This window comes from Terrimonas ginsenosidimutans, from assembly GCF_022012415.1.
GTDB classification, from domain to species: Bacteria; Bacteroidota; Bacteroidia; order Chitinophagales; family Chitinophagaceae; genus Terrimonas_A; species Terrimonas_A ginsenosidimutans.
Map to the genome: position 1 here is coordinate 173,014 of NZ_JAKLTR010000007.1, position 57,671 is coordinate 230,684.

Annotated in this window: 48 protein-coding genes (2 of these 48 only partly in view); 39 read left to right on the forward strand and 9 right to left on the reverse strand. The window is 45.7% G+C overall.

Features of this window, described 5'->3' with window-relative positions; genetic code table 11:
- From susR to LZZ85_RS12825, 22 genes are all read left to right on the forward strand, one after another.
- Positions 1-1,226 carry the 3' portion of a SusR family glycan utilization regulator gene (gene susR, locus LZZ85_RS28650; RefSeq protein ID WP_237872245.1) on the forward strand. It extends 421 nt beyond the left edge of the window, so the window shows 1,226 of its 1,647 coding nt (coding positions 422-1,647); the start codon falls outside the window, past its left edge; the stop codon is at positions 1,224-1,226.
- A gap of 554 nt (positions 1,227-1,780) precedes the next feature.
- Positions 1,781-2,644, forward strand: a complete 864-nt coding sequence (locus LZZ85_RS12725; RefSeq protein ID WP_237872247.1) for a sugar phosphate isomerase/epimerase family protein — start codon at positions 1,781-1,783, stop codon at positions 2,642-2,644.
- Between the two features lie 112 nt (positions 2,645-2,756).
- A complete protein-coding gene (locus LZZ85_RS12730) occupies positions 2,757-3,158 on the forward strand; it encodes a c-type cytochrome (protein WP_237872249.1) in 402 nt (133 codons plus the stop codon).
- Positions 3,159-3,203: 45 nt separating this feature from the next.
- Positions 3,204-4,883: a GMC oxidoreductase gene (locus tag LZZ85_RS12735; protein ID WP_237872251.1), complete on the forward strand. Its 1,680-nt coding sequence runs from the start codon at positions 3,204-3,206 to the stop codon at positions 4,881-4,883.
- A gap of 24 nt (positions 4,884-4,907) precedes the next feature.
- Complete coding sequence (locus LZZ85_RS12740; protein WP_237872252.1) at positions 4,908-5,543, forward strand: gluconate 2-dehydrogenase subunit 3 family protein; 636 nt, start codon at positions 4,908-4,910, stop codon at positions 5,541-5,543.
- Positions 5,544-5,798: 255 nt separating this feature from the next.
- The gene (locus tag LZZ85_RS12745; RefSeq protein ID WP_237872254.1) at positions 5,799-6,425 is read left to right on the forward strand and encodes an RNA polymerase sigma factor; all 627 of its coding nucleotides are present in this window, start codon (positions 5,799-5,801) and stop codon (positions 6,423-6,425) included.
- A gap of 77 nt (positions 6,426-6,502) precedes the next feature.
- Positions 6,503-7,429, forward strand: a complete 927-nt coding sequence (locus LZZ85_RS12750) for a phosphodiester glycosidase family protein (RefSeq protein ID WP_237872256.1) — start codon at positions 6,503-6,505, stop codon at positions 7,427-7,429.
- Between the two features lie 23 nt (positions 7,430-7,452).
- Positions 7,453-8,838 (forward strand): DUF4434 domain-containing protein, encoded by a 1,386-nt coding sequence (locus LZZ85_RS12755; protein ID WP_237872258.1) that lies wholly within the window; start codon positions 7,453-7,455, stop codon positions 8,836-8,838.
- A 4-nt stretch (positions 8,839-8,842) separates the two neighbouring features.
- The gene (locus tag LZZ85_RS12760; RefSeq protein WP_237872260.1) at positions 8,843-10,036 is read left to right on the forward strand and encodes a n-acyl-d-glucosamine 2-epimerase; all 1,194 of its coding nucleotides are present in this window, start codon (positions 8,843-8,845) and stop codon (positions 10,034-10,036) included.
- A 9-nt stretch (positions 10,037-10,045) separates the two neighbouring features.
- Positions 10,046-11,293, forward strand: coding sequence for a sugar MFS transporter (locus tag LZZ85_RS12765; protein WP_237872262.1), 1,248 nt, complete (start codon positions 10,046-10,048; stop codon positions 11,291-11,293).
- A 49-nt stretch (positions 11,294-11,342) separates the two neighbouring features.
- Positions 11,343-12,506: a FecR family protein gene (locus LZZ85_RS12770; protein WP_237872265.1), complete on the forward strand. Its 1,164-nt coding sequence runs from the start codon at positions 11,343-11,345 to the stop codon at positions 12,504-12,506.
- A 221-nt stretch (positions 12,507-12,727) separates the two neighbouring features.
- Positions 12,728-16,195, forward strand: coding sequence for a SusC/RagA family TonB-linked outer membrane protein (locus LZZ85_RS12775; RefSeq protein ID WP_237872267.1), 3,468 nt, complete (start codon positions 12,728-12,730; stop codon positions 16,193-16,195).
- 17 nt (positions 16,196-16,212) lie between these two features.
- A complete protein-coding gene (locus tag LZZ85_RS12780) occupies positions 16,213-17,994 on the forward strand; it encodes a RagB/SusD family nutrient uptake outer membrane protein (protein ID WP_237872269.1) in 1,782 nt (593 codons plus the stop codon).
- Positions 17,995-18,416: 422 nt separating this feature from the next.
- Positions 18,417-18,791, forward strand: a complete 375-nt coding sequence (locus LZZ85_RS12785; protein WP_237872271.1) for a hypothetical protein — start codon at positions 18,417-18,419, stop codon at positions 18,789-18,791.
- Between the two features lie 194 nt (positions 18,792-18,985).
- Positions 18,986-19,819: an ABC transporter ATP-binding protein gene (locus LZZ85_RS12790; protein WP_237872273.1), complete on the forward strand. Its 834-nt coding sequence runs from the start codon at positions 18,986-18,988 to the stop codon at positions 19,817-19,819.
- A 9-nt stretch (positions 19,820-19,828) separates the two neighbouring features.
- Positions 19,829-20,650 carry a hypothetical protein gene (locus tag LZZ85_RS12795; protein WP_237872276.1) on the forward strand — a complete coding sequence of 274 codons (822 nt, stop codon included), beginning with the start codon at positions 19,829-19,831 and terminating at the stop codon, positions 20,648-20,650.
- 17 nt (positions 20,651-20,667) lie between these two features.
- Positions 20,668-21,039, forward strand: a complete 372-nt coding sequence (locus tag LZZ85_RS12800; RefSeq protein ID WP_237872278.1) for a GntR family transcriptional regulator — start codon at positions 20,668-20,670, stop codon at positions 21,037-21,039.
- A gap of 18 nt (positions 21,040-21,057) precedes the next feature.
- Positions 21,058-21,753 carry a hypothetical protein gene (locus tag LZZ85_RS12805; protein ID WP_237872280.1) on the forward strand — a complete coding sequence of 232 codons (696 nt, stop codon included), beginning with the start codon at positions 21,058-21,060 and terminating at the stop codon, positions 21,751-21,753.
- A 93-nt stretch (positions 21,754-21,846) separates the two neighbouring features.
- Positions 21,847-24,279 (forward strand): TonB-dependent receptor domain-containing protein, encoded by a 2,433-nt coding sequence (locus LZZ85_RS12810; protein WP_237872282.1) that lies wholly within the window; start codon positions 21,847-21,849, stop codon positions 24,277-24,279.
- A 155-nt stretch (positions 24,280-24,434) separates the two neighbouring features.
- A complete protein-coding gene (locus tag LZZ85_RS12815; RefSeq protein WP_237872284.1) occupies positions 24,435-25,346 on the forward strand; it encodes an ABC transporter ATP-binding protein in 912 nt (303 codons plus the stop codon).
- Complete coding sequence (locus LZZ85_RS12820; RefSeq protein ID WP_237872286.1) at positions 25,343-26,113, forward strand: ABC transporter permease; 771 nt, start codon at positions 25,343-25,345, stop codon at positions 26,111-26,113. Before LZZ85_RS12815 ends, LZZ85_RS12820 begins: the two co-directional genes overlap by 4 nt.
- A gap of 135 nt (positions 26,114-26,248) precedes the next feature.
- On the forward strand, positions 26,249-27,388 hold the full coding sequence (locus LZZ85_RS12825) for a hypothetical protein (RefSeq protein WP_237872288.1): 1,140 nt from the start codon (positions 26,249-26,251) through the stop codon (positions 27,386-27,388).
- Positions 27,389-27,590: 202 nt separating this feature from the next.
- Here the strand turns inward: LZZ85_RS12825 and LZZ85_RS12830 are convergent, their stop codons facing one another.
- A complete protein-coding gene (locus LZZ85_RS12830; protein ID WP_237872290.1) occupies positions 27,591-29,624 on the reverse strand; it encodes an ATP-binding protein in 2,034 nt (677 codons plus the stop codon).
- Positions 29,625-30,219: 595 nt separating this feature from the next.
- On the opposite strand from LZZ85_RS12830, the gene LZZ85_RS12835 reads away from it, so the two are divergent.
- The 12 genes from LZZ85_RS12835 to LZZ85_RS12890 all read left to right on the forward strand — a co-directional run bounded on the left by LZZ85_RS12835 (position 30,220) and on the right by LZZ85_RS12890 (position 43,806).
- Positions 30,220-32,706: a sensor histidine kinase gene (locus LZZ85_RS12835; RefSeq protein WP_237872292.1), complete on the forward strand. Its 2,487-nt coding sequence runs from the start codon at positions 30,220-30,222 to the stop codon at positions 32,704-32,706.
- The gene (locus tag LZZ85_RS12840; protein WP_237872293.1) at positions 32,703-34,670 is read left to right on the forward strand and encodes a sigma 54-interacting response regulator; all 1,968 of its coding nucleotides are present in this window, start codon (positions 32,703-32,705) and stop codon (positions 34,668-34,670) included. Before LZZ85_RS12835 ends, LZZ85_RS12840 begins: the two co-directional genes overlap by 4 nt.
- 390 nt (positions 34,671-35,060) lie before the next feature.
- On the forward strand, positions 35,061-35,897 hold the full coding sequence (locus LZZ85_RS12845; protein ID WP_237872295.1) for an alpha/beta hydrolase: 837 nt from the start codon (positions 35,061-35,063) through the stop codon (positions 35,895-35,897).
- Between the two features lie 4 nt (positions 35,898-35,901).
- Positions 35,902-36,789: a helix-turn-helix domain-containing protein gene (locus LZZ85_RS12850; protein WP_237872297.1), complete on the forward strand. Its 888-nt coding sequence runs from the start codon at positions 35,902-35,904 to the stop codon at positions 36,787-36,789.
- Between the two features lie 41 nt (positions 36,790-36,830).
- Positions 36,831-37,709 (forward strand): alpha/beta fold hydrolase, encoded by an 879-nt coding sequence (locus tag LZZ85_RS12855; protein WP_237872300.1) that lies wholly within the window; start codon positions 36,831-36,833, stop codon positions 37,707-37,709.
- Positions 37,710-37,752: 43 nt separating this feature from the next.
- Positions 37,753-38,559 (forward strand): alpha/beta fold hydrolase, encoded by an 807-nt coding sequence (locus tag LZZ85_RS12860; protein ID WP_237872302.1) that lies wholly within the window; start codon positions 37,753-37,755, stop codon positions 38,557-38,559.
- Between the two features lie 43 nt (positions 38,560-38,602).
- Entirely contained in the window at positions 38,603-39,514 is a 912-nt protein-coding gene (locus tag LZZ85_RS12865) for an alpha/beta fold hydrolase (RefSeq protein WP_237872304.1), read from the forward strand.
- A gap of 377 nt (positions 39,515-39,891) precedes the next feature.
- Positions 39,892-40,128 (forward strand): hypothetical protein, encoded by a 237-nt coding sequence (locus LZZ85_RS12870; protein ID WP_237872307.1) that lies wholly within the window; start codon positions 39,892-39,894, stop codon positions 40,126-40,128.
- 16 nt (positions 40,129-40,144) lie between these two features.
- The gene (locus LZZ85_RS12875; protein WP_237872309.1) at positions 40,145-40,759 is read left to right on the forward strand and encodes a pyridoxamine 5'-phosphate oxidase family protein; all 615 of its coding nucleotides are present in this window, start codon (positions 40,145-40,147) and stop codon (positions 40,757-40,759) included.
- A gap of 71 nt (positions 40,760-40,830) precedes the next feature.
- The gene (locus LZZ85_RS12880) at positions 40,831-41,526 is read left to right on the forward strand and encodes a hydrolase (RefSeq protein WP_237872312.1); all 696 of its coding nucleotides are present in this window, start codon (positions 40,831-40,833) and stop codon (positions 41,524-41,526) included.
- Between the two features lie 170 nt (positions 41,527-41,696).
- A complete protein-coding gene (locus LZZ85_RS12885; RefSeq protein WP_237872314.1) occupies positions 41,697-42,137 on the forward strand; it encodes a DMT family transporter in 441 nt (146 codons plus the stop codon).
- Positions 42,138-42,297: 160 nt separating this feature from the next.
- Positions 42,298-43,806: a M28 family peptidase gene (locus LZZ85_RS12890; RefSeq protein ID WP_237872316.1), complete on the forward strand. Its 1,509-nt coding sequence runs from the start codon at positions 42,298-42,300 to the stop codon at positions 43,804-43,806.
- A 124-nt stretch (positions 43,807-43,930) separates the two neighbouring features.
- Here LZZ85_RS12890 and LZZ85_RS28795 read toward each other — a convergent pair whose 3' ends face one another.
- From LZZ85_RS28795 to LZZ85_RS12905, 4 genes are all read right to left on the reverse strand, one after another.
- Positions 43,931-44,293, reverse strand: a complete 363-nt coding sequence (locus LZZ85_RS28795; RefSeq protein WP_432422766.1) for a tetratricopeptide repeat protein — start codon at positions 44,291-44,293, stop codon at positions 43,931-43,933.
- A 72-nt stretch (positions 44,294-44,365) separates the two neighbouring features.
- Complete coding sequence (locus LZZ85_RS12895; protein WP_237872318.1) at positions 44,366-45,148, reverse strand: hypothetical protein; 783 nt, start codon at positions 45,146-45,148, stop codon at positions 44,366-44,368.
- A gap of 33 nt (positions 45,149-45,181) precedes the next feature.
- Complete coding sequence (locus LZZ85_RS12900; RefSeq protein WP_237872320.1) at positions 45,182-45,475, reverse strand: hypothetical protein; 294 nt, start codon at positions 45,473-45,475, stop codon at positions 45,182-45,184.
- 310 nt (positions 45,476-45,785) lie between these two features.
- Positions 45,786-46,322: a hypothetical protein gene (locus tag LZZ85_RS12905; protein ID WP_237872322.1), complete on the reverse strand. Its 537-nt coding sequence runs from the start codon at positions 46,320-46,322 to the stop codon at positions 45,786-45,788.
- A gap of 862 nt (positions 46,323-47,184) precedes the next feature.
- On the opposite strand from LZZ85_RS12905, the gene LZZ85_RS12910 reads away from it, so the two are divergent.
- A complete protein-coding gene (locus tag LZZ85_RS12910) occupies positions 47,185-48,069 on the forward strand; it encodes a DUF3276 family protein (protein WP_237872324.1) in 885 nt (294 codons plus the stop codon).
- Positions 48,070-48,122: 53 nt separating this feature from the next.
- Here the strand turns inward: LZZ85_RS12910 and LZZ85_RS12915 are convergent, their stop codons facing one another.
- A complete protein-coding gene (locus tag LZZ85_RS12915; protein WP_237872327.1) occupies positions 48,123-48,545 on the reverse strand; it encodes a serine hydrolase domain-containing protein in 423 nt (140 codons plus the stop codon).
- A 122-nt stretch (positions 48,546-48,667) separates the two neighbouring features.
- Between LZZ85_RS12915 and LZZ85_RS12920 the strand changes: the two genes are divergently transcribed.
- From LZZ85_RS12920 to zwf, 4 genes are all read left to right on the forward strand, one after another.
- The gene (locus LZZ85_RS12920; RefSeq protein ID WP_237872329.1) at positions 48,668-49,564 is read left to right on the forward strand and encodes a winged helix-turn-helix domain-containing protein; all 897 of its coding nucleotides are present in this window, start codon (positions 48,668-48,670) and stop codon (positions 49,562-49,564) included.
- A gap of 283 nt (positions 49,565-49,847) precedes the next feature.
- The gene (locus LZZ85_RS12925) at positions 49,848-51,068 is read left to right on the forward strand and encodes a helix-turn-helix domain-containing protein (protein WP_237872331.1); all 1,221 of its coding nucleotides are present in this window, start codon (positions 49,848-49,850) and stop codon (positions 51,066-51,068) included.
- A gap of 66 nt (positions 51,069-51,134) precedes the next feature.
- Positions 51,135-52,802, forward strand: a complete 1,668-nt coding sequence (locus tag LZZ85_RS12930; RefSeq protein ID WP_237872333.1) for a serine hydrolase domain-containing protein — start codon at positions 51,135-51,137, stop codon at positions 52,800-52,802.
- Between the two features lie 412 nt (positions 52,803-53,214).
- Positions 53,215-54,750: a glucose-6-phosphate dehydrogenase gene (gene zwf, locus LZZ85_RS12935; RefSeq protein WP_237872334.1), complete on the forward strand. Its 1,536-nt coding sequence runs from the start codon at positions 53,215-53,217 to the stop codon at positions 54,748-54,750.
- Positions 54,751-54,822: 72 nt separating this feature from the next.
- Here the strand turns inward: zwf and LZZ85_RS28800 are convergent, their stop codons facing one another.
- The 3 genes from LZZ85_RS28800 to LZZ85_RS12945 form a co-directional block, all read right to left on the reverse strand.
- On the reverse strand, positions 54,823-55,095 hold the full coding sequence (locus LZZ85_RS28800) for a LamG-like jellyroll fold domain-containing protein (protein ID WP_432422767.1): 273 nt from the start codon (positions 55,093-55,095) through the stop codon (positions 54,823-54,825).
- Positions 55,096-55,320: 225 nt separating this feature from the next.
- The gene (locus LZZ85_RS12940; protein WP_237872336.1) at positions 55,321-56,064 is read right to left on the reverse strand and encodes a LytR/AlgR family response regulator transcription factor; all 744 of its coding nucleotides are present in this window, start codon (positions 56,062-56,064) and stop codon (positions 55,321-55,323) included.
- Positions 56,065-56,067: 3 nt separating this feature from the next.
- On the reverse strand, positions 56,068-57,671 hold the 3' portion of the coding sequence (locus tag LZZ85_RS12945; protein WP_237872338.1) for a tetratricopeptide repeat-containing sensor histidine kinase. 208 nt of this gene lie beyond the right edge of the window; only the last 1,604 of its 1,812 coding nucleotides appear in the window; its start codon lies off the right edge, out of view; its stop codon occupies positions 56,068-56,070.

Sequence of the window (57,671 nt, forward strand, 5' to 3'; positions counted from 1 at the left end):
TTTACTTTGAATACTATTACCGCCTACTGGAACATTATACCACCAATAATGTCAATGAAGCGTATAAGAGGCAAATAGAAGTGTACCGTGATTCCCTGCTGAACATCCTTGACCCCGCAACGGATACCTACAAGATCAACCTCGCGCAGCATTATCTTTATCATAACCAGGTTGGAAAAGCGGATACACTATTGCAGGAACTGCTTGGAAAGATCAGTTCTTCCAAAGATGATTATGCAATGGTCACCTACCTGATCGGTGAGATCTTTACGAATAAAAAGATGTATGACAAAGCAGAGGAGTTTTATACACGGGCGGCGATAGCAGATATTGAAAATGCGATCAATGACCACGGGGCGATACAGAATCTCTCGATCAATTTTTATTACAGCGGAAATATTGACCGTGCATACCGGTATGCAAAATCAGCACTGGAGGACGCCATTTTCTGCAATGTGAAGTTCAGGACACTCATCATGTCTGAATTCTATTCGATCATCAATGCGGCGTACCAGGAGAAAGCGGAGAAGAACCGCCGCCAGCTGAAGAATTACCTGGTTCTGATCAGTATTCTCAGTCTTTTCCTGATCGGAGCGGTTGTTTACGTTTACCGCCAAATGAGGCGGATCTCACGGGTGAAGGAAACGCTGTTGCAGACCGGCCGGCAGCTGGAGCAACTCAACGGGCAGATCCTGCAGGCCAATGAGCAATTGCGGAGCTCGAATGATCAGCTCCAGGAATCCAACCAGGTGAAGCAAGAGTATATTGCACAATTCTTTGATATCTGTTCTTCCTATATCGATAAGCTGGAGAACTACCGGAAGATGCTTAATAAGCATGCAATAGCCAAACAGTTCGAAGAGCTTTCCCGGATATTGAAGTCGACGGATTTTACCAACACGGAAATACAGGGCCTGTACCGGCGGTTCGATCTCATTTTTATCCATCTGTATCCCGACTTTGTGGAGGCCTTTAACGGCCTGCTGTTGCCGGAAGAGCGGATCATGCTGAAGGAGGGTGAGACCCTTAACACGGAGCTCAGGATCTTTGCGCTGGAAAGGTTGGGTATCACGGATAGTGTCAGAATTGCAGCTTTCCTGCGCTGTTCGATCAGCACCGTTTATAACTACCGGACGAAAGCTAGGAACCGGAGTGCTGTTTCGAGGGAAGCGTTTGATGAGCAGATCTCGAAGATCGGAAGGAGCCTGGGCAGCTTTCAACGTTGAGTGGCGCAGGCCCAACCCAGCGACGAGCAGGGCGTTAAGTGCGCAAAAGATCAGCCATTAACAAAGGTGTCGCTGCGTGCTTTCGCGCTCTCCGCGTTGCTCTTACGGCATTCAATCTGTGGATTTCTTCTACATTTAATCATGACAATTCAGTGGTACTTGACTGGACATCAGTTGTTTAATAGTTTACGCCTTCTACATTTCTCTTCCATTGGCTGAATTTTCCATTTCATCCCTATAATTTTATAGGATACCAGCGATGCCTGCTCTTCCGCAGGTGGTAACGCTCAAATTTGCCATCAATATGAAAAAGAATCTCAGGGTATTATTACAATCCTCTCTAAGACATCCGGCTTCCAACTCAACCATGCAAAACCTACGGGGCTACGGAAGAACACACCGGGCAGATCAACCTTTCAGGTTTAAATGACATTCTTGCAGTTATCGAGTTATCATTTAGCAAAGCGATACGTGGTCGCGGCGAGAATGATGCTGATCCATCAATCAACCGCTGATCAGTTGAAGTTTCATTAAAATAAAAACATGTAAGCGATATGAAAAGAAGATCTTTTATCGGCGCGCTGTCCATCGGTGCAGTCGGGTTGGCATCGGGGCAGATCTGGAAAGACACAGGACGCCAGAAGAAAATGGCCCTGCAACTGTATTCCGTCCGGCAGGCTGTAGCGAAGGACCTTGAAGCAACACTGGAAAAACTGGCAGGCATCGGATACGACCAACTGGAGATCTATGGCTATGATGGAAAATTCTTCGGCCATACACCTTCGGCTTTTAAAGAAATACTGAAGCGGACAGGCATGACGGTGATCAGTTCGCACCATGTGACGGGTTTGTCCGGGAAGGTGAACGGATCACTGACCAATGGATGGGAACAGGCAGTAGAAGACCTGCATAGTATCGGTTCAAAATATATGGTCTGCTCTTACCTGTTCCCGCAGGAAAGAACAGCTGAAATATATAAAAGCCTGCCCGGGTTGTTGAACAGATCAGGCGAGCAGGCAAAAAAAAGCGGGATCCAGTTCGGTTATCATAATCACGATTTTGAATTTGAAAAATTCCAGGATACACTCGTGTATGATCATTTGCTGAATAATACAAACCCGGAGCTGGTCATTATGGAACTTGACCTGTACTGGATCTCCCGCGCAGGACAGGATCCGCTGAAGTACTTTGAAAAATATCCCAAACGATTCCCGTTGTGGCATGTGAAAGATATGGAAGCAGGCTCGAAAGATATTACCGAGGTGGGCAATGGAACGATCGACTTTGATAAAGTATTTGCGGCGGGGAAGCAGGCAGGACTGAAACACTGGTTCGTTGAACAGGATGTAAGCAAAGGTGATATGTTCGAAAGCCTTAAGAAAAGCTACGGATTTCTTAGCCGGAAAAAATACAGCTGATCCTGGAATGAGCTGGCTGATGCCGACAGGTTTAAACAATTTGTACAATAGAACCAAAGGGATCAGCATTTTCTGGTGAACATGCAGGGAAAGATTAGTATTTTAAACGGGTATGAAAGAAATAATCCTGATGATTTGCTGCGCCGCCTTGCTGCTGGCATGTGGTAATAAAATAACTTCGAAGAGAATGCCCGCAAGCCAGAGAGTCATAACAGAAAATAAAGCGCAAGGCAACATCACTGATCATCCGGACTATAACACGGGTATCCAATTGGTCAGGCAAAGCGACTGTTTCACCTGCCACAAGATCAGTGAAGCTTTCGTTGCGCCCTCATTCACGGAGGTTGCCAATAAATACAGATCGTATTCCGATTCTATTGTCCGGCATCTGGCAGGCCGCGTGATCACCGGAGGCAGTGGTGTATGGGGCATCTTGCCGATGACACCACATGCTGATCTGTCCAAAGATGATGCGGCGGCGATGATCAGGTATATCCTGTTGCTGAAACAGTAGTCAATTTTTAAAGATCCACAAATAACAATACTTAAAAAAACTGGTATGGCAGACAACGTATATGATGCGATCGTGATCGGTTCAGGGATAAGCGGCGGATGGGCCGCAAAGGAGCTGACAGAAAAAGGTTTAAAAACATTGATGCTTGAACGCGGGCGCAATATTGAGCATGTAAAAGACTACGTCAATGCGGGTAAAGAAAGCTGGGAGTTCCCGCACAGGGGCGGACGCACGCAGCAGATGATCGAAGATTATCCGGTACTCAAACGTGACTACCCGTTGAATGAAGTGGTCCTCGATTATTGGGTAAACGAAAAAGAATGTCCTTATACGGAAACAAAACGTTTCGATTGGTACCGCGGTTACCATGTAGGCGGAAGAAGCCTGATGTGGGGAAGGCAAAGCTATCGCCTGAATGAGAACGATTTTGAGGCGAACCTGAAAGACGGTATTGCTGTAGACTGGCCGATCAGGTATAAAGACCTCGCATCCTGGTACAGCCATGTTGAAAAATTCATTGGCGTGCAGGGAAGCCGTGAGAACCTGGCTGTTTTGCCTGATGGTGAGTTTATGAAAGCGATGGAACTTAACTGTGTGGAAAAGGAGGTCAAGAAAAGGATAGAGGCGCATTATAACGACGCAAGGAAGATGATCATTGGACGCAGTGCGAATATCACTGAGCCATTAGCTTCGCGTACCAATTGTCAATACCGCAACCGATGCTGGCGTGGTTGCCCCTTTGGCGCTTATTTCAGCACGCAAAGCAGTACGCTGCCTGCGGCGATGAAGACAGGTAACCTGACGCTTCGTCCGTTTTCCATTGTGACCCGGGTATTGTATGACAAAGACAGCAAACGTGCAACGGGCGTAGAGATCATCGATGCGGAAACCAACAAAACCTATGAATACAAAGCAAAGATCGTTTTTGTCTGTGCATCTGCGCTGAACTCTGCCTGGGTGCTGATGAATTCAGCTACAGACATCTGGCCTGAAGGACTTGGAAGCAGCAGCGGCGAACTTGGACATAATGTGATGGACCATCATCTGAAAGTAGGAGCTGGCGGCACCATCGAAGGCTTCAGCGATAAATATGAATATGGCCGCAGGCCAACGGGGATCTATATCCCGCGCTACCGGAACTGGGGAAGCGACAAACGTGATTATATCCGCGGATTCGGTTACCAGGGAGGTGCCAATCGCGGAAGAGGTCTCGATATTGCCGAGGCAACCGTTGGTTCCAAACTTAAAGAAGCGCTGAGCGTACCCGCGGAAAACTGGGGAATGGGCATGATGGGCTTTGGTGAAGTGTTGCCATATCATGATAATAAGATCACGCTTAATAAAAATGTAAAGGACAAGTGGGGATTACCTGTGCTGGATATGGATGTTGAACTGAAGGAAAATGAATTCCGGATGAGAAAGGATATGAAGAACGATGCCGTGGAAATGCTGGAAGCCGCCGGTGTAAAAAATATTTATACGTATGATGATACTTCTGCTCCCGGCATGGGCATTCATGAAATGGGCACAGCAAGGATGGGGCACGATCCACGTACCTCCGTACTGAATAAACATAACCAGGTGTGGGATGCGCCCAATGTATTTGTTACGGATGGAGCATGCATGACATCAGGGTCCTGCGTGAATCCATCACTTACCTATATGGCAATGACCGCAAGAGCTGCTGACTTTGCCGTAAGCGAACTCAAAAAAGGAAATCTTTAAACCAGTTGATCAATAACTATTATTATGCATCGCAGAGAATTAATAAAGATGATCGGATTGCTGACAGGTGCAGCAGTCATCGGTACTGACTTTTTGCTGACAGGTTGCAAGACCAGTACTTCAAGTGTTCAGATCACTCCGCAAATGGTTGCGCTGCTGGATGAGGTTGGCGAAACCATCATCCCCGCAACATCGACGCCGGGTGCACGCGCGGCGAAGATCGGTGAGTTCATGAAGATCATGGTCAATGATTGTTATTCACCGTCTCAGCAAAAAGCATTTACTGAAGGCGTTTCTAAACTGGACGATGAATGTAAAACGCATACGGGCAAACCCTTCCTGGAAGCCTCTGTAGCGGAGCGCGAGAAGTTTTTGATACACCTTGAAGAAGAAGCGAAAAAGAAGAATGCCGAGAACCGCGAACTCGATAATCAGAAAAGGAAAGATCATGACCAGACGAACTCGAAACGATCACTGGCTGAGCAGAAGGAATTTGAAGCAACCCCCGAACACTATTACACGATGGTGAAACAGTTGACACTGCTGGGCTTTTTTACGTCAAAAACAGGCATGACCGAAACACTGAGGCATATTCCTGTACCCGGAAGATATGATGGAGAAATGGCCTATAATGCGGGTGATAGGGCATGGGCTGAATAAAATACACCACAGCCGTTATCGAAATAGTGGCGTCTCCTGACAGGGCACAAATAAGGGAGGGGGCAGTGGTAACCCGGGGTGGGCGAGGGGTTTGCATGGAAGATGTTCTTTTTTTTAGATTGATTTAAAGAATGCCGGGCCTTGCTATTGATCTGTTTATGAATTGAGCATGGTCATGGATCAGGGTTTCGCTCACTCCGCCTTATGCTACCCAAAGCTTTTTTGTAAATTGACAATTTGATAAAACGATGGGTTTTGCCAGTTTCACTGCAACGCTGTACCTTTTCATCCAATTTTGCAAAATCAGGTATGAACACGGCGGGTTATTCAGATCAGGAACTTTTGACATTGCTACAGCGGGGTGACGAACAAAGCTTCACTGCTATTTACAGGCAGCTTTGGCCCTCGCTGATCGATGCTGCCTATAAACGCCTGCCCGATCAAAGCACCTGCGAAGACATTGTCCAAAACGTTTTCGCCGACCTCTGGAACCGGAAAGACAAACTTACGATCACTAATCTTCCCGCTTATCTTCATACGGCGGTCCGCTTCCAGGTCTATACCCAGCTTCGGCGCTCATCCGCTAACGCTCCGTTTTTTACTACGCTGGAAGAGATCCTCGAATCCTCTTTTGCGGCAGATGAGAAGATCATTTCGGGAGAGATCCGCAGCCTGATCACCTTATGGCTGGAAGCTTTGCCAAAGAAAAGAAGACAGATCTTCCTCCTTCGCCATCTCGACGGCCTGACCACCCAGGAAATTGCTGATCGTATGGACATTTCTCAGAAAACTGTGCAGAACCAGCTGAATACAGCGGCCATCGATATCCGCGCACGACTTTCCCAGCTGGGTATATTCGTGGTGATCCTGCTCTACCGGTGAGAGGTATGAGAGTTTAAGAGTTTAAACTTTTTTTCTGTTCTTTTTGGGAGTTTTAACCAGCCAGTATACAAACCCGTATGCGGCATCGACAAATTCTTTTCTGGTTATTCTTTATCAGCATTGGCGCTTCTGCACAATCCGATTCAGCAGTGCTGGTAAATGCGCGCTGGAAGAACAGCAGGCTGCAGCGCGGTGTACACTGGAAAAAGGTACAGTTGACAGACAGCAACTACTTTCATTCCAACCAGTTGATACAGTTGATAGAATTAAGGCCGTCCGCCAAACGTATCCGCCTGCGCCTTGTACATTCTGATTCGCTGGAACCTACCTCTCAGATAGCGCTGCGCAGCAATGCACTCGCAGCGGTCAATGGTTCTTTTTTCAAAATGCGCGGCCCGGATCCCGATCATCCGAAAACAGCTGATAATGTTATAAAACTTGAACGATCCAGGCTGGATGTAAACCGGTCCGTGGTTTATTTCCGCGAGCAGCATTCGGTGATCGCAGAGAATCTTCCTTCTAAAGACAATCAACGTAAAAGACACCAGGCTGGAGCGATCGTCGTCAACCGGAAACAAGTTTCAATCCTCAAAGGAGATCCGCTTGATCTGAACTGGGAGCATTCGCTTACCGGTGAAGATGTTCTGGCAACCGGGCCGCTTATGATATTAAATGGAGAAGATCAACCCATTCCGGATGACGCATTTTGCAATGACCGCCATCCACGGACAGCACTGGGGAAAAAGAAAGACGGGACACTGGTTTTGCTGGTGGTTGATGGGCGGGCTCCACTATCAGCCGGGCTGAGCATACGGCAACTACAGCATACGCTGAAATGGCTGGGTTGTACCGATGCGATCAATCTTGATGGTGGAGGTTCTACAACAATGTATATAAAAGATCAGCCTGATCATGGCGTGGTCAATTATCCAAGTGATAATAGTAAATGGGATCATCAGGGAGAACGCGGAGTAGCGAACGCACTACTGTTGATTAAACAATAACTGCAAAACACATCCTTGCGATTATGATAAAAATGAACCGCGTGATCACACTGATCGCCGCGATAAGCCTCGCTGCGTGCTCTCCAAAGAAAGAAGCTCCAAAATTAAGCCTGACACTCATCCCTCCGGCAACGATCACCGATAAAGTGAACCTCGATATCCGGGCGGCTGTCACAAACCTGGACAGCAGCGATCTCCATATAGACCTGTTGCTTTACCTCGATGAAGAAAAAGAGACGAACCTGCTGCATAAAGAATCGATGCAGATCGCAAAAGGGAATGCCGGCAGTCTGAAATTTGTCATGGCGGCAAAGGGCCATACGGGCGATCATAAGATTCTGTTGAAGATAAAAGGAGAGGGGTTTGAGCAGATCGAAACAAAATCGATCAGCATCATTCCATCTTCCAGCCGCTCAACAAAAACGATCGGCGGTGCATGGATCAGTTTTTATCACTGGAGCGAAACCGAAGGCAAAATGTGGAACCCCGCGATCAAAAACCTGACAGACGATCAATGGAAAGACATGATGTCAGGAATGCATGATGCCGGAATGGATATCGTAGTAATACAGGAATCTTTCCGCAACCAGGATTATGTTGGTCAGCATAATATGGAAGACACCGGATACAAAGGCAAGGCTTTCTATCCGTCCGCACTGTACACTGAGCGAATGCCCCTTGCAGCAAAAGATCCGGTGGAAGCAGTGCTTGCGGCATCCGACAGCCTCGGAATGCATGTTTTTGTGGGCGTTGGCATGTACGCGTGGTTTGATTATACCGCCGGGTCACTCGAGTGGCATAAGAAAGTAGCAAAAGAGCTCTGGGAAAAATATGGTCATCACGAATCCTTCTACGGTTTTTATGTATCCGAAGAAGGAATGGGAAGCCTCGATTGTTTTGAAAAAGACAGTTCGAAACATGATCTCCGCAGAAAAGAAGTATTGGATTTTTTTAAAGAATTCAATGCCTGGTGTAAAAAAATGGCGCCGGATAAACCCGTGATGTTCGCTCCAAACGGCTGGGGTGTTGGCCGTGCAAAAGGGGCTTATGCGGAATTATTAAAGAATGTAGACATCATCAGCCCATTCGCATTTGCACGGATGCCTGAAGGGGATCTATCTGGCGAAGAAGCGATCAGTTTGCTGCAAAAGTATTGCGACGATGCGCAGGCGCATCTCTGGCTGGATCTTGAAGCATTTCTTTTCAATGAAAAAGAAGGATACCTCTATCCCCGCCCCATGACGGAGATCAAAAGCGATCTGGACAGGTTCACCAATTTTGAAAAGATCATTTGCTACCAGTATCCAGGTGTATTCAACAGTCCGAAGGCTGCGGTGCGGGTAGGAGAACCATCAACCGTTCAGCTGTACCAGGATTATCTCCAATATCTTAAAAGCCTTTCAAAATAACCGAATGATCCATTCTTCAACAAGCATAATGAAGCCGCAGGACTATGCCGCTTTGTATAAGAATAACCTTCTGAACAGTGTTATTCCATTCTGGATGGAGCATTCGCGGGACGATGCCTCCGGCGGATATTTTACCTGTCTTGATACAACAGGTAATGTGTATGATACGGATAAATTCATGTGGCTGCAATGCCGTCAAATCTGGTGCTTCGCCATGCTATACAACAGGGTCGGGAAAAAACAGGAATGGTTGGACTTTGCCCTGCACGGAGCAAATTTTGTACTGGAACATGGCCGTGATGCCGGCGGCAATTTTTATTTCTCACTGGACCGCGCGGGCAACCCGCTTGTTCAACCCTACAACATCTTTTCAGATTGCTTCGCGACAATGGCTTTTGGACAATTGTATCTGGCCACAAAGAATGAATTATATGCCGATGTGGCGAGAAATACTTTTTATAATATTCTCGATCGAGCGGAGAATACAAAGGGTATTTATAATAAATCATATCCCGGCACTCGACCGCTGTTGAGTTTTTCATTGCCGATGATCCTTTGCAACCTGGTAACGGAGATAGAAACGCTATTGCCTGCGGACCTTTATCAGCAAACCATCGCACATGGGATCGATACGGTGATGAACAGGTTCTATCAACCGGATCTTGGGCTGATTGTCGAACACATTCAACCTGATGGCACACGGTCTAATTCTTTCGAAGGTCGTTTGATCAATCCCGGCCACGGCATTGAAGCCATGTGGTTCATTATGGATCTTGCAGAGAAGCAACAGGACAAAACGCTGATACAAAAAGCAGTTGACATTACCATTGCCACACTGGAATATGCATGGGATGAAAAACATGAAGGCATCTTTTATTTTCTTGATCAGAAAGGATCTCCGCCTCAACAACTCGAATGGGATCAAAAGCTCTGGTGGGTGCATATTGAATCGATGATCAGTCTTGCAAAAGGTTATGCGCATACCAATGATCAGCGCTGCTGGCAATGGTTTGAGAAGCTGCATGCCTATACCTGGAAACACTTTGTAGATGAAGAGAACGGCGAATGGTTTGGTTACCTCAACCGTAAGGGCGAAATACTACTCCCCTTGAAAGGCGGCAAATGGAAAGGTTGCTTTCATGTGCCGCGCGGTCTTTATCAGCTGTGGCAAACGATGGAGAAGATCAATGCAAAATAAAACTAAGCTATGCCCATACTACCATCCGGACAGGTATTGACAGAGGATCAAGGCGTTGAAGCAACAGGGTATCGCCCTGCCTTGTTCTCGCTGGCGTTGTTGTATTTCATGATGGGATTTATCACCTGTCTGAATGATACGCTGGTACCGTTTTTTAAGAATGGATTTCAACTGAGTTATACACAGTCTTCACTGGTGCAGTTCTATTTTTTTCTGACCTATGGTGTGATGTCTGTGCCTGCCGGTAGATGGGTGACGAAGACGGGCTACCAGAAAGGGATGGTCTATGGATTCCTCATCTCGGCATTCGGGGCTTTGCTTTTTCTTCCCGCATCGATCTTTCACTGGTATCCGTTATTCCTGGCGGCTTTGTTCGTGATAGCCACGGGTATTGTCCTGTTACAGGTGGCGGCTAATCCATACATAACACTGTTGGGTCCGGCGAAGACGGCTTCGTCGCGGCTCACGCTTATCCAGGGTGTCGGATCTGCCGGTACAACTGTTGCGCCTCTTTTCGGATCGGCGTTTATTCTTTCGTCCTTAAAACAGTCAACTGATTCCAGTGAAGGTGTCAGGATCCCTTACCTTGGCATTTGTGCCGCATTACTGCTGATCGCAGTCTTCGTCGCAAAATTGAAATTGCCAGGGTCCGCTACTCCACTAATATCGGTCGGTTCAGCGTCGAAAGCAAGTTCCGTGTTTCGTTTCCGCCACCTGAACTTCGGTATCATTGGCATCTTCATGTATGTGGGTGCGGAAGTTTCTGTTGGGACATTTCTGACGAGTTATATCCAGGAAAGGATCGGGGTGGAAGAAGCCGTTGCCAACAGCTATGTTGCTTTTTATTGGGGATGTATGCTGGTGGGCAGGCTTGCCGGCGCCTGGATACTTCGGAAGGTCAGGCCAAATCTTGTGCTGGCAGCTCTTTCCCTGGCTGCCATCGTTTTGATCTTCCTGTCTATTGTATCCACCGGACAGGTTTCTATCTGGATGATGATCGCTGTCGGCCTCTGTAATTCCGTGATGTTCGCGATCATCTTTTCGCTGGCGGTGAATGGGCTTGGGGCGCATACCACGCAGGCATCCGGCCTGCTGTCGACCGCGATCGCCGGTGGGGCGGTCATTTCCTTTCTTCAGGGTCTTATCCGCGACCACAGCTCCTGGGAGATCGCATTTCTCCTGCCCCTGATCTGTTACGTTTATCTGCTTTTTTATGGGTTGAAGGGTTATCGTTCCGCCTCTTCCGCGAATTCCTGAAAAAAGCACAAAAGCTTTTGGGAGATTCCGCGGTTTCCGGTACAATACTATGGAAGCATTTATCATGGATACAAAAGCAGAACTCAACCGGATCATTCAGCATTTTCTAGATGGAACCGCTACGCCAGAGGAGATACGTTTCCTGGAAGCGTATTATGATCATTTCGAAGGTCGGGAAGGCTTAATGCAAAAACTGTCTGCCAGTGAGAAGGACATGCTGGAGGAGAAAATGGAAGCTGCCATTTTCGCGGGCACCCGCAAATCCAGACCTGTCCGGCGAATATCCTATCTCAGGATCGCCGCTGCAGCTGTATTGGTGGGTGTATGTATCACTATCGGCCTGTATTTCGCAAAGCAGAAAGGGACATCTGCCATTGAGCCCGCTCCGCAATCCATTGCTGCCAATGATATTAAACCCGGAGGAGATAAGGCCGTACTGATCCTGGCGGACGGCAAAAAGATGATACTGGATGATACCCAACCAGGCGAGATCAGTCAGCAGGGAAAAGCCATTATCCGCAAGACCTCAACCGGCCAGATCATTTATGACCTCTCTGCGATCACAGCACCCGGATCCGGGCCTGTTTCATACAATACCATTCAAACTCCTGTAGGCGGCCAGTACCAGGTGGTACTGGCAGATGGAACAAAAGTTTGGTTGAACTCAAAATCATCCCTTCACTTTCCAGCGGTATTCCAGGGGAGTGAACGGGTTGTTACTCTGGAAGGCGAAGGATATTTCGAAGTGGCCAAAAACGCGGCAAAGCCTTTTGCGGTGAAGGTGAACGATGCAGAGGTGAAAGTGCTGGGAACGCATTTCAATATTATGGCCTATCCTGATGAATCAGGGATGAAGACCACCTTGTTGGAAGGAGCAGTAACGATCTCTAAAGGAATGGTGACAAAACCTCTTCAACCCGGTCAGCAGGCATTTATCAACGGGTCAGACAAAATAGAAGTAGGGAAGGCCGACGTTGAAGCGGCAACCGCCTGGAAGAACGGTTATTTCAAATTCGATAACGCCGACCTGCGGACGGTCATGCGGCAGTTATCACGCTGGTATGATATGGAGGTATCCTATGAGGGATCTGTTCCAAAAGATAAATTATCAGGAAAGATCAGGCGGAACATCAATGCCTCGAAAGCGCTTTCGCTGATAGAGGGAACCGGGGTGCGGTTCAGAATAGAAGGCAAGAAAGTGATCGTCTTTTAACGGAGAACAACAGCGGGCAACAACATTCAAATAAAGCAACAATAAACGGCTCATCACAAAAAACGGAAAGTGCAGCGAACACTTCCCGTTAGCATGAGTGATTCGGCTGTCCCATGTAATAAGGTACAATTAACCACCACTCAATTATCAAAACTATGCATTTCAGACGGCATGCTAAAATTCCTTATACCGGAATTTTATCACGTAAACTATTTATGGTTATGAAACTGACAACTGCTTTTTTACTCGTTTGCATTCTGCAGGCCGGTGCCAAAGGCTTCGCTCAGCAGTTAACCCTGAAGGTGAGCAATGCTCCTATCGAAAGAGTGTTCTCGCTGATCGAACAACAAAGCGGCTATTTTTTTCTTTACAAATCCAATGAGTTACAGGAAGCGACGCCGGTAACGCTGAATGCATCGAATGTATCACTGGAGGAAGCGCTTCGGCTGACACTCAGTAACCAACCATTCGATTTCTCATTGGATGAGGCCAATAAAATGATCGTCCTGAAGAAGAAAAAAAAGGTTCCGGAGATAAAGCCCGTACTTCCGCCCGTCAAGGGAAGGGTGACAGATGAGAAAGGCCGCCCCCTGGCAGGTGCTACCGTACAGGTAAAGGGAACCACCGAAGCGGCGGTGACAGATGGTAATGGCGAATTCGAGTTCAAAGACCTTGCGCTGAAAACAACTTTAACGATCTCCTATGTCGGTTACCTCACGCAGGAAGTGATCACGGGCATGAACGAGCGCATCGTTATTAAACTTGCCGAAAGCCAGGTATCGCTCAACTCGATCGTGGTGGTCGGTTATGGTACACAAAAAAAGGGCGATGTTACCGGTGCGGTAGACCAGGTTGGTAAAGAATATTTTGAAGACAGGCCGATGCCGAATGTAAGCCGTGGCCTGCAGGGGGTCCTGCCAAATCTTAACATAAAGATCTCTGATGGCAAACCGATCCGCGGAACAAACTACAATATCCGTGGCGGTACATCCATTGGTGCAGGTACGGTTCCCAATGCATTGGTGCTGATCGATGGAGTGCCTGGTGACCCTGACAACCTGAATCCTGATGACATCGAGAATGTAACGGTCCTGAAAGACGCAGCATCTGCCGCAATCTATGGCGCCCGCGCCGCATTCGGGGTTCTGCTCATCACTACCAAAACGCCTCGTACCGGTCGAACGCAGATCAACTACAGCGCAAACTTCTCCAACAATCGCCGTACAACAACGCCTGACCTGGTGACCGATGGTTACACCTGGGCCAAATACTACCAGGAAGCAATGCTGGGCTGGGGAGATTATGGAACACCTCCCGTGAACATAGATGGTAAACTGCTGTTCTCCGCTGCTTATCTCGAAGAACTGAAAAAACGTTCCGAAGACCCCTCATTGCCAAACTGGGGTCTCGACCCATCCGGTAACTATGCTTATTATGCAAGTACCGACTGGATGAAAGAACTGTATAAGAACAGTAACAATTCAATGGAACATAATCTCAGTGTATCCAGCGCGACCGACAGAATGAAACTATCCCTCTCAGGACGTTTTTACACGCAGGATGGGATCTTCCGCTACAACCCTGATAAATTCAATCGTTATAATTTCCGTGGTAAAAGTGAAGTAAAGATCAGCGATAAGTTTTCGGTAAATGCCAATATTGAATTCTCCAATGTAGATTATAAATATCCGCTTACCTCGCAAGGTGGCGTAAACTCGCTCTGGCGTATTCTCGCTGCATCGGGCTATCCGCTGGCTCCATTGCTGAACCCGGATGGCACACTCACGAATGTGGCATCCTTCTCTATCGGGGACCTTTACCAGCAGAAAAGCTTTTCACAGCTAACAGATCTTACCAGCAGGAATATGATCGGCTTCACAGCGCTGCCGTTCAAGCATGTTTCAGTAAAAGGAAATTTCACTTATATCAATACCAATACTACAGAGCAGCGCCGTTACTTTCCTGTTACTTATAGCCAGAAACCAGGTACAACGATCAACAGCGGTTTGAACTACCTGGAAGATTATGATGAAAAAGAAAAGAATTTTATCACCAATCTGTTTGCAGATTACAAGAATCAGTTCGGCGATCACAAGATTACTGTATTAGCAGGCGGCAACCTCGAGTCATATTCTTACCGGCAGCGCCGCGTTCGCCGGGACGGTCTGATCGTGGAAAATATTGTTGACTGGAACCTTGCCACCGGCACAAACTATGTACTTACCGGTGGAGGTAACGAATGGTCGACTGCCGGCCTCTTTTCCCGCATCAACTATAGCTTCAAGGATAAATACCTGCTGGAAGTGAACGGCCGCTACGATGGCTCATCCCGTTTTCCTGAAAACAGAGCATGGGGCTTCTTTCCCTCTGTAGAAGGCGGCTGGATCGTGTCGAAAGAGAAGTTTATGAGCAGTACCGAGAACTGGTTAAGCCTTTTTAAGATCCGTGGTTCCTATGGAGCTTTAGGTAATGGGAATATTCCTCCTTATTCATTTGTTCCCGCGATCGGCGTACTCACTTCCACTGTACTGCAGAATGGTGTGTTCCCCAGTTATATCCAGCGGCCGAATGTAAACCCAAGGGATATCACCTGGGAACGGGTAAATATGATGAACCTGGGCCTGGATCTTGGCTTTCTTCAACAAAGGCTTACGTTTTCCGCCGACGTGTACGAGCGTAACACGCTTGGCATGATCACTGTTGGAGCACCACTACCTGCCGTATTTGGTGCAGCCACTCCAAATGGGAACAATGCAGATCTGCGAACACGGGGCTTCGAGGTTTCACTGAACTGGCAGGATCGTATCGGCAACAGTAAAAAGCCGGTCACCTATGGCTTACGCGTAACACTGTCTGACTACAGATCAACCATCACCAAATTCTATAACCCTAATAAACTACTCACCACTTATTATGAGGGTTATGAATTAGGTCAGATCATCGGCTTCCAGACGCTTGGGTTCTTCACGGATGCAGATGATATCGCGAACAGTCCGAACCAGAAAAACTATTTCCAGGTGTCCAATGGAAATAATATCCTGCCCGGTGATCTGAAGTTTGCAGACCTGAATGGAGACAACTTTGTCAATATCGGTAAGAACACGCTGGCGGATCCCGGCGATAGAAAGATCATCGGTAACAGTACACCCCGTTATCAATATGGCGTAACAGGAAATATTTCCTGGAACAATTTTGCTTTCTCATTTTTTGTACAGGGAGTGGGTAAGCGAGACTGGATGCCTTCACCCGAGGCGGCATACTTCTGGGGGCAATACAACCGTCCTTACAGCGCATTGCCAACATTCAATCTTGATCACTGGACACCTGAAAAGCCCGATCAGGACGCTTACTTCCCAAGATACCGTGGATTTGTAGCGCTATCAGGAACGCGGGAACTGGCCCTACCACAAACACGCTACCTGCAGAACGCGGCGTATGTACGGTTGAAGAATATCAGCATTTCATACAGCCTGCCGCAATCGGTGATCGAAAAGATCAAAGCAAAATCGATACGTTTCTATGTCACTGGTCAGAACCTGTGGACGTATTCCCCAATGTTCAAGATCACGCGCAACTTTGATCCTGAAGTGATAGAGGGTTCGGATCCTGAGATCAATGGAGCAGGAGGTGACGGATTCTCTTACCCGATGCTGAAAACTTTCAGCTTTGGAGTCAACATTGGTTTTTAATTTATAAAGACAGATTTATGTTCAGCAAAAAAGTATTCACGCTCATTATAGCTGCATCAGCATTCGCTTCGCTTTCATCCTGCAAAAAATACCTGGAGAAAGATCCGATCGATAAACTGACACCCGATCAGGCCTTCTCCACAGAAGCAAACCTGAAACTATACATCAATGGTTTTTACCTGATGTTGCCCAATGCCAATAATATTTATCAGAGCGAACTGACATCGGACCTGACAGTTCGGAAAGAAGTACCCCCATATCTGCTCACCGGTTTCTCTGCGCAAAGTGCGCTTGCTTTTCACGCATCGGCTGCGGCATGGAACTGGACGAATCTGCGCAACATCAATTACTTCATCGAGAATAATAAGAATGAATCGATCCCCCTGGCTACAAGGGATCATTATACAGGCATCGCGCGTTTTTTCCGGGCATATTATTATTTCAATATGATCAAGATCTATGGAGATGTGCCATGGTATGGCAAAACGATGGATCCTTCTGATCCTGATCTGTACAAACCGCGTGATCCGAGATCACTGGTCATGGATTCCGTACTGGCTGATCTTGATTTTGCAGTGAAGAACATCTTCGATACAAAAGATGCAGGGTGCACGCAGGTCACCAGACCTGTTGCTTATGCATTCAAATCACGTGTATGCCTGTTTGAAGGAAGCTTCCGGAAATATCATGGCGTTCTTGCGGGTACAGAAACAAAATGGTTCACCGAATCAGCAGCAGCTGCCGACTCGCTGATCAAAAGCGGAAAGTACAGCCTGCAGAAAACCTCCAATAGTGATCTTGACTACCGGTCGCTGTTCATTAATGAAACGCCGACCGCTTCAGAAACATTATTAGCTGCAGTTTCCAACAATACACTGCGCAAGTGGCATGGTTCAAATAACTGGTATAACAGTTTGACTGCAGGTGACCGGCTAAGTCTTAATAAGCGTTTTGTAAACACTTACCTGAACCTTGATGGCACGCGTTTCACGGATGACCCTAATTATGCAACAATTGAATTTCAGAATGAAGTCAGGAACCGCGATAAACGTCTTAAACAAACAATCCGTACACCACAGTACAAACGGTCAGATGGTTCGCAGGCCGGTCCTGATTTTATTGTCACCACAACCGGCTACCAGCTCCTGAAATTCTCAACAGACGATAAAGCGCTTGATGCGATCGCACAAAATTTCAATTCGATCCCCATTATGCGTTACGCAGAAGTATTGCTCAACTATGCCGAAGCAAAAGCCGAGCTCGGCACATTTACATCGTCCGATTGGACGCTTACCATCGCAGCGCTTCGTATACGGGCAGGTATTACGAATACAGACATGCCAACCGTCGCCGATCCCTATCTTATTGCCAACTTCTATCCGAATATCGCTAGCCCGGTTCTGCTGGAGATCCGCCGGGAGCGCGCGACCGAATTGGTGGGCGAGTTCGGCTACCGCTATGAAGATCTTGTCCGCTGGAAGCTCGGTAGCAACATCCCCAAATCTTACGATGGTATATACGTTCCAGCCAAAGGCCAGATCCTGGATCTTTCCGACAATGGTGCACAAGGCGCGGGCGATGTCTGCTTCGTTGATGTATTGCCTGCAACACGCGTGCCCGGTGTCACTTATGTAGTTCTCACCAACAGTACATTCCGGCTGCAAAACGGGAACGGTGGCAATCTTCAATGGCTTTCCAATACGGCCAGAACCTGGGACGATAAGCGCTATTTCTATCCGCTTCCCCCCAACGAGATCATTGTTAATCCACAGTTGAAACAAAATGACGGCTGGCAATAGCAACTTAAATATTTCCAAGAGTAAAGAGGGTTTCATTCGTGTTACCCTCTTCTTTTTTTCGGCGAAAACAGATACGGAACGGGTGGATCGGACAAATTGAGCGGTAGGGGATGGGTTCTGAGGTGAAGTCAAATGTATTCTATAAGCTGGCGATCGGATGAGAGAGTTCACCGGGGTAATGCCATTGGGTGATAATATTCATTCATGTTGTTTATAGGTTTAGCAGCCGCGTCTAACTCCCAAATAGCTCCTATCTTTATAACTTCGAAGCTGATGCAAACTATTAATGGCAAACAATAAAACTTCGCATGGGAGTATTTGGATGAATGTGGTAACTGGTTTAAAGAAAGAGGTGGGATCGTGTGTTAATCATCAAAGGAATAATGATACGCATAGGTCCTTAGTTCAACAAAAATTCGTATATGGAATGTAAACGCGCGATAGAGCGTATAAATGCTTTCGTTAAGAATTTTATATTTTTTGAATTTTCCCTTTACTCTTATTCGAAAGAAAAGCTTGTAATTGTAGGCAGTCAGAATCTGTCCTATTATCATAGTATAGAAATACATTTGGAAAATCCATTTCATATCGATAGTAGGGCAGACTGGATTGTTAACGTGGATTCATTAGTGGTCAAAGAGCTTGCAGAACTGGAGTTTTTTGAATACAATCGAAAAAATAAAATTGAAGTTGGCACTAAAGCTCTAAAATTTATTGATCAGGATGAATGCGTATTTTACTACGCCTTTTCTGAAATTGAAGTCTTTGAGAAGGTTGTTAAATACTATCCTGAATAGTTGAGACAAATTACAGTTACAATACAAATATCCGCGCCTCGCAACTAAGTATCTATATCTCATAGGACGAATACCCCGCTTTTTCTTTTCCCTCAAACCCGGCACCCAGGATTTCTCGCAAAATAAGTTTGGCCACTTGAAAAGAAACTATATCTTTGAGGTGTACTAGCTGTATAGTACACTAAATCACAGACATGGTTAGCATCCAAAACTTATCGTTTTCTTACAGGAAGAAGCCGGTATTCAACGGCCTGAACCTCAGCTTCCAGGCTGGTCACGTATATGGCCTGCTCGGCAAGAATGGCACCGGTAAATCAAGCCTGCTGCGCAATATCGCCGGACTATTGTTTCCTCAGAAAGGAACTATTTCAGTCAATGGTTTTACCCCGGGTGACAGGCTTCCCATCTTCCTGCAGGATGTATTTATGGTGCCGGAAGAATTTTACCTGCCTGATATCCCCGTTCCCGACTTTATCAGAAGCTATGTTCCTTTCTATCCCCGTTTCAACAGTGATAAATTCAGGGACTATATGGCTGTTTTTGAAATACCGTCGGACAGTACGCTGCAGAACATGAGTTATGGTCAGAAAAAGAAAGTGCTGATCTCCTTTGCCCTGGCCAGCAATGCCAAATTACTGCTGATGGATGAGCCCACGAATGGCCTGGATATTATGAGTAAAAGCCAGCTAAGAAAAATACTGGCGCAGGCGCTGGACGAAGAACGCTGCATCATTATCAGTACTCACCAGGTAAAAGATCTTGAAAACCTGATCGATCGGATCACGGTCATCGATGACGGAAAGATCCTCTTTGATCAGAATGTAGAGGATATTTCGAGAAAGCTATCCTTCCGGTTTGCGATTGACGAAGCAGATCTTGCTGACGCGCTTTACAGCGAATCTTCCCTTGCCGGCAATGTGATCGTAACCCCCAGCCGCGAAGAAGAAGAAACCCGGCTTGACCTGGAGCTTCTTTACAAAGCGATCGTTACAAACAGTAGCAAAATCACCAAACTGTTCCATCCGTAAATCTCTTTTATGAACCAATTCTTTAGTTTCAGAAGATTTTCTTTATTGATCTCAAAACACTGGGCCGATAATAAAAAGCGTTATTTATTATCTGTGATCGGTTTTGCCCTGTTGCTGATCGTCTGGTTTATTTTTACCATTCTCGTTGATCCGCATAGCCCGATGCAACAGGAAGTGCAGATCCTTACATTCTTTTTTGCGTTATTTGGGACAGGCGCTTTTTATGCCAGCCAGTATTTCAGGGACCTTGGATCAAGGGCCAAGGGAATAAATTTTCTCCTGGTGCCCGCCTCCGCAGTTGAAAAGATACTGTGCAGTATTCTCTTCACGATCGTCATTTTTTTCAGTGTCTTTACCGCCGTATTTTACCTGGTGGATGTTCTGATGGTGACAATATCCAACCAGTTCCTGACCTCGCACAATCCCATAAGACAGGAAGGTGTCATTAATGTCTTCCGTGCCGCGATCCTGCCTTTTGATGGAATATCAACGCTCAATGTGCTGCTGATCTTCTTTACCGTACAATCTATCTTTCTTCTTGGCTCTGTCTATTTTGCGAAATATAGTTTCATCAAAACAGTCATCTGTAGTTTTGTAGTCTTCTTTCTTCTCTTTTGCCTGATCTATGTTTTGTATGAATACGTGATGCCACGCGGGGGCTATGTAAATGGATTTACCTCTTACCGCGTCAGCAGATTTAATGCCGGTGAGGATCACCTGGTGCAGATCCCCGGCTGGATAGACGATATGATCTATTTTGTTCTGATGTATGCCATCACTCCATTCCTGTGGGTTGTGAGCTACTACCGTCTGAAGGAAAAACAAGTATAGCCTTTAAAAAAATTATCATGCAATTCAGAGAATCAAGAGCCATATACCTGCAGATAGCGGATTTCATCTGTGAGCATATTCTGCTAAAGAAATGGAAAACAGAAGAACGGATCCCTGCTGTTCGGGAACTGGCCGTACAACTGGAAGTTAATCCTAATACCATCATGCGTACTTACGAGTTCCTGCAGGGGCAGAATATCATTTACAACCAGCGGGGGATCGGATACTTTGTGAGCCCGGATGCAATTAAACAGGCCACGCAATACCGAAAGATGGAATTCATTGAAAAAGAACTTCCTGCTATTTTCCGCAATATCTACCTGCTTGACATGGATATTGATGAACTAAAGCCACAGTATGAAAAGTTCAAAAAACAAAATTTCAAATAACCTTATACCCGCTTTATTATGAAAAAGAGCAACAAAATATTACTGGGTGGATTTCTTACGATTCTCCTCCTGATCACCGGGGTCCATATCGCCCTCTACGCAAAATACAAATCTGGCCACTATACCATTTATAAACCTGGCGATACAGATCAGCGAACTCCCACACAGTCTTTCCCCAATGTGTCGATCGTGACAATCCGCAATACCGCTGTTGATATTTCATTCGGAGATACGCTGTCGGTAGAAAAAGGAAAGGAAAAATTCGTCCGGTTTGTTCAGCAAGGCGATAGTCTTGTCATTACTCCCAGGGCGGAAGAGGAACGATTCAGGAACCGTGGGGCGGTAAAATTGATCTTACCTTATAATGCTTCCCTGTCTGCCTACAATTCCAATATTTCTTTCGTGAATGGCAGTGAAAGCGCCATGGCAAATCCAACTATCTACCTGTATAACTCAGATGCCATCTTTGCTTTTTTCAGCAAGAAGATCCAGTTGGGGCACCTGAAAGTAAATGCCTCCGGTAATTCCAACACTACTTTCCTTGATAATGTACAGATCGATAATCTGGAGATCCAATTGAAGAACTCTTCTCTTAAGGATGATGGGAGTGAGATTGGTCAACTGACCATCGCAACAGACTCCACATCGCAACTGATACTTCAATCCAAACATTTATTAAAAGCAAAAATCTCTCCGATCCCTAACAACCCTTAATATTTCCGTCATCGGCTAACCTATGCTGGCTACCTGTAAAGTGCCAACTGGCAGCGCCATGCCCGGACCTGACTCAAGTAAAATCAAACTACCATGAAATCATTAACCTTATCCTTCTGTTTTATTTTTTCCGTCATAGGTGCGATGGCTCAAAATACAGGAAAGCTGTCGGGAAATATTTCTAAAGATGGAAAGCCTGCGGAAGGTGCCACCATCAGCCTGCTGCGTGCTAAGGACTCTGCCGTCGTTAAGCTTTCAACAACAAATAATCAGGGCTCTTATGTTTTTGAGAACATAGCAGGCGGACATTATCTTATTTCCGCTACAGCTGTGGGGCATTTGAAAGCGTGGTCAGGCAAGATAGAACTCGCACCCAAAGACCCCGTTGTACATGTGCCCTCTCTCACACTGGTCCCGGTTAGTAAGGACCTCGCCGGTGTAACCGTTTCTTCAAAGCGGCCGCTGGTTGAACAACGGATAGACCGTACCATTGTTAATGTGGAAGCATCCATTACCAACATTGGAACCTCTGCTTTGGAAGTACTGGAGAAAGCTCCTGGAGTTACCGTTGACCGTGACGGCAATATCAGCCTGAAAGGAAAAGAAGGAGTACTGATCCTGGTGGATGGCCGGCCAACACAATTAAGCGGGCCAGACCTGGCTAATCTCTTGCGCAACATGAACTCAAGTCAGTTGGATCAGCTCGAGATCATGACCAACCCGCCTGCGAGATATGAAGCCGCTGGTACAGCAGGCATTATCAATATTAAAACAAAAAAAGCTATTACCGCTGGCTTCAATGGTTCTGCCAGCGTCGCTTATTCACAAGGAAAGTATCCAAAAACGAATGAGGGTTTCAATTTCAACTACAGGAACGCAAAATTCAATTTCTTCACCAACCTCAGTCATAATTATCAGAAAAGATTTCAAATAATGAATATCGACAGGAATATTCTTGACGATAACAATAATTCCGTTTTGAAGATCTTCAACCAGGTTACAACGAGGAACTCCGCAGGCAATGCCTACAATGCAAAATTTGGGGTTGATTTCTTTGCGGATAAACGAACAACTTTTGGCGCCGTTGTTAACCTCAATGCGAGACAGATGTCATCCGATAATCCAAATACCACTCTCATCTCTAATGCTGTAAAACAACTGCAGACCGTAACAGATGCATTTGTCAATACAGAGAGTGCCTGGAAAAGTATCAATGCAAACCTGAACTATCGGAGAATACTGGACCAAAAGGGAAAGGAGATCACTTCGGATATCGACTTCGTAAAGCATATCACGGACAATGATCTGTTCATGGTGAACTCCTATACTGATGCCACTGGCAACCCGATCAGTAAAGCGGATACGCTGACAGGATTGTTGCCGCAAGACATAGATGTATATAGCGCTAAAGTGGATTACCTGCATCCTCTCGGCAAAGACGCAAGATTTGAAGCTGGTATTAAGACCAGCATCGTCAGAACGGATAATAATGCCCGTTATGACAGTGTGCAGTATGGGCAGGTGATCCCCGATCTGAATCGTAGCAATCACTTCGTGTACCAGGAAAATATCAACGCCGCCTATCTGAACTTAAGCACGCCGCTCTCGAAAAAGATCAGTGCACAGTTTGGCTTGCGCATGGAAAATACCAATGCTACCGGTCAACAAAAATCAACAGGTGAAAATTTCAGCAGGCATTATACCCAGCTGTTTCCTACTGCGTACTTCCAGTACAAGGCAAATGATAAAAACAACTTCGGGGCAAATTTCGGGAGACGGGTGCGCCGGCCAAGTTACCAAAGCCTGAATCCTTTTATCCGTTTTCTTGACAGGTACACTTACAGTCAGGGTAACCCCAATCTGAAACCTTCCATCAGTAATAATGTGGAGCTCACACATACCTGGAACAACCAGGTGACGACCACGCTGAACTATACCAATGTAAAGGATATTATCCAGGAGGTCATCCAGCAGAAAGGAGAGGAGGCATACAATATGCCGGAGAACGTTTCCTCGCTGAATACATTCGGGCTGTCGGTGAATGCAAATACGCCCGTTGCCAAATGGTGGACGAGTAACATCAACATTAATGTGAACTATGACAAATACAAAGGTGTGATAAGCAACGACCCGATCAGGCTGTCCGCTACCAGTTTTGTAATAAACGGTACACAGCAATTCAAGATCAGCAAAACATTTACCGCGGAATTGAATGGCATGTTCAGGAGCGGGTGGCTGGAGGGAGTGATACGGGTTAAACCGGTTACGGTCATCGGGGCAGGAGTAAGCCAGCAGGTACTGAAAGGTAAAGGCACTGTCCGCCTGACTGCCCGGGATATTTTTTACAGTCAAAGGATGAGAGGGAAAAGCCGGTATGCCAATGTAGATGTGAATCTCCGGCAGCGTAGCGAAACGCAAATAGTTACGATCGGCTTTACATACAATTTCAGCAAAGGGAAAAAGATCGCACCTGTTAAAAGGACGAGTGGCAGCGCAGGGGAAGAACAGAACAGGATAGGGCAGTGAGGTTGGAAAACCTTGATACCTGATTAGCGTAGTAGTAACGAAGCGGACGCCGCGTTCCATCTACACCAGTAAACTTTTTTGACGCTCCAAACGGCGACAGGCATTGATCTGCATGCCTGAGTAGACTTACATTTTATACTATAACAAGCTAAAAAATGAATAATCCAGTTATCAAAACCAATGCGCTGTCTTACTACTATTCCGCCCAGGAAAAGACCTTGTCAGAGATCAACCTGCAGGTAGAAAGGGGAAGTATCTACGGTTTCCTGGGCCCAAATGGCTCAGGAAAGACGACCACCCTAAGCCTGATCCTTGGTTTGCTGGATTCCCCGGATGGCAGCATCGAAATATTCGGGCAGCATCTTCATTCAAACAGGATCGGTGTGCTTAAAAAAATAGGGTCTCTGATCGAGTCGCCATCCCTTTACGCTCATTTGACAGCGAAAGAAAATCTGAATGTATACAGGGCTGTGTACGGAGCCTCAAAAGCAAGAGTGGAAGAGGTCCTGCATATTGTTGGCCTCGGTGACACAGGGAAAAAAACGGTGAAGAAATTTTCCCTGGGTATGAAGCAAAGGTTGTCGATCGCACTGGCGCTTTTACCTGACCCGGAACTGCTGATCCTGGACGAACCTTCTAACGGACTTGACCCAGCCGGCATCATTGAACTACGTGAGCTGATCAAAAGACTGAACAGGGAGCACGGCATGACGATTGTTATTTCCAGTCACCTTTTAGGTGAAGTAGAAAAAATGGTCTCACACGTCGGGATCATCCTGAAAGGAAAGATGTTATTCCAGGGGACGCTGTCAGATCTTCAGTCCTTTCAACGAAAGGGGGCGAGACTACTCATAAATACATCCGATAACGAAAAGGCATTTGAACTGCTGCGCGATCATCAACCAGAAAAAGCAGAAGAGAATGTATCGATCGCTTTCCACGACCTGCAGCAGGTAGCAAATATTACCCGGATACTGACGCAGCACGCACTTGATGTATATCTTGTCTGTCCTCAGAAAAACGATCTCGAACAATTATTTATTGACCTTACATCTTCCCAGTCATGAGCCTGATAATATCTTTTCGTTCAGAAATACTCAAATCAAAACGCACGGCAGCCTTTTACTTTACATTAATTGGCGCAGCTGTGATCCCTTTTATTCTATTGATCAATATCATTGCGGATGGCCTGCCCGGGGAAGGAAGGGCCAGTAAGGATCCGATCAATGCCATGTTCAAGTTATCATCGGATATGACAGGGCTGGCATTGTTTCCCCTGTTTATTGTGCTTATCTGCACGCTTCTTCCTCAAATAGAATTCAAGAATTCCACCTGGAAGCAAGTGCTCACATCGCCTCAAAAAAAGGAAGATGTCTTTGTAGCCAAGTTTCTGAATATTCATCTCCTGATGATCTTGTTCCTGGTCGCCAGTCATCTGTTCATTTGGGTTGTAGTGATTGCCTCACATTTTATCCTTCCCCAGTTCAATATTCTGAATCATTCATTTGACGCAAGTAAAGTGCTGCAAGAGAACGTTCATACCTATCTTTCATGCCTGGGTATCTGTGCTGTGCAATTCTGGATCGGGTTAAGATCGCGCAATTTCATCGTTCCCATTGCAATCGGCTTAACACTGTGGTTGTTTGGAACCGTGCTGGTGCTTGAATATCATTCATCCGCATCTCCTTATTTTCCCTATTGTTTTCCTGCCATACGATTTTCTTCGCTGTTCAGTCCCCGGCTCAACCAGGTTGAATGGACCTCATTCGGATATTCGTTCCTGTTCCTTGTCATCGGCTTTATCGATTTCAGGAGAAGGCGAAAGCTGAAATAGCCGGTAAGCGAAAGCTTCATTTTTACAAAGAAGTACTCCATGTTTCAATAACGGGAATCAGAGAAGATTCAAAGCAATGTTGTTGCTTCGGATCACTGTGTTCCATCGTTCAGTTTAATTATTTATCCCAAAAATATGATAAGATCCCTTCGCTCAGATTTTTTCCAGATCAGAAAGATCTCCTCCCGGTTCGTTCCCATACTGCTGTTATTCACGCCTGCCTGTAATCAACAACCGGAGAAAATCCCATTTGATCGCGAATTGAATACAAAGACAGCCACAACTATCAGGGGTAAAGTGAATAACTGGCCTACCGATACCGTCTACTTTGCCACGTTCACCTTCCATTCTCCCTATTCAACCTCCGAAGGTTTCAAAGTGCTAACGCCGGATAAAACTTTCGACCATGTGTTCGATCAGTCCAATGAGCCATTTATTGTTTTTATAACGCCTGAACGAAAATTTCTCGATCTGAGACACGATGTGTTATTTGAGAATTTAACTGATAAATATTATAGAGGATATTGCCAGAAATTCTATGATCATCCGATCACAACCTACCTGATAGAGCCGGGAACGGAAACAGAGGTCAACTTGACAAAGACGAAACGCTACGGTAAGACACTGATTGAATTCTCCAATGCGAATAAATACAACTCTGAATTTTATCAAACTACCTTTGATCTGGATAATGCGCTTGATGAAACCCTGGACCCGAGATCTGACGTGAGATTGAAGGATGTAGAAAATATCAATCTCGCCATTGAGAAAATGAAAAGCAAAGTAGGGGAGTTGTTGACCTTATTAAATAAGGAGCAGCAATATATTAGTCCGTTCCTGTATAATTATACAAAGTCTGAAATTGAATTTGCTGGCCGGAAGGAATTTCTCAGGTATCTGTTATTGAACAATAAAGAAGAGGTATCAAAAATATTCAGCAATAAAATTCCTGAAGAAATAAGTAATGTTGTTGAATTCAATAAAGAAAACCTGGATCATGCCACGATGATCAGCCAGGAGTATAATGAATTCCTTGAGTTATACCTGACTTTTAAGTTCAGCAAGCGGAACAGCCAACTGATCACTTATAAGGAATTTGACAAGGAAAAGTTTGAGTTTGCTTTGCAGGAGCTTCCGTCCGCATCAAGATATTTTTATTTAGCCAATAATCTTTTGCATTTGAATAATGGAAAAGAAAAAGAGCTCGCTGACCGGCTCATTGCGCTATATCCCGGAGGGGAGTTGAATGATAAATTACGAGGGAAATATAACTAACGACCGCGTTACACGAACATCGGTCTCGAAAGGAAGCTTTACGCGACTATGGACCGGCTGTTCTCATCGGTCATTGAATGGCGATTCATAATGGGTCTGCAGGTGTGCTGATGTTTCATAAACGCCCGCCGTTGGAACCTTGCAGACCTGCTTTTTTGATAGAGGTCTTGTCCCTGCATGATTTACCGATCATTTGAAAAGCTCAATGCTCCATCATCTCTTCCAGTATTTCTTCCGGCGTATTTACGCCATTCAGTTCAATGCCTTTTTCCGTTAACTGATGCCTGATCACTTCCTTGTTAAAGTTCAGATGATCCGCCAGGAAAGAGTGCCGCAGATCGAACAGGGTGAATATATCGTCCCAGGAATAAGCATAGATCTCATAATTGTGTGCGGCTTTTACGAGGAAGCGGCGGTTTTTTTCTTTCATCGAGTCATACTGTCCCTTCACATATTCATCCACTTTGTTACCGATAATGATGAACTTCCATAGTCGTTTTTGTGAATTGAATGCATCGTCTGAGCGGATGATCTCCATATAATCCTCTATCTGGCGGATCTGTTCAACCCCGATATCGACCAAGGGACGTTTTAATTCGACCATTATATTTTCTTCCATCTGGAGCTCCTGGTCAAACATATCAGGCACCGCACGTTTACGGCAAAGGAACAGGTCGGGTCGCCGGGCGGACATGATCTTACCATCTTTCCTGCTGCTGCCTTTACCGGGGTTGCCGTTCAGGAAGTCGACATATTTATCATAAAGCTGGTTGAATGCTTCATTGGCGGAAACCAGGTGATATTGCTCGCCGAACAGCCAGTAGTTCTCTTCGATCGCTTTTTGCAGATGTCGGATCTCAGAGGTAAATCTTTTCTGATCATATACCAGTGATTTAAGCAATAGAATGACCCTGTACCGGTCTTCGATCAGAGAAACCATTTTCGTGATATTGGCCATGGTCGTTTTTTGCAGCACCTGGGATAGTTCGTTGCGTTCGGCAGCGGTCATGGATATGATCCGGCCGATCAGGTCGAGGATCGTTTCCCGTTCGTCTTTTTCCAGTAAGATATTGATGAGCCCAACACTGATCTTCTGTTGCTCTTTGTTGAGCCCCAGAAATAGTTTCGGCTCAATGCAATAGATCGCTTTTACTACATTGAGCAGGTCTGCCTTGCGTGCCTGATCATACTTGTTTGTTTTAAATGCAGGGATCACGCCAGACCTTTCATATCCTTCGATCAGCTGGGAAGCAGCTTGTTCGCTAACAAAATTCTTCTGTTTTTCTCTCAGCAGCTTTTGCAGTCTGGCTGTCAGGCTTTTGAACACAGGAGAGGATCTGGTAGCCGAGCCATCCAGTGTAAGCGATTGTTCTTTATCATTCGGATTGAAGTTGTCAAAGAATGCAGATTCGACATAGACGCTATGGTTAAATCCGAGTGCATTGTTGTTGAATGATGTCAGCTCTTTGAAAACCTCCGTTTGCCTGCCGTTCAGGAAGTAGAAGTAAAATTTATCGCCGATCTTTTCCTGCCAGCGGACAAATGTGATGCGGAATGCTGCCAGCTTTTCGTCCTTGTTTACAGCAAACCTGATCGAATCGCTTTCGGCGATCAGGGTTTGATAGGAGATAGGTTCTCCATTTATAGAGATCCTGAATTTCTTTTCTTTATTCAATAACAGGAACCACCCGAATTCCTTCGCGAGGTAGTTGATGAACTCCGGCTTGGAAAACGAGTAGGCTGTTACATCGAACAACTCGTGCAGCCGGACGGTTGTGCCGGTTTCTTTGTTTTTCGAGATATGCCTGTTGCCTGTTACATATTTGTTCTTGCTGTTACGGTGGATGTCGATAGTATAATCCAGCAATCTGTCTGATTCAGGATCCCTGAATGTTGTTTCCCACCTGGCCGAACTGGCAAACGTGGCAAAGGAAAACCGGCCCTTTCCTTTATTACCACGAACAGAAGAGGATGATTTTCTGAATGAGGACTTCTTGAGCGAATCCATGAAGTTGCCGAAGGTCTGGTTGATCGTATCGAGATCAATTCCCTGTCCATTATCGGCGATGGAGAGGGAAGAGATAAAGTCGAGGCTGTTGGCGGAAAACTGAATGTCGACATGGGTTGCATTTGCATCAAAGGCATTCCAGATAAATTCTCCCACGGCCGCCATATAGTCTGCAGGAAGACCGGCGGAATCGATACCGGTATTGTTGACTGATACGAGTTGTTCCATACTTCACTTTCCGTTTTTGATCGGGTAGTAAAGATACTAAAATATTTAGTATTCTAGGGCTCGAGGAACCTTCCGGTATCTGGAAATAAATAGTTTGAATTTCAATAGATTACATTTGTGTATTGTTCCTGGGCGATGATTTTGGTTCTGAATGCCTGATCATTTTCGGGGATGAGGTGTCGCAGGCGTACCGGCTTCTGACCTGTCTGCCTTGGCTTTTTTGTAACGGAAGATCATTGCCAGCCATTAGCCCATGTAGCAGATCAGCCTTTTCTTTTTGTTTTTGGGAAACGATCATGATGGCTTCAACTCGACCCGATCAGTTGCTTGCAGACGGCAGTTATTGGTCGTAGAGATCTTTTCTTATCATTCTCATCGAATGTACCTGTTTAATAAGGAGGAGGAATGACCTGTTAACCACTATGCTATGTTTTTCGTATTTAACCTCGCTAACATACCTGCCGGGGAAGCTCTGACCGGCGCATGCACCTGTTCAAACACACGCAAATGCTGTATTAATTATAACAGCTGAAGGCGCAGGAACTTTATTTCCTATCTTTAAAAGTTCGCAACTCTGCATCGAAAAAAGGAATCTATGTTCAAATTAGCTTTGACATGTCTGCTGGTCAGCGTGATGATACAAGTAAATGCACAAACCGGAGCTTCCTCGCCAAACACTTTACCAACGTATACCTATCACCCTCCGCAGGAGGACAAAGAGTCATGGCAGCGACTGTATCTGTTATTGAGTTCTACTTTTATCAATGTAGTAAATGAAGGCCAGGTTGATCTCGACAGTGCTTTGTTCAAGGCCAGTCACTCACTCGGTCTGAGCCGGTTTTCTGTACTGTCAGAAGGTTTCGGGGACCAGGACCTTTTTAAGGAGTCGCAATGGATCGACAGGAAAGACCCGGCAACCGGTGTCCGCCAGCTGTCAGCAGCAAGCGGCCGGAAGCGTCTTCAGCGGTTGTTACTGCTGGGGTCGTATTACGCATTTCAGCGGAACAGCTATACTTATTTCAGGGACAGCGTCGAATATTATCTTCAGCAGGCTATTGCTGAAAGCCGGAAACTTAACGAACCTGTGATGGGACGGCACGCCCTTTGCCTGCTGGGAAAAATGTATTTACAGGCCAGTAACTCCCAGGGGGATTCAATATACGCACGGCTGATCAGGCAGTGCAGGGATGCGGGAGATAAACAAACAGAAGCAAAAGCACTGGCTTACCGCAGCAGGTATACGCGGCCAATGGGTGCGACTTTTCCCGGTAAGATCAATGACACCCGCGCGGCTGCCGCAATCTATCACAGCCTTGGCAATACGGAAGGGGAGATCAATGCGCTGACAGATGCCGGTTATTTGTTCACGGCCTCGGGCCAATTGGAGACAGCCCATGAGATACTGGAGCAGGCATATCGTCTCGCGGAGTCCATTCAGTTTCCATATATACACTATAATGCGCAGGCGCTATCAATGGTCAATACCTTCATGGGCAAATTTGGCGAACCATTGCGATACACACTTGAAATGATCAAAGTGTCAGAGAATTGCCGCGACAGTATAGGATGGGGATACTTTCACAGTAACCTGGCTCTCATGCTTTCCTCAGAAGGCCGGGAAGAGGAAAGTTTTGCCGTGATCGAAAAAGCGATCCAGCATTTCCTGCGACAACGGAATCCAACGGTCTATAACCAGATGATAGCTGTTGTTTATCGTATGTCGCAGAATGGAAAGAGTAAAGAGGCCCTGGAAATGGTAAAGAATATTTCAACGCAGGTGACCCCGCAGGAAACACTGGCGGATCAATTTACTTATCATTATGCGTTTGCTTATGGCTATTTGTACAATAACCAACTGAAAATGGTTGAATGGCACCTGGCAAAAATGGATTCACTGGAGACCCTTGCTGAAACATTCAGGCCACCTTTCCGGAGAACGGACATTGACGAACTGACTGGCTTTCTTTTAATGAAAAAAGGAGAGTACCGGAAGGCAAGGAAAATTCTGGACGCTCATCTCCTGGCCCCACGCTCAAGACTACGGCCTCTAACCGCTGATCTGGATCTCTACCGCACCCTGATCACTATCGATTCTTTACTTGGGGATGATCGATCGGCCGTAGCACACTACAAAAAATACGTTACACTGCTTGATGCAACTTTCAAAGTAACAAAGGTCCGGCAGGCAGAGGAGCTACAGGTATTATACCAGATACAGGAAAAGGAAGGTCAGATCTCCCAGTTAACGCAACAGGCTGCACTCGAAAAGGAAAGATCGAAACGGGACGCTCTTCTGAGAAACCTCACCATTGCCGGTATTATCGCAGTCCTGATCATCGCGGGGCTTTTATACCGCCAAAACAGGTTGAAGCAGGGAGCCAATAAAGTGATCAGCCTGAAAAATGAACAACTGCAGGACCTTGTTGACGATAAGGAATGGCTGTTGAAAGAGATCCACCACCGGGTGAAGAACAATCTGCAGATCGTGATCAGCCTGTTGAACTCACAATCAGTATACATCGATAACAGGGATGCAAGGACGGCGATAAATGACAGCCAACGCCGCATGCAGGCAATGGCATTGATCCATCAGAAATTGTACCTTTCAGATAACATGTCCTGTATTGCCATGCAGGATTACATTAATGAGCTGGTATCTTATGTGCAGGAAAGTTTTGACACGGAGAAGAGGATCGTTTTTGAACAGGAGATCGAACCACTGGATCTTGATGTGTCACAGGCAATCCCGCTCGGCCTGATCATTAACGAATGTATCGTTAATGTAATGAAATATGCTTTTCCGGGAAGCAGGGAAGGAACGGTACGTCTAACATTGCATCAGGATTCAGATGATCGTTTAGTGCTGCAAATAGTTGATAACGGAGTAGGCTTACCGGCAGGACTTGATATATCCCGGCATAATTCACTGGGTTTTGATCTGATGCGCGGGCTGGCGAAACAGCTTGGCGGCACTCTGACCTTTAAAAGCGATAACGGATTGCATATAACGGTACGGTTCCGGAAAGCAACGGTCGAGCGTGTGGAGAAATCCACAGTTAACGAAATAATGGCGATTTCATGAGTAAAACCTTATTGATAGTTGAAGACGAATTTATCGTAGCGAATGATCTCCGGTTGATCTTAACGGAGGCTGGCTATAAAGTAACGGGTATCGCTGCTTCCGCAAACGAATCGGCAGAGTTGATCACCCGGGAAAAACCCGATATGGTGTTGCTCGATATCCGCCTGGAAGGAAATTCTTCCGGTATTGAAATAGCAAAAGAGCTGCGGGCTGAAAATATCCCCTTCGTTTTTTTATCGGCTAATTCCAGCCAGAGAATCCTGGAAGAAGCTAAGGCAACCGACCCCTATGGTTTTCTGGTGAAACCATTCCGCAAAAAAGATCTCCTCGTAACATTGGATATTGCGTGGTACCGGCATGAACAAAGCACTGAAGCAAAACTGCGACAGGAGGCATTGCTGCAGGATAAGCTTAAAAAAGCCAGCAGTGAAGCAATTACCGTTGACCAAAGGATCTTAAAGATCGTCAGGCAGCTGCAGTCGTTCATTCCATTTGACCTTTTTATTTCGGCATACAAAGAAACGGTCACAAACAGTTCAATTGACAAGGGATACCTGCGTATAGGGTTTGATGAGTACCAGTTCATAAGTAAAAAGGAATTGCTTATCATCACGGGTTTGAAAGAGAGTGAGGTTACGGCGGATCCCGAAAATGCTCAGGCCGGTGAGACAGGTATCTCAAGGGGCAGGACGGAGAAGCAAGAAGTGGTATCGACTTTATCTGGGTTGATGACGCGGGCGTTCGATTTGCAGTCATATCTCTCGCTGTCTGTCAGTCTGAATGATGGCCGGTCCGTGCAGTACTTTTTTTACAGCCGGCAGGAAAATATTTATACAGACGATCATATTGCGTTATTAGACCGATTAAATGATTGCCTTACGGAGGTTGGGGAAACACTGTATTCAGACGCGGCGACTTCATCGCTGGCTCTTCCAGATATTTTCGGGCAGTCGCTCCATCAGGAGATGAATGATGTACGATTTAAAAGTATTATTGGCAGCCATCACTTATTGTTGTCAGCCCTTGATCTTACCGCGCAGGTAGCGCCGTACAATACGTCGGTCTTGATATTCGGAGAAAGCGGAACAGGCAAAGAGAAAGTGGCCCAGCTGATCCATACCCTTTCAGGAAGGGAAAAAGAACCTTTTGTAAAAGTGAATTGTGGCGCCATTCCGCCTACGCTGATCGAGTCTGAATTGTTTGGACATCAGAAGGGCGCGTTTACAGGCGCCAGTGAAAAAAGGAAAGGGAAATTCGAGCAGGCGCAGGGCGGAACCATTTTCCTGGATGAGATCGGTGAATTGCCACTGGGCATGCAGGTGAAACTGCTGCGTGTTTTACAGGAAAAGGAGATAGAATATGTAGGTGGTTCATCTCCGATCAAAGTTAATGTACGCGTTGTGGCAGCGACCAACAAGAACCTGGAACAGGAAGTAGCACAGGGAAGGTTCAGGCTCGACCTTTATTATCGATTGAATGCTTTTCCTATCACGCTTCCTCCTTTGCGTGAAAGAAAAAGTGATATATATGCGCTAGCATTATATTTTGCCGACAAATTTTGCAAGGAATTCAATAAGCCCTTCCATGGTATTTCGCAGTCAATGGCCGATGAACTCGCAGCATATGACTGGCCCGGTAATATCCGCGAGCTGGGAAATATTCTGGAGCAGTCCGTGATCCTGAATGACGGAAAATCAAAGCTCGAACTAAAAAGAGTGTTAGCGAGGGTGGAGGAAAAAGAGATGGGCAACGGGCTGACGAACTCGTTTGAAGATATCAAACAGATCCAGCGGGAAACCGAAAGATCTTACATGATCTCCGTTCTGAAAAAAGTTAAAGGACGGATCCGTGGAGCCAAAGGGGCGGCGGAATTATTAAATATCAAACCAACAACGCTTGAAGCCAAGATAGCAAAGCTGAATATCACCAAGGATGATATTTCAGACGATCAGCATACTTATTAAAGCATGCTGATCGTCTGGCATTCGTGGCGATGTCAGAGACACCGGTTTTGTTTTGTGATCATTGAACATGCTCCACATTCCGGACAATGGCCTTCAGTTCCGGGTACTACCACCTCGTCAAAATAGCGCAAATACTATCTCCAAAATTTTTGGATTTTTTTAATAGCAACTCCCAATAAAATGGAGTTGTTATTTCATTTTTACATTTCCACGATCTGCACACACTTTATTAAGGCACTGACTAAGAACGGATTGGAATAGTCAATCTGTATGATCTGTTTTTATTCGTGAAGTGGCACATTAATAGACTAACTGGATGCAAACAAGTGATCTGCTATAACAGACGATCTGTATGGCAACAATCACAAACCTCAAGCTTAACTAATGCTTATGCATCCAAACGACAGCCAGTTTACTGCTGATTTTAAAACAAATGATGGACAGACTATTTTTTACCGTGTATGGAAGACGAATAATAATCCAAAGGGAATTGTGCTGCTTGTTCATGGCCTCAATTCACATAGCCAGTATTTTCAAAAGCTGGCTCTCCGGTTAACCGAAAATGATTTTGATGTATATGCACTGGATCTAAGGGGGCGGGGCCACTCCGACGGTGAACGTTATTATATCAACGACTATCGCGATATTATTGCTGATATTAATGAATTGCTCAGGATCGCAACCGCCCAGCCTCCCTTACCCATTTTTTTATTCGGGCATAGTGCCGGGAGTGTCTTCGCTTCAGTATATGCAATTCTTTACCAGGATAAGTTACAAGGATTGATCTCAGAGAGCATTGCCTTTCAGTTGCCAGCTCCCGGTTTTGCCCTGAATGTTATAAAGCTGCTGGCCCATTTAATTCCGCATGCAAGGCTGATCCAATTGAAGAATGGAGACTTCTCCCGTGATATGGCTGTTGTGGATGCCATGACAAATGATCCTTTACTGGTCAATGAGAAGCAACCTGCTAAAACGATGCAGCAACTGTTGCTGGCATCAGCATTATTGAAGAAAGAGATCAACCGGATCACACTTCCTCTATTGCTTCTTCATGGAACGGCAGACAGGGCTACAAAACCTTCCGGAAGCAAGTACATCATGCAACACGTTTCTTCCATTGACCGGGAGCTGAAGTTGTATGAAGGTCACTACCATGATCTATTGAACGACCTGGATAATGAAGTCGTTTTAAATGATATAATCAGCTGGCTAACTCAAAGACTTTAATGCAATGAAGAAAATCTTTACAACCGATGTTCCTCCGGCTTTTAAGATGCCCGGTCAGTATGCTTATTTCAGCATACAGCCCCTTTCAAACCTTACAGATCTGCAAGACGCACCTGTAGGAGAGGAGATGTTTGAGATCTGCCTGGTCTCGCGCGGTAAAGCGACACTTACTTTGCCGGAAAGCAGGCCGCTCCTTACTGCTAATAGTTTCTACTGCACATCCCGGAACAGGCATAACCGGGTTGAAGCAGGCAAAGACACCGAAGGTTTCCTGATACGCTTCAACCAGGCGCTTATTCTCAGCGGCGACAGGGAGTTTGCCGGTTTATATTTTCCGGTATTCCAGGTAATGTCTTTGCGCAAAGAAGTGATCAGGTTGGAAGATACAGCGATGTACGAGAGTATGAAATTGTGCGAGATGATGCGGGTGGAGTTCGAGACCCAAACCAATTTCAAGCTGCAGATCCTGAGTGGATTTATGAACGTCTTACTGTTCAATCTGATGAGAAAGATCAACCGGCTGCGTGACGATCCCGATGATGGAAGAAGGTTTTTACTGATCCAGCGATTCAATGTTCTGCTGGAAAAGAATTTCAGAACCAATAAAAAAGTATCCGACTATGCAGCCCTTCTTTCCATTACTCCCAGCTACCTGAACCTTGCAATCAAAAAAGCAACAGGAAATTCTGCCAGTTCCCATATCCGGAGACGGGTCATCATGGAGGCCATCAGGAAAGTCAATCTCACGGGTGCCAGTCTTAAAGAAGTGGCCTGCGATCTTGGCTTCAGCGACTATGCTCATTTCAGCAAGTTCTTTAAAAAAGGGAGCGGTAAGAATTTTTCGGAAGTGAAGAAGTATGAGTTGACTAGTCTGGAAGTTTATCCGGGATAGGAGAGATCTCAAAAAAGTTTATCGACAAAGAAAAATAAAAGATGAAAAATAGAATATTCTACCGAACGGTAGCCATCAACGGTCTCGATATTTTTTACCGTGAAGCGGGTAGAAAAGATCAGCCCACCTTACTTCTATTGCATGGATTCCCGTCTTCCTCACATATGTTCAGGGATCTGATCAGAGAACTGTCGGATTCCTTTCATCTCGTAGCGCCTGACTATCCCGGATTTGGACAAAGCAGTGCGCCGGATGTAAAGGAGTTCAATTACACATTTGAAAACCTTTCGATAATCATCGAGCGGTTTATCGATGAGCTTCAACTGAACAACATCATACTTTATATGCAGGATTACGGCGGGCCTGTAGGAATGCGAATTGCCGTTCGCCGGCCGGGACTTTTCCGCGCACTGGTCATTCAAAATGCAAATGCCTATGCAGAAGGCTTGGGGTCACTATTGCAACCCCTGACGCAGTATGCACAACAGCCGGATGGGGAAAATGAAAAAGCAGTTCGATTTTTCTTAAGCCTGGACGCTACCAAATGGCAATACCTGCACGGTGCGGGTGATCCGGCTACAGTCAATCCCGATAGCTATATCACGGATCAGTATTATCTCGACAGGCCGGGAAACGATACAATCCAATTGGCCCTCTTCCGGGATTACCAGCATAATTATCCGAAATACTCTGAATGGCAACAATACTTCAGAACCTCATTGCCTGATACACTCGTGCTCTGGGGAAAGAATGATGCGATGTTCATCGCTGCAGGGGCAGAGGCGTACAGAAAAGACCTTCCTGGTGCAGAAATAGTGCAGATCGATGGAGGACATTGCCTGCTCGAGGAGCATCACCAGTATGTGGCAGAATTGATACATCGTTTTATTTATGACCGCAAAACAAGCAACGCATTGTGAGCGGCATGATCAATAACCATTCATCAAACCAAAAAAACGCAAAATGAAAAAGCTGAGATCAAACTACCTGGGCAGTGTCGCCCTGATTTTTTCTTTACTATCTGGTCTTTACCTGGCAGATATAAGTAAACCGTCAACATCACAGGAACCGGCAGGCAAGCCGACTATTGTATTAGTGCACGGCGCATTTGCGGACGGCTCATCATGGAACAAAGTGATACCGATCCTGCAAAAGAAGGGTTATCAAACCATCAGTGTGCAGAATCCGCTTACCTCTTTAAGCGATGATGTGGCTTTTACAGAAAGAGCCCTTGCCGAAATACAGGGAGATGTTATCCTCGTCGGGCATTCATGGGGTGGCGTTGTCATTACGGAAGCAGGGAATGCGGAAAAAGTGAAAGCTCTTGTGTATGTAGCGGCCTATGCACCTGATGCGGGACAAAGCATCGAAAGCCTCAGCAAAGATGCGCATGAGGTGAGGAAGGTGCCCGGTGTTCCAGGATTAAGTGATCCGGTGGTGACCGATGGTTATATCCGTTTGAAAGAAGAAGCAGTGGTCAAATATTTTGCGCAGGACCTGCCCCAGCAGGAAGCGAAGAATATTGCAGCAGTGCAGGGTCGTTTTCATGTAAGCACACTTGGCGCTAAGATCACCAATCCTGCATGGAAGAACAAACCGTCTTATTACATCGTATCAGACAACGATCAGATCATTTCACCGCAACTCGAGAAGGAAATGGCTAAAAATATCGGCGCTATCACTACGCATCTTCCGGCGAGTCATGTCTCCATGTTATCAAAACCTGAAGAAGTAGCCAAAGTTATTTTAAAAGCTGCGGGCGAAAAATAAATCAATCAACCAATTATATTTTCTAACAATTAAATTTAAAAAGATGACAAACAAAACACAGTACAGATTTTTGACTGTAAATGGAGTGGAGATTTTTTTCAGGGAAGCTGGTCCGGCTGACGCACCTACACTCGTATTGCTCCACGGATATCCTACTTCCTCACATATGTTCCGCAACCTGATCAATGATCTGTCAGACAGGTATCACTTGATCGCGCCAGACTATCCGGGTTATGGCCGCAGTGAACAGCCGCCCATCGCAGCGTTTGAATACTCATTTAAAAATTTTGCCTCCATTGTAGAAGGCTTGCTCGGTCAACTGGGAATTGAAAAGTACAGTCTTTACCTGATGGACTACGGCGCACCAGTCGGCTGGACGCTCGCGTCAAAATATCCGGAAAAAATTGAGACACTGATCGTGCAAAACGGATGTTGCTATGAAGAAGGACTGGAAACTTTCTGGGATCCGATCAAAGCATTGTGGAAAGACAGAAATGACCAGGACGCCATTGAGAAATGCAGGACTTTTCATAGTCCCGAAGGACTGAAATGGCAATACACGCATCATGTACCTGACGTGGATGCGATCTCGCCTGACAACTGGGAGATCGATCTGCGCCACCTGCTTCGTCCTGAAAATGACGATATACAGATCGCTATGTTCTATGATTACCAGAATAACGTAAAGCAGTATCCGAACTGGCAGGCATATCTGCGGAAATATGATCCGGAAATGCTGATCGTATATGGTAAAGATGATTATATTTTCCCTGGAGTGGGAGCAGAGGCCTACAAAAAGGATGTCAGGAATCTCGAATTCCATTTATATCCAACAGGTCACTTTGCCCTGGAAAGTTTCGGCGGAGAGATCGCTTCAACGATCAGGGATTTCCTTGACAGGAAGGTTGCACGTACAGCAGCCACCAAACTTCAGACAGAACAAACTGCCGGGTAAGAAACCAATGTCGTTTAGTTTAATGATTTTCCCGAAAGATAATTCGATGACCGATGGCCGATGACCGATGACCGATGGCCGAGTGCCGATGACCGATGACCGAGTGCCGATGACCGATGACCGATGGCCGATGGCCGATGACCGATGGCCGAAAAATACATATACCTACTAGTGTCAATACCCTATACCAATTAGCAGCAATAGCTTCCATGCGAATGCGGCACTCGGCCATCGGCCATCGGTCATCGGCCATCGAGTCATCGAGTCATCGAGCCAGTGTGGGAAGATCTCTTAGCTAAACGACATCCGCTAAGAAACAGGTCTTGACAGTAACAGGCCCCTCATTCAATTTTTTTTTAAAAACAGTAGAAAGATATATGGATAAGAAAGATCCCAACATTGATCCCGTACAGCATTCGGATGATGGTGAAAAGCAGAACGCAGGTTTGCCGGAACAGGTTGAACCGATTCCCAATTTTCCGGACGAATGCGGAGATAGTTTGTGGGGGCCTGTGCTGGCACAGGAGGAAGCCAATCTGTTGCACCTGAAGAAGGCCGATGATGGAAAGAACGCGAATAATAAAGACACCGCAGCCAACTCATCCGCCAACTGAAAACCAGTATCCGATTATGGAAAAGAAATATGCAGAGATCGCTTTTACTGATGAGGTAAGGAAAATGCAGGAAAAAGCTGGCAGCCGCAGTAGCTATGCAAGAATGGAGAAGAAGTCTTATACCGATGGCCTGACAGAAAGTGAAGCCTCGTTCATTGCTACACAGGATAGCTTTTATATGGCAACGGTCGGACAAAACGGATATCCTTATATCCAGCACCGCGGCGGTCCGAAAGGATTTGTGAAGGTACTGGATAGCAAACGTATCGGTTTCATCGATTTCTATGGCAATAAGCAATTCATATCAACCGGTAATCTTACAAGGGATCATAAGGCTGCGATGATCATGGTGGACTATCCTTCCAGAACGCGGCTGAAACTGTATGTACGGGGAGAGGTCGTGGAGCTTGAGGGTAATACAGAACTGTATGACCAATTGACACCTGGTGATTATAGTTTCCGGGCTGCGGGTATGATCATTTTTCACATCGATGCGTATGACTGGAATTGCCCGCAGCATATCACGCGCCGGTATACACTGGAGCAGCTTGAAGAGTTTTTTATTGCACAACAGGCACGTATCAATGAGCTGGAGAAGCAGATAGAACAGCTAAAGACAGAAGGGCGTTAGCAGGTGAAATTAATGGAGAGACTTAACAACATTACGGATCAACCAAAACAAATCAAAACCAAACAGAAATTATGAAAAGAACAATCAATGCAATAGCAGTATTTTTTTTGACAACAGTTTTTGCTGTCCAGGCGTATGCGCAAAAGCCATCTCCCGAGTTGCTGAACCCATTAAACCATGCCCTCGTGCTGGTGGACCATCAAAGCCAAATGGGTTTTGCCACTAAGAATATTGAAATGGAGGTTTTGCGAAACAATGCGGGCATTCTCGCCGGAGCTTCCAAGATATTCAACATTCCGACGGTTGTTACTACTGTTGCCGCCAAAACATTCAGCGGTCCCGTATTCCCGGAGATCACTGAATTCTATGCGGCGAATCTCAGTATCGACAGAACGACCATGAATTGCTGGGAAGATCTGAATGCGCAAAAAGCCATCGTTGCAAAAAATAAGAAGAAGCTTGTGTTTGCGGGACTATGGACCAGCGTATGTATTGTTGGCCCTGCTCTTTCCGCAAAAGCAGAAGGGTTCGACGTATATGTGATCACTGATGCCAGCGGTGATGTAAGCAGGGAGGCGCATGAAATGGCTGTTAACAGGATGATACAGGCAGGGGTGAAGCCAATGACAGCCATGCAGTATATTCTCGAGCTGCAACGCGATTGGGCCAGAAGCGAAACGTACAAAGGAGTGACCGATCTGATCAAAAGATTTGGTGGCTCATACGGAGTCGGGATCCAGTATGCACAGGACATGTTAAAACACTAGACAGCATCAGCCGATGGCGATGGGTGGTCAATGATAACCGGATACATCGATCCACTGTCAGGAGTCCTGTATGGCCTGCAGCGATGCTTTGCACTCTACTCAGTGATCTACCCAGGCCATCGGGCTGTTTCAGATGATCGTCAACAAAATGATATCTATTAAAACTGGTTATGAAAACACTTTGGATCTTTCTTGCCTTTATTTCGGGTATGCTTTTGCCGATACAGGCGGGAGTAAACATCCGGTTGGGAAAATCGATTGACAGCCCCCTGTATGCATCCATGCTTTCTTTTTTTGTGGGCGCTGTTTCCCTGTTGCTTTATGTACTCATTACAAAACAGGAAGTCACCTGGGTCGGAATAAAAACGGCCCCCGGCTATGCATGGCTGGGCGGCGCGCTGGGCGCTTTCTTTGTAACAATTACCATGCTGGCATTCCCGCGGATTGGGCCTGCGCTCACATTCGGACTGGTAGTGGCAGGGCAAATGGTGATTGCCGTGATATTTGATCATTTCAAGATCCTGGTTGCAGAGCAGCACAGTATCAATATCTGGAGAATGGCAGGTATGTTTCTTATCATTATTGGTGTAATTATTATTCAGAAATTCTAGTTATTAAATGATTTCTGAAAATATGTGCTGTGTTCCCGGCATTGGAATATTACGGCGGGAGGGCAATGCTTCAGCGGACAGCGTGGGCACTCCGGACAGGCCACCTGATCCCGCCTGTCAACATGGGATTTCAACCTCTATCCCTATCTTTAGGGGGCTTATGACAAAAACAAACAACATCCTGCTGACATGCCTGATGATGGCATGCCTTAATCAGTATTGCTTCAGTCAACTTCAACCGCCGCCCGGATCCCTGGCAGAGATCAAAGAGACCGATCTGAAAAAAGATCTGTACGCGTTAGCCTCCGACCATTTTCGGGGAAGAGAGTTTGGTACAGAAGATGAACTGAAAGCAGCGGTGTGGCTGGCGGAACAGGCAAGGATGGCCGGCATTCAACCTGCTGGAGATGACGGAACGTTCTTTCAGTTTTTCAATCTTCAGCGCCATCGTGTTTCTCCATTGAGTACGGTGGAGATAAACAATAAGCCCCTTGCTCTCTGGTCTGATGTTTTGGTAGGAGCAGCTGCACAGGCTTCCGTAAATGCTGAGGTGGTAATACTTGATAAAGCCAATACTGCCGATATAGAAAAAGCGGACCTGGAAGGAAAAGTTGTTGCGTTCATACCTGGCTATGACAGCATCAACCTTAACGTAAGTTTTCCGGAAAGGCGTTTTGTGACCGGTCTTGCGCTACGAAAATATCTCCCTTTACTCACAAAGAAGAAAGCTGCCGGTGTGATCTTTATTGTGGCAGATGATTTTACCGAAAGAGCCTGGACAGAACATGTTCATGTTACCATGAAGCGTGGGCGCTACCAGTTATATGACAAACAGCTTTCCCTGCCCGGCCGTGCTGAAATGCCGGTATTCTGGGTGCGTAAGAAGGACATACCTTCGGCTGGAGCAGGTACTTCTTTGAGGATCAGGGCAAATATTTTCACGGAATCATTCCTGTATCCATCCGTGAATGTGATTGGAAAGATCGAAGGGACGGATCCTGCGCTGAAGAAAGAATACGTGATCATCTCCGGCCATACAGATCATATGGGTGTACGTGAAACGCAACAAGGGGATTCTATTTACAATGGTGCTGATGATAATGCATCTGCCTGTGCGGCCGTTCTTGGTGTTGCAAGGGCATTCCGGAAACAACCTGCCAAACGTTCACAACTGTTCATTTTTTTTGGCGCCGAGGAACCATATCTGTTCGGCTCAGCACATTACAGCCATTATCCAACTGTTCCTTTAAAGGATATCGTGGCTGTATTGAATGCCGATATGATCGGCAGAAACTCTCCGGATAGCGTGGCTATTCTGGGGACAAATGGAAAACAGGAAGTGTCCAAGCTGCTGACGAAACTCGCCATGGAAGCGAATACGGAAGGCCCGAAATTCCTGATCGATACTGCCTGGGATAATCCGTCACATCCGGAAGGATTTTTTTACCGGAGTGATCATGCCTCAATGGTAAGAGTGGGCGTGCCTTCCATTTTCTTCACATCTGTACTTCATCCTACTTATCACACACCTAAAGATGAGGCACAATTTATTGATTATAAAAAACTGAAGAGGATAACGGAATTGATGTATCGCGTTGCATGGAAGGTGTCGAACCTGGCGGAGAGACCGGTGATGAACCCGGAATTCAGGTATCGAAGCGGGAGGTAGGGTGTTGAAGTATTATCCGTGTCCGATCAGTGCAGGATCCGCCAACAGGGCCATTCGTTTTTATAGTCATATAAACAATGAATAGCCGGATGCTCCCGCAGTTTCATAAACTCTTTAATTTATTCTATAGCGAAAGCATCCCGCTTGCTTTTTTTATTATTGAATGATCAAATCCGGCACGGCGGAAATATTCAAAATCATTCTTCAAACTTTTGCTTAACTCGCTCCTGGTACTGTTGTGTCCGGAGTTTAAATATTGTTGATACAGCTCAATTGCTTTGGTAAGATCACCTTTGAAGAGATACGAATGAGCAAGGTCTCTCAGCAGCAACGAATCTGAAGGTTCGCTGGACAAACCGTTTGATAAAAAGCCGATCGCTTGATCATAATTTTTAGTCTCCAGCAAATGACGACCGAAAAGACCTGATTGCCCGGGTCTCGGCTTCAGTGTATCTAAACTGGTTATCCTTTGTCCAGTGGCACGCAACCGGCCATTGATCGTATTCGAAAAACCAGTTACTGTCCCGGCATTATTGAATAGAGATTAGACTTGTAATACTTAGTTGGAAAGGGATAACCTTTTTTGCCAACTCTGCATGACTGTTACCAAGGCCTTGTCTAATTGCTTAGCCTGATAATCCAATGTTGTCACATACACTGATTGGCCGTTCGGGGTTGGCATTTGCATTTTATAGACGAACGCATTTTGCTGATAGTGGGACAGTACATAGCTTAACTGAATCGGGAAATGCTTAACAGTCGGGTCCATTTGAAATCTGAGCCGACGTGCAAACTCATAGTCGTCACCTCTGTCAAGAGCCATCGGAATTGTGGCCACTCTGATTGTTTTGCCTTGCTCAATGGTGTCGCGATAGTTGAGTTCACCCAACTGTAAGCCATTTGCTGGGTCGTGTGCTGGGACTTTGGAAAAAGTACCCGTGGAATCCATATGGTTTTTATTTCCCAATGCTTTTGCATCCGCTGTCAGGCTATCAAACACCATGTACTGCCTTTGCCTCAAATTGTAAAATGTATACCTGGTGCCTCCATTACCAGTATAAACGCCTTGATGAAAATTCTTGACGATATCTACATCAACTAACAAGCTATCATAGATATACATCGTTCGTTCGGTATTCAGCATGTCGCCAGCTTCCTTTTTCACAGGATGAGTCGGTTCGCCAGATGAATCTACGTTTTCATACATTCGAAAACTCACCTTGATGGTTCCCTGAAAACGCGATACTGAAGAAGAATCCTCTTTTGCGCCGTTGCTTTTTGTATGCGAACAATTTACAAAGGAGGCGAAAAAGAAAAGACAACTAAATAAACAACGTGGCATATTTCTATACATAGATAAGCAAAAATAGGACGATTAATGAACATTATAGGTAGCACTTTGGGTGTAGGTTCCAATTGGCACCAAAAAGTTTTTCAATGTACCTGACACCGTTATGGTGGCTGATTTATACGTATCGGCAATGGTGGACGAATTGGAACTTTCTGTCCAGCTTAACCAAACGATAGGAACAGAATGCACACCTCTAACGACTCTGCTGAAAGTGGTTTGCCCCACAATCCCTGATGAGATATGATCTGTTCTGTACACTATGGCGGTAGTGCCATTATTGTGGCCAACAATATCATCGGTTGAATTTACCATCCACATTCCGTGTGTATTCTGAACAATACACCATGTTTCCCGAATTTTTCTCTCCGTAGTGGAGCTATAACTTACCGATCCAGTCGTCGAATATGTCTCGGTTTCGGTGGCATCGGCAATTATTTCTTCGTCAGTCTGTTCTGGCCAACCATTATTGCTAGTGCCTCCATCGCCGTGCGGATCACATTCGTTATAGCAATCTGAGTATAGGAAAGTCTCGCTATAGATTTCGCCGGTATTAACATTGTAGTCAATCCAATACCAATCGATGCATATGTAGGACGTTCCATCTCCTGTACTACAAATCGCGGGAACATCATTTACGACTTGGTCCGCTGGACAGATCTTGGGCTTCCTGCAGGCCATTTTCCACACTATCGGTTAACGCTGCATCCTGGCGGTGTATCAATTGAGGAGGTTTGGTACGAAATACGATCTTAGATGCGATGCTCACCTGGCTGGACAAAGTGGACGGCTTTACATAAACAACCTCGTTATGTTTGAAGGATAAGCCATGTAAATCAATCGAACCAATGGGTTCTTTCGAAGCTATAAACCCTTCCTTCGTTTTCTGTCCGTTGCCATTGGTCTCATAGAGATAATACCGGAAGACGTTTCGGCTAATATTGTCACGCATGCCTACAGCAACCCTCGTCGTTTTTTTGTTAGCTGATTCCTGTTTTAAAACATCTGAAGAATTGAGGGCACCGATAAAAAGATAGCTTTTTTCTAGGGCAGGTAAAGAGATGTTTTCTTCAGCTTGTGGTTCGTCTAAAGCATTATTTTTCGCGCAGCCGAACAACACAGCCATTAATGCAGAGGCAATAACTAATCTTCTGAAAGATTGTTTCATGTATAGTGGTTTTTGGTTAACGGGAGGAATGGCAATCTATTTGCTAAGTGACCTTAGCAATGGAGATCGAGCAAGTAATCGATAGTTCAGAACGGAAAGAAAATACAGAGGATTTTGCGTGGATGACCAACACTTCATATTGTCGCCCGCCCTAAGATGCGAAATGGATTGAAAATCAACAAAAATAAAGCACCTATTTTTGAAGGGTATTTTCACCCTTCTTGCTATAAAGGATAAAGTAACTTTTAGATTGTAAGATCCGTATGATGATCCATTATAGATTGAAACGGAAAATGGGAAAGATATAGCGTAGGAAAGCCGGTAGCCGTATCAGGTATTTATTTCATTGCAGACACTTTAAGTCAGCAAGAACAGAAAGTCTTCAATGCCTGGGAACAAAATCTAGAAAACTAGCAATTGATGCCAACCTTCTTGGGTAATGTATCTTCCGAAAAGTGTATTTTAGTGAAACCATCTTCACCACCAAACCTTTTAACATGGGAAATTCATGGATTATTCTCCTCTCAACCATCGCGGTACCTTACTAGGATATATTGTTCATCATTTACTCAACGCTCCGAAATGGAAGATTTTAAAGCTGACACTTGCAACTATAGATGGGTATTGGGTAAGCAGAAATGAGGCATTCAAAAAAATCCGGAAAAGTAAGTTTGAACTATCTCAGTTTGTGGCGAACGAGCTAAACGTAGACGATTTAACTGACCAGAACAACCAGCTTTTTGTGTTCATCAACGGCCTACCGAATACTTAATTTGAATATCGATATATAGTAATTCATACTTTTAATTAGTATCTTTTAAGTTCAAGATTCTCACCGCGTCAAATCTTCAATTTAACCGTTATGGCACATGATAAGGAAAGCTTCGGGGCAAACTCTATTTATTCCAAGCATATTCGTGCGGGCAAAAGACGTTCGTACTTCTTTGATGTTAAGGCGACACGCAGTAATGACTACTACCTTACTATCACGGAAAGTCGAAAGCGATTCAACGATGATGGGTATGATAGACATAAGATTTTTGTATACAAAGAAGACTTTAATAAGTTTCTAAAGTCTTTAGAGGATACCATTAATTATGTAAAGACTGAATTAATGCCCGATTTTGACTTTGATTCATTTTCCCACGATTATACCGATGATGATTCAGAGCCAATGGTCGGTGTTATACGTTTGAGCTTTATTCCTGAATCGGACATTGAAATCTATATTCCGCAAAAAGAGGTATCGGTGTTAGACGGCGAGCGGATAACAAACGCATGTGGAGATTTTATGGAGGCGCTCGGCTTTGAGGTAAAAACGGAGGACGAGCCAATATATAGGTCTTTTTGGAAAAAGATATTATTTGTGTTTAAAAAGGAAGTGTCGCCGGAAGAATTTGAGAAGCTTTTCAGAAAGGGCAAAAGCGCACTTGAGTTAAAACATGTGGATTTACCAAGCGCAGAGCAGACAGAAAAGCTTGCTACCGCAGCTCAGAAGATTGTCGACTCACTTGATAGCTTTGAGGAAGGAGTAGTGCGGCTGGGGACATTGATTGTTTTAAAGAAGAACGTAAATGGCAAGTCGAAGATCGTAATTCAACAGATTAATCATGATATGGCGAAAATTCTCGATGATAAACCTCAATTAATGAAAAGTCTTCAAACTCTGTATGAATTGCTCACCGGGGACGTGATTGGTGAAAAGGAGGCCGATAATACGACATCTTCGACCGCCGTAATAGAATAGATTTCAAAGGGTACGGGAAAAAAGATCGTTTTGGTTAGTGAAAGAGGGGAGATTCAAAGACGGTGGCAAGCTTTTTTCTCCCAGTTGACCAGGTACTGGTTGATGTCCTGGTATAGATCGATCTTTCCCCGCTGCGCCAATTGTAATATGCCAACGGCGTTCAACGACTTACTGATCGATCCGGGTTCAAAAAGGGTATTGGTAGTTACTTTCAGGTTTTCTTTTTTGTCGGCATAACCATACCCTTTGGCCCACACGATCTGGTAATTGTCTATCACAGCGACGCTTACTCCCGCCACATTGTAATGCTTCATCCTTTCGGCAAGGGTATACGGTTTACCGTCGATGACCATTTCTCCCGAAAGATTGGCTTCCACCCGTGCGATCTGTTCGTTTACGGCTTTGGAATATTGCGGCTGGGCGGCGACTGTTGCAAGCCAATGGCAGAAAAGGGCCGCTAAAATGATTTTTTTCATACAGGACAAACCTATCCGTTTTGCGGTCCGTTGAGCCGGAAAGAGTGTAAATAGGTTGTAAAACAGTGTAAATGCTGTGTAAAATCAGTTTACATTAGTGTTTCAGGTTTAGCTTTGCCATTATGAAGCAATATTCCTTATTCGCTGCCCTTTCAGTATCCATGATAGTATTTGTCATGGCCTTTGTAAAAAAGGAAAATGAGCATCCGGACAAGCACCTGGAGGTTGTGCTTCGTACTATCGGGCACGAGGTTCTGCTTCATTCCAAAGATTCCACGTCCAGGGTATTGCCTGTTAAGACCGTCAATGAAAATACCTTCCGGATCTCCTTTGAGCATAGTTTTGGATTTACCCCTGATACTTTAATGAAGGTGGTGCATCAGCAACTGGCAAAAACGGACAGGCTGGATAATTATACGGTGAGTGTAAATGAGTGCGATCAAAACCAGACCGTTTTTTCCTATGAAGTAAACACGGCGAGCGGCGATCTGAGACCCTGCCGGGGACGCAAACTGAAAACGGGCTGCTATGTGATTGACATTTCATTCCCCGCAAAAAGATCATTTAACTACGCCTGGCTTCTGCTTGCATTGATCCCGGTAGCTTTTGCAGCGCTTTATTTTGCCCGCAGAGGGAGCCGTCTTTCAGCAGCCCGGGAACTTATAGAGAAAAAGGACGACGCATCCCAGCCAGGCAACATAGAGCCCGATCCGGTCGACGCTGATCATCAAAAGATCGGAAATTTCTTATTCTTCGAATCAAAGGGGATGCTTAGCCTTAGCGGCGAAACCATTGAGCTTTCCATTAAAGAAGCGAAAGCACTAAGTATACTTGCATTGAACCGGAACCAGGTAGTTGGAAGGGACCTGCTGATGAAAGAGATCTGGGAGGACGACGGTATTTTTGTGGTCACGCGCAATGTAGACGTTTTAATATCCAAACTCCGGAAGAGATTAAGCGCTGACCCGTCTGTTAAGATTGTAAATGTACATGGTAAAGGATACAGAATGATTGCGTGAGCTGTGTGGCGATCAACTTATAAAAGTATTAAAGCTCTTAGAATCTGAATTTCAAATAAAGCTGACCTGTTAAATAAGATCAGGGATTTTACCACATTCACCTCCAAAGGAGATAAGAATTTCTTTCATTTTTCGATGAACGCCGTTAAGAGCTTTGGCGCATACGCCTGCTTTATTCCGGTTATTCAAGCTGTCGGTTTCTTGTCTCATTGAAAGAGCGCGCCGTTAAAATGCACAAACACCGGAAGAAAGCCCGATTTTTACAGCAATACTTGTTACTCAAATGTTGTTCAGTTTTAACGAAAAGAGCGTCATCCTGCTTATGTTCTTTGTACATGCATTGGTGTTTGCCTGCTTATTGTTGGTCAAGGGCATCCGCTATTCCAGTGCTTCCGACCGATGGCTAAGCTTCTTCATGTTCCTGTGTGCGCTTTACATTGCTCCGTTCATGCTTGGATATGCCGGATGGTATTCGCAGGAAAATTACAGGCATCTGCTGTTTTATATGCCCTTTCAGCAGCTGTTCCTGATTCCGCCCGTCCTCTTTTTTTATATGCGGAGTTTGCTGGATAAGTCTTTCACCATCAAAAAACGGCACCTTCTTCATTTCCTCCCTGCTGTTTTATATGATTTATACTCGTTGCTGATTTTTATATGCGATGAACTGGTGATTGGTCATTCTTATTTTTATGAGGATGGAAGGGACAAGGATTTTGCAGCCTGGTATCAGGTCGCGGGTTTCGCGTCTATGTTTGTCTACTTATTCGCCAGCTTTGTGATTTACAGAAGATACAGGCATTATGTATTTGCTTCGCTGAGTTTTGCGGAGGCAGTTGCGTATAAATGGGCAGAACGGTTCATTGCCGCATTACTGGTGCTGTTGAGTCTGCGGCTTGCATTCTTTATCATTAATCCGGAATGGGGCGAGTTTGGCCGGAAATTCTGGTACTATGTCTGTTTCTCTGTCTCGTTTTATTATATATCCATTCATGGTCTTGTAAATTCTGTGAGGCAGGGGGTGCCCTTGCATATTTTTTCAAGGGCAAGCGGTTCCATGTTGCAGGGGGTGTTGCCGGGGATCAAGACAGAACCGGAAGTGAACAATTCCGATACTGCCGCAGTGATCCCTGACAAAGTATTGGATATCGATCCGGAAGAACTGGCCTTATGGAAGGAGCGGATCAACCGGGTAATGAATGAGGCAAAGCTGTTTGAAAACCCAGTGCTGACGATCGCCGATCTTGCTGAAAAACTAGCCATACACCCGAAAAAAGCCTCGCAATGGGTCAACCTGGGCTTTGGAATGAACTATAATGACTTCGTAAATTCCTACCGCGTCAGATCGGTTTTGGAAAAAATGGAAAGGGGAGAAGCCGACCTCCAGACGATCATCGGGCTGGCCTTTGATGCAGGATTCAATTCCAAATCCACCTTCAACCGCGTTTTTAAAAAGAGCACCGGCCTGACTCCGCGCGAATACATGGCCAAACTTCAACAAAAATAGGTGCCAGATCCGGATGTGAGACTGTTCACTGTTTCAATCCCGCGATTTTAGCAAAAAATCTTCAGCATGAAACTTTGTTACAGGCCAGCGTTTATCTTCTTCTGTGTTTTGTATTCGATCCTCTCCCAATCCGCTAGAGCGCAGTCAATACTTTCTTTATCCCTCCTAAAACAATTGGATAGCGTAGCACTACAGGATGTGCCTCCCAATGCACCGGGAATCGCCACTGCCATCATCCTTGATGGCGAAGTGGTGTATAAAAAATACGGAGGCTTTGCCAGTTTTACCGATAGCAGCCTGATCGGCCCGGGTTCCAGGTTCAATATTGCATCGAACGGAAAACAATTTACCGCTCTTGCCGTATTGTTGCTGGAATCGCAGAAAAAGATGAATCTCAGGGATGATATCAGAAAATTCCTGCCGGGCTTTCTGTCTTCTGTAAAGTCGAAAATAACTGTTGCAGACCTGCTCAATCATACCAGCGGCATCCGCGATGTATACGATCTCTGGTCATTGCAAGGCGTAACCTGGTGGAAGCAATCTTTCCGGAATACAGATGCACTTGATCTGCTGATGCGGCAGCAGGATCTGAACTTTAAACCCGGCTCGAAATATCTCTACAGTAACAGCAATTATATCCTGCTGGCCATGATCGTCGAAAAAGCATCAGGCCGGTCATTCGTTGAGTTTACGGATCAGCTGTTCCGTGACCTGCATATGCCAAACACTTCTTTTGAAAATGATCACCGCTATATCCGCGGACCTGTGGCACGGGCCTATTTCAATTTCAACGAATGGACTACCTATGATTGGAAATGGGATGTGTGCGGTGATGGCAACCTGTTCTCTACGCTGGAAGACCAGCTACAGTGGGAAAAACTGCTGCAGGGGAAGGGGACTTCTTCAATCAGCAAGCGCATTCTGATAAAAAGCCAGCAAAGTATCCGGGGTAGCCAGTGGACAAATTATGGTTTTGGTCTTGAAGCGGGAAAATATAAAGGCTTGTCTTACCTGTTTCATGAAGGTGCTACGGGCGCGTGGAAGGCGACGGTCCTGCGTTTTCCTTCTGCAAAACTATCAATGATCACCATGACGAATACCGGAAAGTCCATCCCTTCTATGCAAACCCGTCAGATGGCAGACCTCATGCTCGGCCTGAACAATAAGCCGGGCGCATTTGCGGTACGACCCGTGCAGGCCGGGCCCTACGTTGCGGAAGAAGAGATCACAGGTGTTTATCTTACTCCTGAAAACTTTTCCTTCCTGCTGGAAAAGCAAAATGGAAAATTATTCCTGAAACGGATCGGACGAAATGATATTGAGCTGGAACGCGAGCAGGATAATATCTTTCATCAGCGCAAAGACACAGCCTTTAAGCAGGAGTTTACAAGAAGCGATGATGGAGAATTGCAGCTCACGGCCTATTACACAACGCACGCGCCTTACACTTTGCGAAAGGTCACTGCGAACTGGAGCGGGTTTGATCCTGCGTGTTTGAATGGCGAATATCTGAATGATGAGACAGATACAAAGATGAGTATAGGCTATACAGCAGATAAAAATTATTCTGTTAAGATCGGCCGTGCTGATAGCACTACAGGGTTGCTGATCACACCCGTCATGATGCTGGTGAATAATTATGTGATCAGGTTTAACTGCAAGAATGGTATTTCTTCATCTGTCAGCCTTGATGGTGACAGGATAAAGAATGTGGTCTTTACCAAAGTGAAATAGACCGGGATGGGGTTTAAACTGGTGTCAATAGCTGTCATTGCCTGTGGTTTATCATTGCCCATCATCGGGCACCACGACAGGCTTGCGAGGATCGTACCCGATCTCCATGTTATGCAATTTGTTTTCAACTGAGGCAATACATGTCTATTGTCCATCACACTACATTTTCCTGTCCAAATGCCAGGTTGTGGATTTCGAAACCTTAGCCGCTTGGCGACATGAAAGCCCCACAGCGATAAAACTCGCAGGCGGATTGCTTCCCTGAAGCCAATTTTTACCCCGCCATTAAAAGGTCCTGGCAATATAATCTTCTGATATAAATTATTAGTTTGAAATTTCCTAGTTTTAAAGACCAGATCAGGCGAGTCGTTTTCGACGAAAACTCCGACCTAAATCATAAATAAATCAAAGCATGGCGCAGAAAAAAAACGAACTTCCGGTTGCAGTAACAATATTTGGAGCAAAGGGAGACCTTACCAGGCGGAAACTTATCCCGGCCCTTTATAATTTGTATATCGAAAATCACCTGCCACCTTTGTTTTCCATCTTCTGCATAGATTTTTTGGAAACAGAAAGTGCCGCGTTCAAAACAGATCTCCTGGAGGGCATCAATGAATTCAGCCGTAGCGGGCAGGCAGACCCTGTTAAATGGAAGGCCTTCTCTTCAAAGATCATTTACATGAAGGGAGATTTCCAGGAAACGACCACATTTCAGAACCTGAAAGAGAAGCTGGTCGACTTTGACAAGCAGAACAGCCAGCGAAGTATCCGGATCTTCTATCTCGCAACGGCCCCCCGGTTTATCGAGGTGATCGCAGACGGATTGTACCAGTATACCGCTTGTAATAAGGATAAGCAGGACCGGATCGTAATAGAAAAACCTTTTGGGACCGACCTTGATTCGGCAAAAAAACTCAATCTTTTCTTGCTGAAGAGATTTACTGAAAAACAACTTTACCGGATAGATCATTACCTGGGGAAGGAGACGGTGCAAAACATTCTGGCGTTTCGTTTCGCGAATAACGTGTTTGAGCCTCTTTGGAATAATAAGTATATCGATCATGTTCAGATCAGCCTGGCGGAGCAGGTGGGAGTAGGCAAGCGGGGAGGCTATTATGACAGCAGCGGAGCACTCAGGGATATGATACAAAATCACTTGCTTCAATTATTATGCATTGTTGCAATGGATTGCCCCGGGGCTTACAAAGCGGAGTTGATACGGGATGCCAAGACCAAAGTGCTGAAATATATCAGACCTTTCACCAGTAGAGATGTGTTCAAAAATGTGATCCGTGCCCAGTATACCGAAGGCACCGTCAATAATCAACCTGTTCCCGGCTATCGTAAAGAAGCACAGGTACTGCCGGATTCATCCACTGAAACTTTTGTGACAGCAAAACTGTTTATCGACAATAAACGCTGGCGCGGAGTTCCGTTCTTTATTGCAACAGGAAAAGCTTTGCCCCGGCAGGTATCGGTCATTGTGATACAGTTCAAGAATTCACCCAATAAAATATTCAAGGACGATACGGTGCCAAACCGGTTAGTGATCAGCATACAGCCGGAACTTGAGATAAGCCTTCTGTTTGAAAATAAGGTACCCGGTCTGGAAATGAAATTGCAGCCGGTTGATATGGATTTCATGTACAAAGACGCCTATACAGGATCTCTTCCCGAGGCATATGAGGCGCTACTGCTGGACGTCCTCGAAGGCGACCCGACTTTATTTATGAGAGCCGACCAGGTAGAAGCCGCCTGGAAAGTGGTGATGCCCATCCTTGATGCGTGGAAGAAGAACCCATCGAAGAAGTTGCTGTTTTACCCGGCAGGCACCTGGGGACCCGAGGCTGCGTTAAAATTGATCCGGCCTCATGCAAAAAAATGGTTCCAGTTGCCGAGGATTGAAAGGCTGGTCAGGATGGAAAGTGCTGCCGTTCAAGAAAAGTAACGGGTGGGTCTGAGACGGAATGAGCCGTGCAGAAAAACGAAGATGGAATAACAACTTGGTAAGCAGCTTGGATTAAAGGATCGCGTCACTCAAAATCGGAAAGAGCCTGGTCGAACGTATAATAAGCACCAGTGAAGATTCGTTGGCCGGCCTCAGTTCATTGTTGATGCTCGCCTGGATCTGGACCTGCGTTCTGACGACATTCCATATTCTTACTTGATCAATTGACCCTGTATAAAACTGTGTATTGTATTGAAGCGATCCGATTGTGATCCTCGGCGGGGCAGATCTGACGGCGGTGGAGGCTGTAGCAAAAGTTCCCTGGTCGGTCCCGTTGATATACATTCAGACTTCGCCGGTTGACTGCTTCCATGAAACAGCAACATGGACCCAGTTTCGTGTATTCACATCTGCAGTGGAGATAGCCGTCCGGTCGCTTACTGTACCGATAGAACAGCGAATGACATTAGATGATCACAAAGAATCGGGCTACCATAAATTGTGCTGAATTGCTGTATGAAAAGCCTGGCTTGCCGCTATTTCTTTAAAACAGCCTAAAGCGTCAGTTTTTTACAACCACCCATATTGCTCTATCAGCTTATCTTTTTGCAAACGGGAAACGGGCAGCACATCGCCGGTGGTCATTGTCAGCAGGCTTTCATTCCGGTTAAAATGTTTTACTTCATTGAGGTTGATGATATACTGGCGATGGATACGAAGGAACTGCTGTTGCTCCAGCACGAACTGGATATCTTTCAACGTTTTTGAGATCAGGATCCTCCGTTTATCCGCCAGTACCAGGTCAGCATAATTACTTTTGGCTTCAACGAATACAATGTCTTTGAGATCGATAAACGTCACACCGGTCTGACTGGGTATGGCGATCTTGGTAATATTGCCTTTTTTGAACTGTTGCTGCAGCACCTGTAGCTGATCTGCCTGGATATGGTGATGCTTTTCCACTTTGGCCACCACTTCCCTTAGCTCTTCGATGCTGACAGGCTTTACCAGATAATCCAGCGCATTGAATCTGAAAGCCTTTATGGCGAAATCATTGTAGGCGGTTACAAAGACTACCGCGAATTCAACAGGCATTAATTTCTCCAGCAGGTCGAACCCGTTTATGACGGGCATCTCAATATCCAGGAAAAGCAGGTCGGGTTGAAGCGATGGGATCTCCTGCAATGCTTTCTGAGGGCTGGTGAAGGCACCGACGATGTTCAGTTGCGGAAAGTGCTGTTCAATATTCAACCGCGTCAACCGCACACTGTCCGGCTCGTCGTCGAGAATGATCGTTCTGATAGTGTTGTTCATAGCTTATTCAATGGGAATATCAATGATTACTTCGGTTCCTGCGGCATTGCCCTTGTCGTCCTGCAGATCATTTATGATGACCGACATATTGGTGTTGTGCATCTGGTTGATCAGTTCAATGCGTTCATGGGTAATGCTCATGCCGAAAGATCTGTGCGCTGTTGCCGAGCTGCTTTTCAGTTCAGCCGCTCTTGCCCTGCCCACACCGTTATCCGTTACCGTTATCTTCAAATTATTCTCCTCGCACCGGAAACTCACCAGGAGTATGCCTCCATCTTCTTTTGGCATCAATCCATGCCATATCGCATTTTCCACATAAGGCTGGATCAGCATGGGCGGGATTTCAATATAATCCATATCCATGTTATCTGCCAGGTCTATTTTGTAATGCAGTTTTTCCTTGAAACGCATGGCTTCCATCTCGATGTACAGTCGTAAGGTTTCCACTTCCTGCTGCAGGGTAATACGATCGCTTTTGGAATTCTCGAGCACCAGCCGCATCAACCGGGAGAACTTACCCAGGTAGCTGGTTGCAGCTTCCTGGTTATTTTCTACGGCATAAAGCTTAATGGAATTAAGACAGTTGAAAATAAAATGCGGATTCATCTGCGACCGGAGTGAGTGCAGTGCCGCATCGCTGACCTTGCGTTCAAATTCTGATTCCCGCTGCTTTTGTTCAGCGCGTTCTTTTTCCAGTTGAAGTACAAGTTTCACCTGTTTGTTGCGGTTACGGTAATAGAGAAAGCCACCCAGGCCGAGTAACAGAACCAATGCGCCGCCACTGTACAACCATTGCTGGCGGAGCTGCAATTTGTTCAGCGTATTGCTCTGGCTTAATAATTCATTTTGAAAATGCAGCGAGTCTTCCTTTTTGTCAAAATTGTACTGCATCTCGTTCTGGATAAGTTCCCGTTCCTTTTCATCATTTAAGAGGCTATCATTCAGTACAGAGTATTTTTTGAGATAGGCGAAAGCGCTGTCGTAACGCCCGGTGGCAGCATAAATTTCAGAGATGACCGTGATCGCATCCGCTTCCATTGCCAGGAACCCGCCCTCTTCGGCAATCTGCTTAGCCATAAAGGCATTCTGCAAGGCAAGGGGATATTTTTTCTGTGCGAGATAGACGGAACCGAGTCGCCTGTAATTGGCTGTTTTTCCATCTTCACTGCCCAGTTCATTGAATACGGCAAGCGCCTTCTGTACATAATACACGGCTGAATCGTATTTCTGCCCGGTAAACCCGATAGCCCTGAGTTTCTCTTCGGAGAACTCGATATAGGCGTCACCAAGGCCGCTGTAGATACGGGCTTCCAGTTGTTTGTTTGCCGGCATATACTGCTGGAATAATGCGAGGACTTCATTGAAATGCCGGATCGCGGGACCAACGCTGTCCATTCGCTTATAAACAAGCGCCTTGTTCAGGATAGAACTGGGAAGGTATTGTTTATCACCCTGGGCTTTAAAGATGACAATCGCCTTGTCTAAATAAAGCAGGGCATCTTTATAGTGTTCGTTGTGGGGAAGGTAGGCTGCGCCGATCGTGTTATACACGCGGGCCAGGTCAACGGGCCTGTTCTGGGCTTCATACATTTTTGCGGCTTTCTGGA

Bases quoted from the DNA above. Each gene is read 5' to 3' on its own strand.
- LZZ85_RS12725 (WP_237872247.1), top strand. From the start codon at position 1,781: ATGAAAAGAAGATCTTTTATCGGCGCGCTGTCCATCGGTGCAGTCGGG.
- LZZ85_RS12730 (WP_237872249.1), top strand. From the start codon at position 2,757: ATGAAAGAAATAATCCTGATGATTTGCTGCGCCGCCTTGCTGCTGGCA.
- LZZ85_RS12735 (WP_237872251.1), top strand. From the start codon at position 3,204: ATGGCAGACAACGTATATGATGCGATCGTGATCGGTTCAGGGATAAGC.
- LZZ85_RS12740 (WP_237872252.1), top strand. From the start codon at position 4,908: ATGCATCGCAGAGAATTAATAAAGATGATCGGATTGCTGACAGGTGCA.
- LZZ85_RS12750 (WP_237872256.1), top strand. From the start codon at position 6,503: ATGCGGCATCGACAAATTCTTTTCTGGTTATTCTTTATCAGCATTGGC.
- LZZ85_RS12755 (WP_237872258.1), top strand. From the start codon at position 7,453: ATGATAAAAATGAACCGCGTGATCACACTGATCGCCGCGATAAGCCTC.
- LZZ85_RS12760 (WP_237872260.1), top strand. From the start codon at position 8,843: ATGATCCATTCTTCAACAAGCATAATGAAGCCGCAGGACTATGCCGCT.
- LZZ85_RS12765 (WP_237872262.1), top strand. From the start codon at position 10,046: ATGCCCATACTACCATCCGGACAGGTATTGACAGAGGATCAAGGCGTT.
- LZZ85_RS12770 (WP_237872265.1), top strand. From the start codon at position 11,343: ATGGAAGCATTTATCATGGATACAAAAGCAGAACTCAACCGGATCATT.
- LZZ85_RS12775 (WP_237872267.1), top strand. From the start codon at position 12,728: ATGAAACTGACAACTGCTTTTTTACTCGTTTGCATTCTGCAGGCCGGT.
- LZZ85_RS12780 (WP_237872269.1), top strand. From the start codon at position 16,213: ATGTTCAGCAAAAAAGTATTCACGCTCATTATAGCTGCATCAGCATTC.
- LZZ85_RS12785 (WP_237872271.1), top strand. From the start codon at position 18,417: ATGGAATGTAAACGCGCGATAGAGCGTATAAATGCTTTCGTTAAGAAT.
- LZZ85_RS12790 (WP_237872273.1), top strand. From the start codon at position 18,986: ATGGTTAGCATCCAAAACTTATCGTTTTCTTACAGGAAGAAGCCGGTA.
- LZZ85_RS12795 (WP_237872276.1), top strand. From the start codon at position 19,829: ATGAACCAATTCTTTAGTTTCAGAAGATTTTCTTTATTGATCTCAAAA.
- LZZ85_RS12800 (WP_237872278.1), top strand. From the start codon at position 20,668: ATGCAATTCAGAGAATCAAGAGCCATATACCTGCAGATAGCGGATTTC.
- LZZ85_RS12805 (WP_237872280.1), top strand. From the start codon at position 21,058: ATGAAAAAGAGCAACAAAATATTACTGGGTGGATTTCTTACGATTCTC.
- LZZ85_RS12810 (WP_237872282.1), top strand. From the start codon at position 21,847: ATGAAATCATTAACCTTATCCTTCTGTTTTATTTTTTCCGTCATAGGT.
- LZZ85_RS12815 (WP_237872284.1), top strand. From the start codon at position 24,435: ATGAATAATCCAGTTATCAAAACCAATGCGCTGTCTTACTACTATTCC.
- LZZ85_RS12820 (WP_237872286.1), top strand. From the start codon at position 25,343: ATGAGCCTGATAATATCTTTTCGTTCAGAAATACTCAAATCAAAACGC.
- LZZ85_RS12825 (WP_237872288.1), top strand. From the start codon at position 26,249: ATGATAAGATCCCTTCGCTCAGATTTTTTCCAGATCAGAAAGATCTCC.
- LZZ85_RS12830 (WP_237872290.1), bottom strand. From the start codon at position 29,624: ATGGAACAACTCGTATCAGTCAACAATACCGGTATCGATTCCGCCGGT.
- LZZ85_RS12835 (WP_237872292.1), top strand. From the start codon at position 30,220: ATGTTCAAATTAGCTTTGACATGTCTGCTGGTCAGCGTGATGATACAA.
- LZZ85_RS12840 (WP_237872293.1), top strand. From the start codon at position 32,703: ATGAGTAAAACCTTATTGATAGTTGAAGACGAATTTATCGTAGCGAAT.
- LZZ85_RS12845 (WP_237872295.1), top strand. From the start codon at position 35,061: ATGCATCCAAACGACAGCCAGTTTACTGCTGATTTTAAAACAAATGAT.
- LZZ85_RS12850 (WP_237872297.1), top strand. From the start codon at position 35,902: ATGAAGAAAATCTTTACAACCGATGTTCCTCCGGCTTTTAAGATGCCC.
- LZZ85_RS12855 (WP_237872300.1), top strand. From the start codon at position 36,831: ATGAAAAATAGAATATTCTACCGAACGGTAGCCATCAACGGTCTCGAT.
- LZZ85_RS12860 (WP_237872302.1), top strand. From the start codon at position 37,753: ATGAAAAAGCTGAGATCAAACTACCTGGGCAGTGTCGCCCTGATTTTT.
- LZZ85_RS12865 (WP_237872304.1), top strand. From the start codon at position 38,603: ATGACAAACAAAACACAGTACAGATTTTTGACTGTAAATGGAGTGGAG.
- LZZ85_RS12870 (WP_237872307.1), top strand. From the start codon at position 39,892: ATGGATAAGAAAGATCCCAACATTGATCCCGTACAGCATTCGGATGAT.
- LZZ85_RS12875 (WP_237872309.1), top strand. From the start codon at position 40,145: ATGGAAAAGAAATATGCAGAGATCGCTTTTACTGATGAGGTAAGGAAA.
- LZZ85_RS12880 (WP_237872312.1), top strand. From the start codon at position 40,831: ATGAAAAGAACAATCAATGCAATAGCAGTATTTTTTTTGACAACAGTT.
- LZZ85_RS12885 (WP_237872314.1), top strand. From the start codon at position 41,697: ATGAAAACACTTTGGATCTTTCTTGCCTTTATTTCGGGTATGCTTTTG.
- LZZ85_RS12890 (WP_237872316.1), top strand. From the start codon at position 42,298: ATGACAAAAACAAACAACATCCTGCTGACATGCCTGATGATGGCATGC.
- LZZ85_RS12895 (WP_237872318.1), bottom strand. From the start codon at position 45,148: ATGCCACGTTGTTTATTTAGTTGTCTTTTCTTTTTCGCCTCCTTTGTA.
- LZZ85_RS12900 (WP_237872320.1), bottom strand. From the start codon at position 45,475: ATGTGGATGGTAAATTCAACCGATGATATTGTTGGCCACAATAATGGC.
- LZZ85_RS12905 (WP_237872322.1), bottom strand. From the start codon at position 46,322: ATGAAACAATCTTTCAGAAGATTAGTTATTGCCTCTGCATTAATGGCT.
- LZZ85_RS12910 (WP_237872324.1), top strand. From the start codon at position 47,185: ATGGCACATGATAAGGAAAGCTTCGGGGCAAACTCTATTTATTCCAAG.
- LZZ85_RS12915 (WP_237872327.1), bottom strand. From the start codon at position 48,545: ATGAAAAAAATCATTTTAGCGGCCCTTTTCTGCCATTGGCTTGCAACA.
- LZZ85_RS12920 (WP_237872329.1), top strand. From the start codon at position 48,668: ATGAAGCAATATTCCTTATTCGCTGCCCTTTCAGTATCCATGATAGTA.
- LZZ85_RS12925 (WP_237872331.1), top strand. From the start codon at position 49,848: ATGTTGTTCAGTTTTAACGAAAAGAGCGTCATCCTGCTTATGTTCTTT.
- LZZ85_RS12930 (WP_237872333.1), top strand. From the start codon at position 51,135: ATGAAACTTTGTTACAGGCCAGCGTTTATCTTCTTCTGTGTTTTGTAT.
- zwf (WP_237872334.1), top strand. From the start codon at position 53,215: ATGGCGCAGAAAAAAAACGAACTTCCGGTTGCAGTAACAATATTTGGA.
- LZZ85_RS28800 (WP_432422767.1), bottom strand. From the start codon at position 55,095: ATGTATATCAACGGGACCGACCAGGGAACTTTTGCTACAGCCTCCACC.
- LZZ85_RS12940 (WP_237872336.1), bottom strand. From the start codon at position 56,064: ATGAACAACACTATCAGAACGATCATTCTCGACGACGAGCCGGACAGT.